Genomic DNA, 57,671 nt, shown 5'->3' with positions numbered 1-57,671 from the left:
ACGGATGCGCGAAGGGATCGACGGGCTCGGTGAGCTGCCCGTCGTGAACCGAGATGACCGATAGCGTAATTCTCATGGCGACACTCCACCACGTTCCGGTTCTGGGATCCTGGCAGTTCAACTTCGATCGAGGCACTCGGACGATCCCGGTAGTTGCTCGGTGGATTCTCGTAAGCGGCGTGCAGAACGCGATGCTCACGCGAGCATCGTCTTACGTAGCAGAGGGCGCAGCTCGCGCAACGGACGGGTATTCACTACCTGTTCCTTCGATAACCAGCCTCGGCGAGCCTGCAAGACTCCACCACCGAGAAAGTCGAAGCTAGCAGTGCCATGCGCGTCGCTGGCGATGCTGATCAGCACCCCGTTCGACGCTGCCTCGCGCACCATCACGTCGTCCAGATCGAGGCGGGCGGGCTGAGCGTTGAGCTCGAGACAGATCGTCCGCTCGCTGGCCCGCCTGAACACCATGCCCCAATCGCAGTCGATCGCCGGCCGTTCCTCGATCAGCCGTGACATGGGATGCCCCAGCACCGACACGTACGGACAGTCGAGCGCACGTAGCAGCCGGTCGGTCTGCTGGCGTCGGTTGAGATCGAAATGGTCATGCACGGAGGCCACGACGACATCGAGCTGCTCGAGCACGCTATCAGGCATCGCCAGCGAGCCGTCCTGCAATATGTCGACCTCGATCCCTTTCAGAAGCGTGATGCCCTCCAGCGTCGCGTTGAGTGCGTCGATCTCGTGCATCTGCCGAGCGAGGCGCGTCGCGTCCAGACCGCGCACCATGCCGAGATGCTTCGAGTGATCCGTGATCGCGATGTACTCGAGCCCGGCTTGCCTGGCGGCTTCGGCCATCGCAGCCAGGCTCGCAGTGCCATCGGTGGCTTTCGTGTGCACGTGGAGATCACCGCGCAGGTCGCGACGAGTGACCAACGTCGGTAGGGCGCGCGCCTGTGCAGCTTCGATTTCGCCACGATCCTCACGTAGCTCGGGTTCGATGTAGGGCAGGCCGAGGCTCGCGAGCACCGACGCTTCAGTATCGCCCGCGATGCGCTTGCTGCCACGAAATACTCCGTACTCGTTGATCTTCAGTTTGCGAGCCGTGGCGAGCCGTCGCACGTGGATGTTGTGTGCCTTGCTGCCGGTGAAGTAGTACAGCGCGGCGCCATAGCTCTCCGGTGGCACTACGCGAACATCTACCTGCAGGCCACTCTTGAGAATCGCGGTGGAGCGCGTCGCTCCTTGTGCCAGAAGATTGGCCGTCTCATCGTATGAGAGCAGCGCGTGGCCGATATCCAGCGGATGTTCCGAACAGACGAGGATGTCCAGATCGCCAACTGTCTCACGGCCCCGCCGGAAGCTTCCGGCGGTATCGACCTTGCTCACGCCAGGCAGGGTACGAAGGTACGCCTCTAGCGAAGTGGCGTACTGTGCAGCGACCGACCTGAGCAAGCGCCGACTGCGACCTTCGATCTCATCGATCGCTTTGGTCAGGCGCTCTTCCATCTTCGGGCCGAACCCGCGCACCTCGCGCACCCGATGCTTCGCAAGCGCAGCGCGCAGCGTTTTCAGGTCGTGCACCCCGAGTGCTTCATATAACGCACGAACGCGCTTCGGCCCTATGTTCTGTACGCTCATGATCTCGCGCAGTCCCGGCGGGACCGAACGTCGCAGCGAGGCAAGACCCGGCAGCTCGCCCGTCTTGACGAAGGTGCGAATTTTCTTGGCGAGATCTGCCCCGATGCCCGGTAAGGTGTCCGGATCGAAGCCCTCAGCAATCTTGCTCTCCAACTCCTCGGGCAGTGAGCGAATGACTTGCGACGCCCGACGATAGGCGTTGATGCGAAATGGGTTCTCCGCCTTGAGCGACAACAGATCCGCCATCTCATCGAACGCCGCAGCCAGATCTTCGTTGTGTACAGGCATGGCGTCGACGTTCTACCGAGTGCGGCGCTTCTCCAGTCGCACAGTCTGGATGCGCACTGCGGGTTCGTTTCGTCGCTCCATCCAGCCGACGACGCACAGCGCCACGAACATCATTAGAAATTCGAGCATGGTCGCAACCTCCCTAGTGGTGGCTTGACCCTACGCGGGTCGATCTTGGCGGCACATCCGAGGAACAGGAACAGGCTTCCGTATGGCTGCGTAGGCAGTTGGCGAACGTGAATCCACTCAGTACCGTTCCTGTTTTCCGTAAAGGATTCCGCGCTCGATGACTCCAGAATGTTCGCTGATTGCCGCACGAAGCGAGAGGCAGCTTCGGGAGGGAACGATGGTCACACATCTGCATCCAGGTCGTCCCAAGTACCGTCGTAAACGCGACCGGTTGTCACGCCACGCCTGGATCCTGATTCTGATGCTGGTGCTCGTGGCCATCCTGGCGCTTTGCGGTCGTTCGGTTTCGGCGCAACCCCACGGGAGCGCGGAGCTGATCGAGAAAGCGCTTGCATGCGGCGCTTGCACAAAGTAGCTGTAGCGGCTTTCGCCCGGCGGCGCCGGGCGAAAGCGCCATTTATCAAGCAGCGAGTTGTTGAGCAGAGGGCTGGCAGATGGCGGCAAGCGTATCGCCGACCTCCGTCTCGCTGATCTCTCGCCTTGGCGCGGTGCTCTCGCGTGCAGCCTGGCGCGCCAGATCGGCGAGAGAGATCATGCCGACGAGTGATTCTTGCTCATCGATCACTGGGAGCCTGCGGATTCGTGCCCGGCTCATCGTCTTCTCGGCGTCTACGATAGAATCGCTGGGGCGACAGGTTTGAAGTTGCCGGGACATTGCATCGGACACGTGCAGCTCGTGCAGCGGCTTGCCTTTGAACAGCGCCGACATGCAGATATCGCGATCGGTGATGACGCCCGTGACGCGGTTCGCGCCGTTACCGCTGCACACTGGCAGGCATCCGCAATCGTGATCCCACATCAGCTGTGCCGCCCGGGCGAGAGTGTCGTCCGGACCGCACGAGACCACTTGCTTCGTCATGATCTGTTCTACACGCATGGCATCTCTCCTGAAGAGGACTTGGCGTTGCGTGCTGGTTGGGATTGGCCAGGCACGCCACGTAATTGAGGTTTGCCGTCGGGGTGGCTCGACCGAGCGTGCGTCCATGATCGAGCGTGGAACACTCGTGGATCCACGGCAGGGATTCGCGCTACTGCGTAATCCTGCATCATCGATCCCCAAAGCTGTGTGTCACTGTAACGTGACACCCTATGCCACCCTCCCATCTTCTTCGGGAACTTCTCCGTAGTTTCCGCACATGCACGATGCTTAGACTGCCCGGAACAAGACCTTGGTCGACAGCTGCACAAGGAATGCACGATGTCGGAACGAAGCCGGGCTGCCAAGATCGCTGTTCCCTCGATTGTATTTGACCTGGTAACGATGTTGTGTGGCGGCGCGGTCCTTTCGATTGCGCCTTGGAACCATGCAGTGGCCGCGGAGAACACGGCTGCTCGGACGTCGGCCAACACGACACGAGAGATTGAAGCCGATGTCATCGTGGAGGGCGTGCGCCCGACCGATGCCGGACCCATGCCGGGGCTGCTGCTCAACGAGGACCAGATTCCCGGCAATGTGCAGAGCCTGGGCAAGCGGGAGATTGCGGAGTCGGGGGCGCTCAGCATCGGCGAGCTCATGAACGAGAAGATGCAGGGAGTCAGCACCAACGACTACTCCGGCAATCCGTTTCAGATGGATGTGAACTACCGCGGCTTCACGGCGAGTCCGCAGGTGGGTACGCCGCAGGGGCTTTCGGTGTTCTTCGATGGCATTCGCGTCAACGAGCCGTTCGGCGACGTGGTGAACTGGGATCTGATTCCGCTGAACGCCATCGAGCGCTTCGATGTCTTCCCGGGCTCCAATCCACTTTTTGGTCTCAATACGCTGGGTGGCGCGCTGTCGGTGCGCACGCGCAGCGGGTTCTCTTCGCAGGGCGTTGAAGCCAGCGGCCTGGCGGGCTCCTTCGGCCGCCGGCAAGGGCAGTTCACGTTGGGTGCGAACAATGGCGTGGTCGGTGCCTTCGCGGCGCTGAACTACTTCGAGGAAGACGGCTGGCGCGACAACTCGCCCTCGGAGGTGCGGCAGTTCTTCGGCAGGGCGGACTGGCGAGGTCGGCTCGGCGTGATTACCGTCACGGCGCTGCTCGCCGACAACGATCTCATCGGCAACGGGCTGATTCCGAGCGAGCTCTACGATGTGCGCCCGGAATCCGTCTTTACCTCTCCCGATCAGACGCGCAATGAACTGAGCCAGTTCGCGCTGAGCGGGGCCTATGACGTTTCCGAAGTCCTCAACATCACCGCGCAGGTCTATCGTCGCAGCAGCGATCGGGACGCATTGAACGGCGATGCCTATGAAGCGTTCGACGATTTCTCATTCCAGCACGATTCGATCGTCGACCTGTCACGACCCGAACGCTTTCTCGCTCGCAACGGCGCCATACAGTCGAGCCTGGTGGGGGGCGTCACACAGGGGCCCGGTGTCGTCGCAGGAACGCCGATCGGGCTCATGACGCCGAGCACGCTCAGCCAGATGACCTATGGCGGTGCCGTGCAGTCGAACTGGAACCTCCCGAATCACAAGTTCATGATCGGTGTGTCGTTCGACCGCAATGACACCGCCTACCGGATGGTTCAACGCCTGGGGCTCATCGACGCCTCGCACCAGGTGTATCTCGATCCAGCCAATATCGATCCGCAGTACTACGCTGCCGCGAACGATGTGGTCGGCAACGATTTCCACGGCACCGGCACCACACGCAGCGCCTATTTCAACGAAACCTGGTCGGTGCTGCCGAATCTGCATCTGACGCTCGCGGGGCGCTATAACCAGACCAGTGTCGACAGCGATCTGCTGGTGCGTGCGGCGATGAACGATCTGCACGAGTTGCGTAGCGGCAGCGCCATCATCGACGACCTCGTCAACAAGAAAACACGCACCCAGGAATCCTTCGACTTCAGCTCGTTCAATCCGCAGGTGGGCATCAATTGGCTGCCCATTCCCTCGCTCAATCTCTACGGAAATGTCAGTCGCGGCGCCCGAGTACCTTCCGTGGTCGAGTTGGGCTGTGCGTTCGACGACACACTCGTCGAGGTTCCCTTCGGGGTCAACATTTCGCTGGCACCGCGCAGCCTGGTCTCCCCGGGTTGCAGCCTGCCGACCACGCTGTCCGGCGATCCCTACCTGCCGCAAATCCGTTCCGAATCGGCGGAGGCGGGGGCTCGCGGCACTTTGGGTCGTCGATGGCAGTGGAATGCGAGCGTGTTTCGTACCGATCTGAGTGACGACATCTATTTCGTCGGCGTCGGCGGTGGCAAGAGCTACTTCGATACCGTGGGCAAGACCCGTCGCCAGGGATTCGAAGTAGGCGTGGCGGGAGCCGTGGGAATGCTCGACCTGCGGCTTGCATACTCCTACACGGAAGCGACGTTTCAGACCACGTTCTACACCGTGAGTCCGCACAACAGCACCGCGGACTTCAACATGAACTCGCAGTCCTCGACCAATCTTCTGGATCTCGGTGAGTTTCAATCATTGCCTTCGCCCACTGCGAATGCCAACGGCGGGCGCGGCACTTATCACATGATCCGCATCGACCCGGGTGCGCGACTGCCCGGTATCCCGGAGCACAACTACAACGCCACGCTCACGTTGAATCTCACGCCGGTGTGGAAGATCGGGCTCGATGCCACCGCGCATTCCTCCTCGTTCGTGAGAGGGAACGAGAACAACCTGCATGCGCCCGTGGGTACGGATCAAGAGACCGGGCTGTATTTCTGCAGGCTCGGCGGCGGCTGCGCCAACACCGGTCTGGAGCAAACATTCGTGCGGCGCGGCCGGCCGTTTACCAACGAGGGACGGACCGATGGCTCTATCGTGGTCGATCTGAACACGAGCTATCGCTTCGGCGACAGCCTGACGGTCTTCGCGAGGGTCAGCAATCTGCTCGACGAGGACTATTTCAGCGCCGGCCGGCTGGGCGTGAATCCGTTCTCGCCCTCGGTCAATGGCGCCATCGGCCCGAGCGGCTGGAACTACAACTCGAGCGAATGGCAGAACACGACCTACATCGGGCCGGGAGCGCCGCGGGGGATCTGGGTCGGCTTCACGTATGAATCGCGATGATGGGTCGGACATCGCGTCGATAGTGTCAATGGCAGGAAGCGTGCGCTTTGCGCGATCAATCACAAGACAAGGAGAAGCAGATGAAACGACACTCGTTCCATGCAACTTTGCTTTTGTGCGCGGGGGTTCTGTTGGGAGCCGGGCAGGCGGCTTCAGCGGCCGGGTTCGAGAAGCTGTCGAAGGCCGGCGCAGAGGTACTGACCGAATGCAACCCCGCCAACTCGGCGTTGAACCATCGATGCAAGGTGTACGGCCTGCCGGGCGAGCCCGGCTATCTGCTGATCGCATCCCGTTCCGCCCCGCTGATCTATAACGACAGAGAGATCGGTCAGGTGAAGGAGCGCGTCTGGCGCAACGTCGTGAAGCCCAAGCTCTACATCTTCGGTGTGCGCGTGATCATGAACGCGAACCAATGGGATTCCAGCGGCGCTGCATTCAACGTGAACGATTTGTTTCGGCAGACCCTGCCGAATGAGAAAGTCTCGGTGGCCTATTTCCTCGACGGTGCGACCAAGGCACTGCATGCGGCGGGACGCACGGTGCAGGGCCTGAACGAATTCGAGGAAGACGAGCCCGAGCGTGACAACACGTGGGTGGACTTTCGCATCGACGCCAATGCCGCCGACCCGGATGGTGTCAGCAGCGCCCGCTCGCCCTGGTTGTTGACCAAGACGCGCGCACCCACCGGCATTGTGCTCAACACGCTCGGGCTCCGGCTGCTCAACTCCGACGTCGCCGATCCTCTCGATGCGGTTGCTTTCTTCACGACGGGCTATCAGCCGGACGGTGTGCCGCCGCCAGAGGACGACGATGACGACGACGATGATGACGACGATGATGACGACGATGATGACGACGACGAGGAAGAATAGGAAGAAGAGGAGTGACGCTACCGAGACGACTCTGGTTCGCTACATGGAGGAGACGTACCGTGAACACATCACATGCTTTGTCATATGCGCTGGTGCTCGGCGCGGTGGCTGCTTTGTTTCAGCAGGCGCCAGCACGAGCGGCCGAGTGCGCGCTGCCCGATACAGGATCGCCGATCATCACCGTGAACCCCAAACCATTCACCGTGCCGCCGCCATCGACCTGCACCGTCGGGGGGTTGCCGGGTGAGTCCGGTGGCCTGCCCGGTTATTTCTTGAAAGCCACCCGACAGGCCAACATTACGGTGAGCGGCGTAGTCGTCGGCACTCTCTATGACCGCGTCTACTGTCTTGGCACTGCGCCCACCTGCGATTCGACCAATACATTCATTCTGGCCACGAGAGTCCGCATGGCGGCGACGCCGGTGAACTTTCCGGCTCGCAATCCCAACTGCCCGCTGTGGAGCGGCACCAGCAACGAATGTTTCGAGATCAACAATTTCTTCCGCAATATTCGTGGCACCGGCCCAGCGCTGGCGGCCTCGGTCAGCTACTGGATGGGGAGCGGCAGCCTCACCGGCACCGATCCCAACAACTCTCTGGCGGAAAAGTATCTCGAGTACACCGGCAAGACCTACAAGGGCCTGAATCAGGTCGTACCGCCGGGCGCGTCCGGCGATCGCGACAACGGCAGGGTGATGTACTGGGCGGACACCAACATCTTCGATCCGGACGGCGTCAACAGCGTCTGGTCGCCCTGGCTGTTCGTGCGTCAGAACTGTCCGTTCGGCGGCTCGGGCGATCACTACGCGGTGACCGATTTCGCCATCAAGTACTGGCAGGGCGGCGAGGAATCGCAGATTCCCACCAACATCCAGGCACAAGCATACGCATGCAAGACGATGTAGCAGGTTGAGGCGGGCGGGCGCCCTCGCTTACACGCTCCCCGAAGCGTTTCTGGCGCCCGCCCATTTTCTGAAGTATCTACAGCGAGGAAGGCCAGGAAGTGGACCCGCGAAAGCGAACATGGATCGTGGTCGTGTTGCTGGGAACGGCAGTGGCCATTGGCTATGCCGTGATGAAGCAGGGCGACGATGGCGAACAGCGCTCAATGGTGTCGGCGACTGTCGAGTTGCGCAACGAACGGATGGAGCCTGCAAATGAAGTGGCCGATGAGCAGGTCGAGGTAGCGCGGCCAGTTGTTTCCTGTCGCGGGAACCAGCTCCAGGTCGACACGAACGCCGACGTCGAATCAGTGTGTCTCGGCACGCTCACCACGAAATACAACGGCAGCGTGCGCTCGCATCAAGTCGCGACGCTGGCCACTCCGCAACGCTGGCTGCGTGTCGAGGTCGCGGGCGGCACCATTCTTTCGGCGGCCTGGGGTGGCGAGTTGCGGCCGGACTTCTATTGCCAGGGCGCCGCGTGCAAGGGCATCACGATCAGCAGGCGCGATGCTCGGGGTGCGCGCGTAATGACACTCGAACGTACGCAGTTGATGCGGGCGCCTTCGAACGAAATGTCGTCAGTGCAAGCGTCCCTGCAGTTGAGTGGACAGCTCACGATTCCTCCCGAGGAACTGCCCGAGTTCGCCTGTGCCGACCAGGGCGTGAGCATCGTGACCAGCGACAGCTCCTCTCAAACCTTCTGTCCGCTGGGAGGCGCTGGCTTCGAGCTCGCGGATGACGGCACCAAGCGTTATCGCTTCACCAGCCTGGACGGCGAATCCATCGTCGTTGCCACCGATCAAGACCAGCAGATCAGACAGGTCCAATTCGACGGCGAGGTCTCGCTCGCGTGCCGGTCATTCGGATGCGGCAGCGTGCGCATCTCCGCGGCGGATGTGGAAGGCGCGCGCCGCTTTACCTTTGCCGGCACCACGCTGATCGATGCGGACAGCGGTCAAACCAATGCCGTACTGAACGGCTCACTCATTCTGCCTCCGCTGTAAGCGGCAAGTTTGCGGGGAACGAATCACATGCTCGAGACAAGGCACGCACGGCGCTTGCGACTGGTCGCCCTGGCGTTTGTTTTGTTGATGACGGGTTGTGGTGAAGACGCGCCACCGGAGCAGGCGACGCTCGCGTCGCCCTCGCTCAACGGTATAGCCGTGTATGACGACGGCAGCTCGCCTGGCGCGGTCACTGCCAAAGGCACCGCGGGCCTGCCCCGAACCGCCAGCAACTCGAGCGGAACCAGTCGGTACACCGTAGATATATCGCAGCTCACCGGTCCCTACGCGTTGCGCTGGGCTGGCACCGACAAGAATGACCAACAGGTTTCTTTGTATTCGGTGGCCACGCAAGCGGGTGTCGCGAACGTCACGCCGCTCACGACGTTGCTGTTCGCACAGCTCATGGGGCAGGACCCGGAGGCGGCCTATGCCGCGTTCGGTGCAAGTGGCGCCGATCTGGTCAGCGACGAGAAGATCCGGGAAGCTCAAGCCAAGCTCACGGCTCATCTGAGAGATGTGCTGGGCGTGACGGTTCCAGCGGCAGAGGCGAGCTTCATTACCTCGACGTTCGATGCAGTTCCCGGCGACCCGATGTTCGAGACCATGCAGGCGGTCGAGGCCGCGCTGGTTGCCAACGGCACCACACTCGAGGCGCTCTCCCAACAAGTCGCTTCACTGGCGCGCCTGTGTATCGAGGAGAAGATTCTGATCGATGTGGGCGGGGCGCAGCGCGAGTTCTGCCCCGCGACCAAGTCTGCGGAGCGTGATGAAGAGGACGGCAGCATTATCAACTACGTGTTCACGACTCCCACGAACGATACGCTGATTGTGCGGGTTCGCGGCGATGAAGTGCTGAGTGGCGAGTATGTCGCGGCCGGTCTGGTGTACTCCTGCAGCGGCGCGGCCTGCGGCAGCATTGTCTTGGGGGCTCCGGCCAGCGATCAAACGCGGACTCTGAGCTTCGAGAGCGCTGCGTTTGGCGGTGATGCCGGCAACGCCGTGCTGAATGGAGTGCTCGGAGGAGCCATTCCGGGCGTGGAGTTGCCCGTGCTGCCGTGTGCCCACAACAAGTATTTCGTGATCCTCGACGACAACTCCGTCGTCGCGGAATGCGTCGACACCTTCGATCCCTTCAGTATCGGTGGCACGATGAGCGCATTGCGCGGCGTCACTCCGTCGCGCGCCATCTATAGATTCTCCAGTTCGAGCAGCATCGATCCCACCTTTCCGCAGCTCGAGTTGGTGATGGACGGCAACGACAGCCTCGTGAGCGTCTATTTCTACAGGTATGACCCGGAGACGTTCGTTCCGGACGTTCGCTTTGCGTGCGAGGCCGAAGCCTGCAATGGGATTACGCTCGGCTCGGTCACCGTGAACACGAGCCTTGGACCGGATTATCCCGTGCTGGTGCGCGACGTGACTTTCGCCGACACGATCCTTTCCGGAATGACGGAGAGCGGCGCGCCCACCGGTGCGGCCGCGAAGCTCAGAGCTGCTGTTACGACCGTCTACTACGTCGATCCCTACGCGCCATTCCTGCACCCGCCGCTCGAGGATTGCGATCCGACGTCCGCGACAGTATCGGTGGACGTGCATTCCGGCCCGTTCAACTTCTGCTCGGCCGAAGCCATCCGATATGCGTTCATGCTGAACGATACGGACCTGCGGCTCGAGGCCACCGAAGACCGCACGTTGGCGCCGCTCCAGGTGGACCTGCGCGGCGAGTCGGTGCTCCGCGTGTACTACAACAACGGCATGATCAATCAGTCCTTCCATTGCGAGCTGGATTGCGAAGGCGTCACGGTATCCCCGCCCGACAGTCTTGGCCGCCGTACCGTGACGTTCGACGGCACCGTGCTGCACGAGGATCAGTCATTCCCCCGGCCGGGCACGAGAACGGCGACGTTCACCGGCGGGCCCATCGTGTTTCCGCCAGTGACCCCGTGATCGCGTGCCCGCCCGGGTAGCTACCGAGCGCGCAGTTCCAGGCGCGTGCTGGCTGCGCCGCCGACCAATGCGGGCGTCGGCATCTTGCTCGAAGGCAGCCAGTGGCGGCCGAGAACCGGGCGGGCGCGGCTCACAGTAGCCAGGCGCCGACATTGCCCTCCGGCCAGCTTTCGGGTCCAATGCCGGCCCTTGCGGGTGCCATTCGGAGGCGGGTTGAAGATCACCCTCGCCATCATTGCGATGCTGCTGCTGGGCACGTGTTCTCAGCCGCCGAGCGTCATGGAACAGATATTGCGCAGCGGAGAGCTGCGCGTGGTGACTCGCAACCTGCCCAGCGCCTATTACCTGGGCGCGGACGGCCCGCAGGGGCCGGAATTCGATCTTGCCGCGCGCTTTGCCGCCGAGCTGGGCGTCAAGCTATTCATCTACTCCGTGCCCAATGTGGCCGACGCGATGCGCGAGCTGGAGTCGCGGCGCGCGCACATCGCAGCCGCCGGGCTGACGCGAGGTTTGAAGCTGCCGCCGCAAACCGGATTCGGACCGCCGTACCAGCAGGTCCGCGAGCACCTGATTTTCCGCCAGAACGATTTCCGGCCGCGGCGGCTCGATCAAACCTACAACGGACATATAGAAGTAGTGGCTGGCAGCGCGCACGCCGCGACGCTGGAACAGCTGCGGGTTCACTATGCGAATCTGAGCTGGGTAGAGAATCCCGCGGTGGAAACCGAAGAGTTGTTATATCGATTGTCCCGGCGCGAGTTCGACTACACGGTGGCGGATTCGAACGAGTTCGCCATCGGCCGCGCGTTTCATCCCGAGATCCGCATTGCGTTCGACTTGTCGGGCGGCAAGGCGCTGGCGTGGGCTGTCGATGCTCGCGATCCGACGCTGCTGAAACGTGTCACGGCGTTCTTCTCGTCGGCGCGCGCCGAGGGCCGGCTCGCGTCGATTCTCGACACGTACTATGCGGGCACGGATCGCTTCGACTACATCCAATCGCGCGTGTTCATCGAGCACATCCAGTCGCGCCTGCCGCAGTATCGCCATTGGTTCAAGGAGGCGGCCGATCAAGTCGGCGTCGACTGGCGCCTGCTCGCCGCGGTGGGCTATCAGGAATCCCATTGGGATCCGAATGCCACTTCGCACACCGGCGTGCGAGGCTTGATGATGCTTACCGAAGAAACCGCTCAGGCACTGAATGTCACGAACCGTCTCGATCCGCGCGCCAGTATCTTTGGCGGAGCGCGTTATTTCGTCTGGCTGCGCGACCAGATTCCAAAGCGAATTCTGGAACCGGATCGCACCTGGTTCACGCTGGCCGCGTACAACGTGGGTGTGGGGCATCTGGAAGACGCGCGCATCCTCACTCAGATGCACAACAAGAATCCGGATTCATGGAACGATGTGCGCGAGCATCTGCCCTTGCTCACCCAGGAGAAGTGGTATTCGCGAGTGAGACGAGGTTATGCCAGAGGCTGGGAGCCAGTGCGCTTCGTGGAGAATATCCGCGGCTACATCGACATTCTGGATTGGGTTGCAACGGATAGCGGTCCGGCCGCGCAGCGGGATTCGAATGCAGCAGCAACCACGTCGGCTACGAGTGCGGCTCCGACTACGACGTCCGCAAACGGCATGCTAACGCCGCGACGTTAGCTTGTGGTCAGCGGTTAGCGGTTAGCGGTTAGGGGATGAGGAGCCAACCTCTGCGCTTCTGTCTAACCACTAACCGCTAACCGCTGCTCTTAGCGCTTCTTCTGCGCCGATTTTTCCGCGTACGTGCGCGCCATCTCTTCGGCGAACAGCGTCGGCAGATTCTGCTCGTTGCGCTGATTGAGCACGTGATAGAACTCGGTGTACAGGTCCCAGTATTTCATCTTGTTCGCCGCGCCGAGCAGCGCGCCGCGCTTCAAGCCGCGATCGAACTTGTCCTGCAGCTCGCCCGGCTCGATGCGATTCATCACCTCGTCGATGGCGGCCTGGATGGCGCTGGAGAGTGCCAGCTGATGCGCGCGCAAATCGGCGAAGGAATCGCGAATCGCTTCCACCGGACCCAGGTAGCGGGTGTTGTTGTGGCCGTCGAACAGTTTCACCAGCGCTTCATCGACGCTCGCCGAGAACTTCAGCGGATTGTTGTCCGCCGGCTGAATGCCGGTCTGGCTGAGGCGCAAGCGGCTCTTCTGGTCGGCGCGGCCTTTGAGCACATCCATCAGGCCCAGCACGACTTCACGCGTCATCTGGCCGGCGAGTTGCAGCAGGGCATGCTGGGTTTCCAGCGGAATCGACGCGGGATCGATGCCCGCACCCCGGCAGAACGCTTCGACGCCGTTGGCCGGCTCCAGCGTGCTGCCTTCGGGGCGGCGAGCGGCCGGCTTCTCGGCCGGGCGGGCCATCGACGCCGGATTGGTCAACGCCTGCAACGACTTGCGGTCGTAGGGCTTGGTCTGCATCTGCCAGTCGTCCGGCTTGCTGCCGGGCGTAATGGTCCTTTGATCCGCTTCATCCGGATTGTCCAGCAACGACGTGAAGCCGCTGCGCGCCGGCCGGCCGGGTGCCGTGCTGTTCGGCTGGCCGGGACGGGTGGGCTGCAGGTCGATGCCCAACGCTCTATTGATATCGAACGCGCCGGTGCTCAACGCGGCCGAGGCTTGCTTGGGCGCCGGCTCGGGCGATTTCATGGCAGCATCGGTCAGCAGGTCGGTGAGATCGAGCTCCTCGCCCAGGTCGATTTCGGGCGCGGGTGAGCCACGGCGCGAGCTGACGCGCGGCGGGGCCGGCATCTGTCCGCTCGCATCGGGCGGAAAGTCCTGGCGTTCGTCGATGCTGACGAGAATTTCATAATCGCCCAGGCGCAGCCGGTCGCCGTCCTTGAGCGTGTACGGGCCCTCCACCGAGGCCGGTACGTCGGAGCCGTTTATGAAGACGCCGTTGGTACTGGTATCCTCCAGAATCCATTGGCCGGCGCGGAACTCCACCTTGCAATGGTGGCTGGAGATGTAGCGATCCGGGTCGGGGAGGATCCAGTCGTTGTCCTGAGCACGGCCGATCCTTCCGCCGGTGACGCCGAACAGGCGCGAGCTACGCTTGCCGAGCGCCTTGTAGTGATCGCTGATGATGCGGAGTTTCAGTGCCATTTCGAGGTCGAAAGACCGGAAATTAGGAGATCGCCTGACGCGCTGCGCGCGGGGATATGACATAGACGGATATGACATAGCCCGGCACGCAGCCTAGCAACCAGGCCCAGCAGCAAGATGGCAGCCAGTCACATTTTCAAAGTCGTGTTTGTCAACCAGGGCAAGGTCTACGAAATCTATGCCCGCAAGGTCAGCCATGGCTCGCTGTTCGGCTTCGTGGAAGTCGAGGAGCTGGTCTTTGGCGAGCGCTCGGCGGTGGTCGTCGACCCCACCGAGGAGAAGGTCAAGGCCGAATTCGAAGGGGTCAAGCGCACCTACCTGCCCATGCACTCGGTGCTGCGCATCGACGAGGTCCGGCAGCAGGGCGTGAGCAAGATCAGCAACTTCGAGGGGTCGAACGTCACGCCGTTCCCGATGCCGGTGTATACGCCGGGCGACAAGAAGTAGCCGCCAGATTGTGATGCCGCCCGGGGACAGATCTTGAATCTGTCCCCCTTTTGAACCGCTTTGAACCGGGGGCATTGCCCGCAGAGCGGGGCGGTTTCCTGTATGATTCGCGCCCGTTCCCCCGCTCCCGCCGCTTAGCATGCTGACACTGTCTGGCGCGCCTGCTCTTTCCGATTTCCGTACCGCTCGCCTGCTTGCCGCCCTTCGTTCGCGCGTTCCAGCCGTCGCGTCCCTGACCACGCGCTTTACGCACTTTGTTCAAGCGCAGCGGGAACTTACGGCCGAAGAACGCCGCGTCCTGGAGGCGCTGCTGACGTATGGACCGGTGCAGCCGCCCGAGCCGCCGGACGCCTCCGCCCAGCTCATTGTCGTCATTCCGCGGCCGGGCACGATTTCTCCCTGGTCGAGCAAGGCCACTGATATCGCGCAGGTGTGCGGATTGCGGGCAATCGAGCGCATCGAGCGCGGCATTGCCTACTTCGTGCGCGGCTCGTCGTCCTTGTCAGCCACAGACCTGGAGGCGATGGCACCGGCGCTCTACGATCGGATGACCGAAGCCGCGGTGTTCTCCTACGACGATGCCGCTCGCTTGTTCGAGCACGAGTCGCCGCGCCGGCTGAACACCGTGCCGTTGCTGGCGCGCGGGCGTGACGCCCTGGTTGAGGCAAACACGACGCTGGGTCTCGCGCTGTCGCCGGACGAAATCGACTACCTGGCCGAGAATTTCCAGAAGCTGGGCCGCGATCCCACCGACGTCGAGTTGATGATGTTCGCGCAGGCCAACTCCGAGCACTGCCGGCACAAGATCTTCAACGCCGACTGGGTCATCGATGGCGAGCGCCAGCCCAAGTCGCTGTTCGCCATGATCAAGAACACCTACGCGCAGAACTCGCGCGGCGTGCTCTCGGCCTATCGTGACAACGCGGCGGTGATCGAAGGCCCCGTCGGCCGGCGCTGGTTCGCCGACGTGGAGCATCACGGTTACGAATTCAAGGACGAGCCCATCGACATCCTGATGAAGGTGGAGACTCACAATCATCCGACCGCGATCTCGCCCTTTCCTGGCGCGGCTACCGGCTCGGGCGGTGAGATTCGCGACGAGGGCGCGACCGGTCGCGGCGGCAAGCCGAAGGCGGGCCTGGCGGGATTCTCGGTGTCGCACCTGAAGATTCCCGGTTTCGAACAGCCGTGGGAACAGGACTTTGGCAAGCCCGGGCGCATCGCTTCGGCGCTGGACATCATGATCGAGGGCCCGCTGGGCGCGGCCGCGTTCAACAACGAGTTCGGCCGCCCGAACATTCTCGGCTACTTCCGCACGTTCGAGCTGGAAGCCGCCAACGCTTCGGGCGGCGGGCGCGCCACGCTGCGCGGCTATCACAAGCCCATCATGATCGCCGGCGGCGTCGGCAACGTGCGTCGCATGCACGTGGAGAAGTCGGAGATTCCGCCGGGCGCGAAGATCGTCGTGCTGGGTGGCCCGGCGATGCTCATCGGTCTCGGCGGCGGCGCGGCTTCGTCCGTCGGCAGCGGTGCGAGCAGCGAAGACCTTGATTTCGCATCGGTGCAGCGAGGCAATCCCGAGATTCAGCGCCGCGCGCAGGAAGTCATCGATCAATGCTGGGCCATGGGAGAGAACAATCCCATCCTGCTGATTCACGATGTCGGCGCGGGCGGTCTGTCGAACGCGATTCCGGAATCGGTCGCGCACAGCGATGGCCGCGGCGGCCGCATCGATCTGCGCACCGTGCCTTCGGTCGAGCCCGGCATGTCTCCGGTGGAGATCTGGTGCAACGAAGCGCAAGAGCGTTACGTGCTCATTGTCGCTGCGCAGGATGTGAGGCGCTTCGCCGAGCTGTGCGAGCGCGAACGCTGTCCACACTCGGTGGTCGGCGAGATCACCGACGACGGTTGGCTGAAGGTCGCCGATCCGCTACTGAAAGATCCACCGGTGGACCTGCCGCTCAATGTCATGCTCGGCAAGCCGCCAAAGATGACGCGCGATGTGAAGCGTCTGCCGCCGTTGGGCGATGACTTCAGTGCTATTGATCTCGACGTGCGCGATGCGGCCTATCGCTTGCTGCGCTTCCCGGCTGTCGCGGACAAGACATTCCTGATCACAATCGGCGATCGCACCGTGGGCGGCTTGATCAGCCGCGATCCGATGGTGGGGCCGTGGCAGGTGCCGGTCAGCGATGTCGCGGTGACGTTGAGCGATTACACGTCGGCGACGGGTGAAGCGATGGCGATGGGCGAGCGGACGCCGCTCGCATTGTTGAATGCGCCGGCGTCCGGTCGCATGGCGGTTGCCGAAGCGGTTACGAACATTGCCGCAGCTGATATCGCAGCGCTCGATCAGGTGCGCTTGTCGGCGAACTGGATGGCGGCCTGCGGCGAGCCCGGCGAAGACGCGGATTTGTACGCGACGGTGAAGGCTGTGGGCGAGGAGTTCTGTCCGGCACTCGGGATCACCATTCCGGTCGGCAAGGACTCGCTGTCGATGAAGACCACCTGGCAGGGCGATCAGGGCGCGCGCCGGATGGTTGCGCCGTTGTCGCTGATCGTCTCGGCGTTCGCGCCAGTGCGAGATGCGCGCCGCACGTTGACGCCGCAGTTGCGTCCCGAGGTGGACAGCTCGCTGGTGTTGATCGATTTGGGCGCGGGGCGGGATCGTCTCGGCGGTTCGTGTCTCGCGCAGGTGTTCGGCAAGCTCGGCCACGAGGCGCCCGATTGCGATGATCCAAAGGCGCTGGCCAATTTCTTCGCGGCCATCGTCGAGTTGCGCGCCGCTGGGTCTTTGGTCGCCTATCACGATCGTTCGGACGGCGGCTTGTTCGTCACCTTGGCGGAGATGGCGTTTGCCGGTCACTGCGGCGTCGATGTGGACCTGGGTGCGGAAGTGCGCGACCCGGCTGCGGCGCTGTTCAGTGAAGAGTTGGGCGCAGTGCTGCAGGTACGTACCGCGGATGTGAAGTCCGTGCTTGGCGTGCTCGATCGTCATGGGCTGGCGACGATGAGTCGTGTCATCGGCAAGGTAACGAACGCCGATCGCGTGCGCGTTCGCTGTGGTGGCGATGCGTTGCTGGACGAGTCGCGCACCGACTTGCATCGTGCCTGGTCCGAGACCAGCTTCCGCATGACGCAGCTTCGCGATAATCCGCAAGGTGCGCAGGAGCAGTACGCGACGGTGACCGATCCGGAGAACCCGGGTCTGAACGTCGCGCTCAGCTTCGATCTGAATCAGGACATCGCCGCGCCGTTCATCGCCAAGGGCACGCGGCCGAAAGTCGCAATCCTGCGCGAGCAGGGCGTCAACAGTCATATCGAGATGGCCGCAGCGTTTCATCGCGCCGGCTTCTCGCCGTTCGACGTTCACATGACGGATCTCGTTGCGGGCCGCTTCGATTTGAACGACTTCCGCGGCATGGTCATCTGCGGTGGCTTTTCATACGGCGACGTGTTGGGCGCGGGCGAGGGGTGGGCGAAATCGATCCTGTTCCATTCGCAACTGCGCGATTCGTTCACCAGGTTCTTCCATCGGCCCGAGACGTTCTCGCTGGGTGTTTGCAACGGCTGTCAGATGATGGCGGCGCTGCGCGAGTTGATTCCCGGCACCGAACATTGGCCGAAGTTCGTTCGCAACCGTTCGGAGCAGTTCGAGGCTCGCTTGAGCCTGGTCGAAGTCGTGAAGTCGCCCTCGCTGTTCTTTGCCGGCATGGAAGGTTCACGCATGCCCATCGCCGTAGCGCACGGTGAGGGCTATGCGGACTTCGCGGGCCGCGGCAATATCGATGCGCTGATCGGCGCCAATCTGATGTCACTTCGCTTCGTCGACAACCATGGCAACGCGACGGAGCGTTATCCCGCCAACCCCAACGGCTCACCTCGTGGCCTGACCGGCATCACCACGCCGGATGGCCGCGTGACTCTGCTCATGCCACATCCGGAGCGCGTGTATCGCGCGCTGCAAAACTCTTGGCGTCCGGATGAGTGGCGCGAAGACAGTCCCTGGATGCGCATCTATCGCAACGCTCGCGTCTGGGTTGGCTGACACATCGCGCTTCTTTTTGGTTGACCTTGCGGTACCCGATGTCAGCGAGGGCGCTGTTGCCGTAGTTTTATCTGGGCCAGGGTCGCGCACCTGGCGTTCAGGCCTGCTACTTCCACGGATCGTTCTTTACGCCGCCCGGCGCATACTCCGGCCTCCTCGTCACATTCGGGAGGATTCACCATGGGCTTGCTAGATCAAATCGGCGGTGCGGTCGGCGGCGTGCTCGGGCAGGGTGGCAAAGGGGGCGTCAATGCGGTTCTGGTGCAGCAGTTGATCGGCATGCTGAGCAAACCAGGAGCGCTGGGCAATCTCACTGCTGCTTTCCAAGGCGCGGGCCTCGGCAATGTGCTGCAGTCCTGGCTCGGCAATGGCCAGAACCTGCCGATCTCCGGCGATCAGGTCAAACAGGTGCTGGGATCGGGAACGGTTTCCGACCTGGCGCAGAAGGCGGGCATCGGCGAGTCGGAGACATCCAATGCGCTGGCTGGCTTGTTGCCGCAGCTCATGGACAAGCTCAGTCCCGGTGGCAACTTGCCGTCGCAAGGCGAATTGGGCGGTGCGCTCTCGTCGTTAGGGAAGATGTTCGGCTGAGCGCAGGGGAATAGCGAGCGTCGCAGCTGATGCCGCCGGTCACTTCCAACTGCCGGCGGCTTGCTGAGCGGCGTTGTTCACGGGCCGCGCGATCAAACCGGATTGAGTGATTGAAACTTCGTAGCGTGCGCCGTCGGACATGGGCATGTACGCGGCGTTGCCGTACACGGCGTCGACGAAGGGCAGGCGGTTGGGGCGATCCAGCGTGATCTGCCACAAATCCAGGCCGGGATTTTCGGCGAGGGCGTAGACGGTGCGTTCGGCGGAACGCTCCTGGTCGATGTTTCTATAGCGTCCGCTGACGCGCTCCAGCCGATACTGCGAATCCAGGCCGAACAGATTGGCCCAGCCTTTCCATTTCAGGACGCGCGCGTCGAGCTGCCATTCGTCGCCCGAAAGAACGAACATCTGGATCTCGCCGTCCGGTATCTGCGTCAGCGTTGCGTTGAAGGATTGCGGTGCGCGTTGCTGAAAGACGATCTCCGCAATCGGGCGCTCGAAGGTCAGGCGAGCGTACGTGTGCAGATTCAGGGAAATGACGAACAACAACGCGGCGACGGCGAGCAACAGCGCGCCAGTCACGCCACTGCCCGCTGCTGCGAGCAGGCGCGCCCGGAACAGCCGCTGACACGCGAGTATCAGCAGCAACAGTCCGAAGAGGGCGATGATGAGAATGACGGCTTCGGAAATCACGCGCGCATCAACCTCCGATGTCAGCAACCGAACGCCGCCGTGGGAGCGCGTCGATCGCGCTCCCCGGCTCGCACCAGTGCGTGCTTACGCATCCAGCTTCTTGTACCGGATGCGATGCGGCGTGTTCGCATCCTCGCCCTTGCGCCGTTTGAAATCTTCGACGTACTCGGCGTAATTGCCTTCGAACCAGGTGACTTCCGAGTTGCCTTCGAACGCCAGGATGTGCGTGGCGATACGGTCGAGGAACCAGCGATCGTGGGAGATCACGATGGCGCAGCCCGGGAAACCCAGCAGCGCTTCCTCCAGCGCCCGCAGCGTTTCCACGTCGAGGTCGTTGGTGGGCTCGTCGAGCATCAGCACGTTGCCGCCGCTCTTGAGCACCTTCGCCAGGTGCACGCGATTGCGCTCGCCGCCCGACAGCTCGCCGATCAACTGCTGTTGCTGCGTGCCGCGGAAGTTGAAGCGGCCGACGTAGCCGCGCGAGGCGGTTTCGTAGTTGCCGACCTTGATCATGTCGAGGCCGCCGGAGATCTCCTGCCACACCGTGTTGCTGTCGGTCAGCGACTGCCGCGACTGATCCACGTAGGCCAGCTGCACCGACGGGCCAATTCGGATCTCGCCGTCATCCGGTTTTTCCTGGCCGGTGAGAATACGGAACAGCGTGGTCTTGCCGGCGCCGTTCGGGCCGATCACGCCGACGATGCCGCCGGCCGGCAGCTTGAAGCTCAGGTTGTCGAACAGCAGCCGGTCGCCGAAACCTTTCTTGAGGTTGTTGGCTTCGATCACCAGCTCGCCCAGGCGCGGGCCGGGCGGAATGTAGATTTCGTTGGTCTCGTTGCGCTTCTGGAATTCCTGCGACGCCAGCTCTTCGTAGCGCTGCATGCGGGCCTTGCTCTTGGCCTGGCGCGCCTTGGGATTGGAACGCACCCATTCCAGCTCGCGCTCCAGGGTCTTGCGCAAACCTTCCTGCTGCTTCTCTTCCACGGCCAGTCGCTTCTCCTTCTGTTCGAGCCAGGAGGAGTAGTTGCCCTGCCAGGGAATGCCGTGGCCGCGGTCCAGCTCCAGGATCCAGCCGGCGACATTGTCGAGGAAATAACGATCGTGGGTGACCGCGATCACGGTGCCCGGATACTGCTCCAGGAAGCGTTCCAGCCAGGCCACCGACTCGGCGTCCAGATGGTTGGTGGGCTCGTCGAGCAGCAGCATGTCCGGCTTCGACAGCAGCAGGCGGCACAGCGCCACGCGGCGGCGCTCGCCGCCGGAAATCTTGGTCACATCCGCGTCCCAGGGCGGCAAGCGCAGCGCATCGGCCGCCACTTCCAGCGTGCGCTCCAGCTCCCAGCCGCCGGCGGCGTCGATCGCGTCCTGCAGCTTGGCCTGTTCCTCCAGCAGCTTGTTCATTTCATCCGGATCGAGGTCCGGATCGGCGAACTTGTCGCTGACGGCGTTGAAGCGGTCGAGCAGCGACTGCACTTCGCCGACGCCTTCGAGCACGTTGCCGCGCACGTCCTTGTTGGGATCCAGCCCCGGCTCCTGCTTGAGGAAGCCGATCTTGATGCCCGGCTGCGGGCGGGCTTCGCCGTCGATCTCCTTGTCCTCGCCCGACATGATGCGCAGGAGCGTGGATTTGCCCGCGCCGTTGAGGCCGAGCACGCCGATCTTGGCGCCTGGAAAAAACGACAGGGAAATGTCTCGCAGGATGACGCGCTTGGGCGGCACCACCTTGGAGACGCGATTCATGGTGTAGATGAATTGAGCCATGGGCTGGATCGATCTCGGTAGTCGGCAAACAGGTCCGAAATGATACAGTGATCGGCCGGTAATGGCCCGCAACCGGTAATCGCCCGTAGTGCATCGGGCGGCAATCGTCCGTAAGACGTAGAGCCTTCCTCGCATGGGCCCGTCCGCGGTACGGCGGCATGGTCTCAGGCTGGCCGTCCTGTAAACGAATTTTGCTGGAGCTGTGTGATGGGGTAGTGCGCGAGATGCGTCATTCCGAGCAAGGACAAGCCACGGCGTGGCACTCGATCGAAGCTGCCGAAGTCGCGCAGGCTCTGGGTACCGACACGCACGTGGGCCTGTCCCGGCAGGCTGCCGCTGATCGATTGCAGCGGTTCGGACCAAATCGGCTGCCCTCGCAACCCCGGCGCCCCGCGTGGCTGCGCTTGCTGCTTCAGTTCCACAATGTGCTGATCTACGTGATGCTCGGCGCTGCCGGCATTACGCTTGCCATCGGGCACATCATCGATACGGCCGTGTTGCTGTCCGCCGTGATCGTCAATGCGATCATCGGCTTCATCCAGGAAGGCAAGGCGGAAACCGCGCTCGATGCCATCCGCCAGATGCTGTCGCTGCATGCGACGGTCATCCGGGACGGCGAGCGCATGGAGGTGCTGGCGGAGAATCTGGTGCCCGGCGACGTCGTCAGCGTGGCATCGGGCGACCGCATTCCGGCGGATCTCCGCATCGTCAGCGCGAAAAATCTGCGCGTGGATGAATCGCTCCTGACGGGCGAGTCGGTAACCGTCGCCAAATCGGTCTCGCCCGTACCGGCAGCCGCGGTGCTCGCCGAACGGCGGAGCATGCTCTATTCCGGCTCGCTGGTCGCGTCGGGCAGCGCCTTGGGCATCGTGGTCGGCACAGGTACCCGCACCGAGCTGGGCAGTATCGGCGCGATGATCGCCGCCGTCGTCGATATCTCCACGCCGCTGGTGCGACAGATGGAGCACTTCAGCCGCTGGCTCGCGGCCGCCATCCTCGGCATGTCCGCAATGACGTTCGTCGTCGGCGTGGTGTGGCGCGGCCACCCGATGAGCGACATGTTCGTGATGGTGGTGGCGCTGGCGGCGTCGGCAATCCCCGAAGGGCTGCCTGCCATCATGACCGTGACGCTGGCGCTCGGAGTGCAGCGAATGGCACGCAGGCAGGCCATCGTGCGCAAGCTGCCGGCAGTGGAGACACTCGGCGCCGTTACAGTCATCTGCTCCGACAAGACCGGCACGCTCACCAAGAATGAAATGACGGTGCAGCGAGCCGTGACCACGCCCGGCGTGTTCGAAGTCAGCGGCGTTGGCTATGCCCCCGCCGGGGCCGTGCATCTCGGGGAACAGGTGATGCGGGTCGATCAAGATCCCGTGCTGTTCGAAACGGCTCGCTGCGCCGCGCTGTGCAACGACGCGTCGCTGCGATTGGATCAGGACGCGTGGACCATCGCGGGCGATCCGACTGAAGGTGCGCTGCTGACGTTTGCCGTCAAAGCGGGTCTCGACTTTGCGGCCGAGCGTTCGAGCATGCCACGCACCGATGTGATTCCGTTCGAGTCCGAGCATCGCTTCATGGCAACCGTGCACCACGATCATCGTGGGCACGCCATCATCTATGTGAAGGGCGCGCCGGAAGTGGTCATGAGCAAATGCTCGCTGCAGATGGATCGTGCCGGCCCGGTGCCCATCGACGTGGATTACTGGCGTCGCCAGAGCACCGATCTGGCCGCGCGCGGGATGCGCATCCTCGCGCTCGCGTGCAAACCGTTGGAAGAGCCGCTGCGAGAGCTGAACTTCGATGACATCGAAGCGGGCTGCACGCTGCTCGCGCTGGTGGGAATGATCGATCCGCCGCGCGAGGAAGCGATCGCGGCCGTGGCAGAGTGTCACACGGCAGGCGTGCGGGTGAAAATGATTACGGGGGATCATGCCGACACGGCCAAAGCCATCGGTGCGCAACTGGGCATAGGGCGCGGCAAGGCGGCCCTCACAGGCTCGGAAGTTGAAGTGCTGGACGATGCAGCGCTTCGCGCCGCCGTCGAAGGCATCGATGTGTATGCGAGGGCCAGTCCCGAGCACAAGCTCCGGCTCGTTCAGGCGCTGCAAGCGAACGGTGCGATCGTTGCGATGACCGGCGATGGCGTCAACGACGCGCCGGCGCTCAAGCGCGCCGACATCGGCGTCGCGATGGGACGCAAGGGCACGGACGCAGCGAAGGAAGCTGCCGACATGGTGCTGGCGGACGACAACTTTGCCACCATCGGCAAAGCCATACGCGAAGGGCGCGCGGTCTACGACAACATCAAGAAGTTCATTCTGTTCATGTTGCCCACCAACGGCGGCGAAGCATTGGTGGTGATCGCCGCAATTCTCTTCGAGTTGTCGTTGCCGATGACGCCGGCGCAGATCCTCTGGATCAATATGGCGACTTCCAGCACGCTGGGACTCGCGCTGGCGTTCGAGGCGGCGGAGCGGGATGTCATGCTGCGGCCGCCGCGCGATCCACGGGAGAGCCTGCTGTCGGGGTTCTTCGTCTGGCGCATCATCATGGTGTCGACTCTGATGATGGTGGGCTCGCTCGGACTGTTCCTGCTGGAGATGCAGCGCGGTGCCTCGCTGGAAACGGCGCGTACCATGGCCGTTAGTGCTGTGGTGGTCAGCGAAATGTTCTATCTTCTGAACAGCCGCTTCATCCTTGCCTCGGTGCTGTCCCGGGAGGGGTTGTTCGGTAACCCTTACGTGCTCGCGGCGATCGGGCTCTGTGCGCTCTTGCAGCTGGCTTTTGTGTATTCGCCGCCGCTGCAGGCGGTGTTCAACTCGACCGGGCTGTCGCTGGCCGAATGCGGGCGCGTGCTGGCGGCGGGCTTGCTGGTGTTCGTCGTGGCCGAGCTGGAGAAAGTGTTGCAGCGTTGGCGCCGGCAGGGACCGCGTTGGCAGCCAGCCGAGTCGTATCGCGCGAGTGAATTGCGGGTGGAGAGTCCATGAACACGTCAATCAAGACAATCGTCAGTGCCACCGATTTCTCGATGTATGCGCATCGCGCGGCACTACGCGCCGGGCGGCTCGCCAAAGAGCACGGCGCAAGGCTGCAGCTGTTGCATGTGTTGAATGGGCCGTCGGTGAAGGCATTGCAGTCTCTCTTGCAAGCGTCGCCCCCGGTCAGCGACGTGCTGGTGGCCGAAGCAAAGCAACGCCTCGAATCGCTGGCGGAAGATGTTGCCAAGGCCGCTGACGTGACCGCGGATTGCGTGGTCGAACAAGGAGAGGTCATCGACGCGGTCCTTGCCGCGGCGGAGCAGGCCGATCTGCTGGTGCTGGGGCCACGCGGTCTGAACCCCGCCAAGGACTTTCTGCTGGGGGCGACCGCGGAGCGCATCTCTCGTCGTGCGCGATGTCCGCTGCTGGTATCGAAGCAGGAGGCCGCGATCAGCTACGAGAGCGTGCTCGTGCCGGTGGACTTTTCCGAAGATTCCTTGCGGGCGTTGCGCTTTGCCCGAGCATTGGCGCCGCGCGCGACCTTGCACGCATTTCATGCTTATGACAGTCCGTTCGAGGGCCGCCTGCAGAGCGCCGGTGTCTCGCAGGAAGCCATGGAGAGTTACCGTCAGAGCGTGGCGGTCGAGGCCGAAGCGGCAATGCGGGAGTTCCTGGCGCGCGCGGCCGATGTGAAGGACGTTCGATCGTCGGTGGAGCTCGGCGATGCGCGGATCGCCCTGTGCAGACGTGCCACCGAATTGCAGAGCAACCTGATCGTCATGGGCAAGCAGGGCCGGTCGTGGTTCTCCGAGTTCCTGCTGGGCAGCGTGACGCGGCGGACGATCGAGCTAGCGCCCTGCGACGTGCTGGTGGTGCCGACGCCGCGCGTGCGCTGAGCCCGCATCGAGTATTTCAGGATCGAGCATTGCGAGATCGCGCAGCGCCCCGTCGCGCATCGGTCGCATCTGGCCGCCGTCATGCGTCGCAGTGGCTGACAGCCGCCGCTGAATTCGTCAAGCGGCTAGTCAGCCGCAATTCGATCATGTATCAGTGCGCTTGATGGCGCTCTATCTCATATTGTTACTTCCTTTCATCGGTGCCCTGGGCGCCGGTCTGTTCCGTGCCAATGCCCGCAATGTGGAGGCGTGGTTGGCGGCGGCGGTGGCCGTTTCCGGCGCGGTTCTGCTGGGAAGGTTCTTTCCGCAGATGGTGGCGGGCGAGGTGATCCGCGTCTCGGTCGACTGGCTGCCGCAGTACGGCTTGTCGTTCGGCCTGCGCCTCGACGGCTTCGCATGGATGTTCGCCATGATGGTGACGGTGATCGGCGCGCTGGTGGTGGTCTATGCGCGCTACTACATGTCGCCTGCCGATCCCGTGCCGCGATTCTTTTCCTTCTTGCTGGCGTTCATGGGGTCGATGCTGGGCGTGGTGCTGTCGGGCAACCTGATCCAGCTGGTGATCTTCTGGGAGCTGACCAGCTTCACCTCGTTCGTGCTGATTGCGTACTGGTACCACCGTGCCGATGCGCGAGCCGGAGCGAGGATGGCATTGACCGTCACCGCGGCGGGTGGCGTGTTCCTGCTGGCCGGGGCCTTGATGCTGGGCCACATCTCGGGCGGCTACGAGTTGGACCAGGTGATCGCGGCGAGCGACGCCATTCGAGCGCATGCGCTCTATCCCTGGATCGTGGTCCTGGTGCTGCTCGGCGCATTCACCAAGAGCGCGCAGTTTCCATTCCAATTCTGGCTGCCTCGCGCCATGTCGGCGCCTACGCCCGTGTCCTCTTATTTGCATTCGGCGACCATGGTCAAAGCCGGCGTGTTCCTGTTGGCGCGCCTGTGGCCGGTGCTCTCGGGTACGGATCTGTGGTTCGCCATTGTCTCCAGCGCGGGACTGGCTTCGCTGCTGGTCGGTGCCTATGCCGCGACGTTCCAGCGCGACATGAAGGGTGTGCTTGCCTATTCCACCATCAGCCATCTTGGCCTGATCACGCTGCTGCTGGGCATGAACAGCCCGCTGGCACTGGTCGCTGCGGTGTTCCACATGCTGAATCACGCGACGTTCAAGGCATCGCTGTTCATGGCGGCCGGCGTTGTGGATCACGAGACCGGCACGCGCGATCTGCAACGCCTGGGCGGTCTGTATCAAGCCATGCCGATCACGGCGACGCTGGCGCTGGTGGCGGCCGCGGCCATGGCCGGCGTGCCGCTGCTGAATGGCTTTCTGTCCAAGGAGATGTTCTTTGCCGAGACCATCTTTGCGGGCGAAGCGCTCTGGGTGCGCATTTCTTTGCCGGCCGTCGCGACGCTGGCTGGCATGTTCAGCGTCGCGTACTCGGCACGCTTCATCCGTCAGGTGTTCTTCGGGGCCCGGCAAGGCGATTTGCCGCGCGAACCCCATGAACCCACGCGCTTGATGTTGTTGCCGAGCGCGATGCTGGTATTGGCGTGCTTGCTGGTGGGTACGCTGCCCGGGCCGACGGTGGGGCCGGTTCTCGACCTGGCGACACGCGCCATTCTCGGCGACGCACAGATGCCGCAATACAGCCTTGCCGTGTGGCACGGGCTGAGTACGCCATTGCTGATGAGCCTGGCTGCATTCGTCGGCGGCCTGGCGATTCACGCATGGTTGACGCACCTGGGACATCCGGTCGGTGTGCTGGCACCGATGTTCCGCCGCTTCGACGGCAAGCGGGCGTTTGCCGTGACACGGGTCAGGCTGATTCGCGGCGCGACGGTGTTGTTGCGGATCACCTGGTCCAGGCGTTTGCAGACGCAGCTTGGCCTGATCGTGCTCGCCGTCGTCGCGGCGGCCCTGGTCGCGACGGGAGATGCGTCCGGACTGAATCTCACCGCGCAGTTGTCACAGATCGATCCTGCCTTTGCGTTGCTGTGGCTGGTCGGAGGTGCTTGCGCCATCGGCGCGGCAGTGCAAGCCAAGTTCCATCGCCTGGCCGCGCTGATCATGGTCGGCTGCGTCGGGCTGGTGACGTCGCTCACCTTTGCATGGTTCTCCGCGCCCGATCTGGCGTTGACTCAGGTAAGTGTGGAGGTGGTGACGACCGTGCTGTTGCTGCTCGGATTGCGTTGGATGCCCAAGCGTCTGCCGATGGAACTGAAAAACCGCGACACCACGCGCGCCCGTGCTCGACGCATTCGCGACGCGACGCTCGCGGTCGTCGCGGGTTTGGGAATGGCGCTGCTGGCGTACGCGATACTCACCAAGCCGGCGGGACCGGGCATCCGCGATTTCATCGTGGAAAACGCGCTGCCGGGGGGTGGAGGGCAGAACATCGTCAATATCATCCTGGTCGACTTTCGCGGCTTCGATACGCTCGGTGAGATCACCGTGCTCGGCATCGTGGCGCTGACGATCTACAAGCTTTTGCGTCGTTTCCGTCCGGCACCGGAAGTTCTGACCTCGTGGGAGAAGCGTGATCCGTCGCATGAGCTTCCCGATCCGCGCGATCCGGTGCCCAAGGGCGCGCTGCTGGTGCCGGCCATCCTCGGGCGCATGCTGCTGCCCATGGCCGGCGTGGTCTCGGTGTTCTTTCTTCTGCGCGGGCACAACGCACCCGGCGGCGGTTTCGTCGGCGGCCTGGTGATGGCGACGGGCTTCATCGCGCAGTACCTGGTGAACGGAACGTTGTGGGTGGAATCGCGGATGCGCATCCATCCGCAATATTGGATCGGCGGCGGGTTGCTGTGCGCGGGCAGCGCCGGCGTGCTGTCCTGGTTCGCCTGGAAGCCGTTTTTGTCGGCGATGGTCTGGGAGCCGACGTTGCCGCTGCTCGGCAAATTGCACGTGTCGACGGTGTTGCTGTTCGACCTGGGTGTTTATCTCCTGGTGGTGGGCACCACCACGTTGATGTTGATCGCCCTCGCGCATCAATCGTTGCGCGCCCATCGCCGCACGACCGAGGGCGACCAGATGACCAGCGTCAGGATGGTGCGTTGATGGAGCTGATCTACTCTCTGGCCATCGGGATCTTTTGTGCCTGCGGTGTGTGGCTGCTGCTGCGGCCGCGTACCTTCCAGGTGATTCTGGGCCTGGCGCTGCTGTCCTATGCGACCAATCTGTTCATCTTCGCCATGGGCCGCCTGTCGCTCAACCGGCCGCCGCTGATCGATCCCAACGTGGTCCCCGATCCGTCGCTGTATGACGATCCCATACCGCAGGCGCTGGTGTTGACCGCCATCGTGATCGGCTTCGCCACCACGGCGCTGTTCCTGGTGATGTTGATTGCCGCGCGCGGCTTCACAGGCACCGACCATGTGGACGGCGTGGAGAAGGGCGAATGAGCAGTTGGCTGCAACATTTGCCGATCCTGCCGATCGTCCTGCCGCTCATGAGCGGCGCGCTGCTGCTGTTCCTGCCGCAGTCACGCGTCGTGCTGCGGTCGACGATAGCCGTTCTCACGACGTTGGCGCAGTTCGCCATCTCGGCGTACATGCTGCACCGGCTGATCGAGCCGCAGCCCGGTTTCCTCGAGCACGGCGTCGAGGTGTACGTGCTCGGCGGCTGGGCCGCGCCCTACGGCATCGTGCTGGTCGTCGATCGACTATCGGCTTTGATGTTGGCGCTGAACGCGGCCATTGCGCTGCCGGTGCACGTGTATTCGCTGGCGCGCTGGGATCGCGTGGGCGTGCACTATCACTCGCTGCTGTCGTTCCTGTTGATGGGCCTGAACGGGGCGTTTCTCACTGGCGACCTGTTCAACCTGTTCGTGTTCTTCGAGGTGCTGCTGGCCGCTTCCTATGGGTTGTTGATGCACGGCTCGAACGAGCCGCGCGTCAAGGCCGGCTTGCACTACGTCGCGGTCAATCTGGTCGGCTCGCTGACCTTCCTGATCGGCGTGTCGTTGCTCTATGGCGTCGCGGGCACGTTGAACATGGCCGATCTCGGCGCCAGGTGGCCGACGCTGGCGGGAGCGGATCGCCGTCTGTTCGAGGCCGGCGCGGGCATCCTTGGTGTTGCGTTTCTCATCAAGGCGGGCGTGTGGCCGCTCAACTTCTGGTTGCCTACTTCGTATAGCGCGGCCAGTCCGCCGGCGGCGGCGATGTTTGCAATCATGACCAAGGTCGGGGTCTATGCATTGCTGCGCATGGGTTCCTTGTTCGCACAGCCGGACGCTCCGGCGCCGTTCGGCGGTCCGTGGCTGTTCTATGGCACGGTGGCGACGATGTGGTTCGGGATCCTCGGCATGCTCGCGGCGCGGCAGTTGACGCGACTCGTCTCGTTCTCCGTCATCGCTTCTTCCGGCACGTTGCTCGCGATCATCGCGCTGGGCATCCCCTCGGCACTCGCGCCGATGCTGCTCTACATGATCGCTTCTGTTCCCGCGGCCACGGCCTTCTACTTGATCGCGGGTGTGAGCGAGCGATTGCGCGTCAACTCCGTCACCGAAACGATGGCGCCACAGCCGACGACCTACACCGCTTTCCTGGCGGAGGAGCCGCAGGAGTCCGACGCGCCGGAGAACGAGCTCGATGAAGTCGGCGTCGCCATTCCGGCGGCCATGGCGTTCCTCGGCCTGGCATTCGTGAGTTGCGTGGTCCTCACGACTGGCATGCCGCCGCTGGTCGGATTTCTCGCCAAGTTCTCGATGATTTCCGCCCTGGTGGGGGTTGCCATGGACGAATCTTCGAAGGATGCATGGTTGCTGATCGTGTCGTTGCTGGCGGTGGGCTTTGCGGGACTGTTCGCGCTGAGCAATCGCGGCATACGCACGTTCTGGTCGACCACTCGAGCGACGCCGAGATTGCGCTTCATCGAAGCGGCGCCGGTGGCCTTCCTGATCGTGCTGTGTGTGGTCATGACCATGGCCGCCGGCTCGGTGATGGAATATCTGGATCTCGCGGCGCAGTGGCTGCAGGACCCGGCTGCATATATCCGCGCGGTCGTCCCGCGTGCCGAGGTGCCGCTATGAGGGGCATTCCACTGCTGTTTCCGCTGGGACTGACGGCGCTGTGGCTGGTGCTCAATGACTCGCTGTCGCCGGGCAATGTCCTGCTGGGCCTGGTGGTTGCGTTTGGCATGGTGCTCAGCTTTCAAAAGCTGCGGCCGGTGCGCCCGCGCCTGCACCGCGTTCACGTCGGTGTGAAACTCGCGTTCCAGGTGCTGATGGACATCATCCGTTCCAACATCGCTGTGGGACGCATCGTGCTCGGTTTCACCGGCGACCGCGAGATCAAGTCCGCGTTCCTGGATATTCCGCTGGAGCTGCGCGATCCCCATGGGCTAGCGGTATTGGCCATGATCGTGACCGCCACGCCCGGCACCGTCTGGGCAGGCCTGACCGACGACTCCTCGGTGGTGCGGTTGCACGTGCTGGATCTGCAGGATCCCGACCATTGGATTCGCACCATCAAACAGCGCTACGAGAAATCGCTCATGGAGATATTCGAATGAACGCCATTCTCGAAGCGGCAGTGTGGTTCGCGCAGATGTGTTTCGCCTTGGCGATGGTGAACGCCACGATTGCCATCATGCGCGGACCGACCGCGCAGGACCGCGTGCTGGCGTTCGACACGCTCTACATCAGCGGCATGTTGACGCTGCTGTTGTTCGGCGTGCGTTGGACGTCGAGCGTGCATTTCGAAGTCGCCATGCTGATCGCGTTGTTCGGCTTCGTCGGCTCGGCGTCGCTGGCGATGTTCCTGTATCGAGGCGAGGTGATCGAGCCATGATTCCCGACGTGCCGCTCTGGGCCGCAGTGCCGGCCACGCTGCTGCTCATCATCGGTGGCCTGCTGACGCTGGTCGGCTCGATCGGGCTGTTGCGACTGCCGAATTTCTTCATGCGCATCCACAGCGTTTCCATGGGCAACACGCTGGGCGTGGGCTCCGTGCTGATCGCCTCCATGCTGATGGCATCGGCCGTGGCGGGGCGACCGATCATTCACGAGCTGTTGATCACCCTGTTCGTGGTGTTCTCGGCGCCGATCACCGCCATCGTGCTGATGCAGGCGGCGATCAGAAGGACCAAGCCGCGTAAGTAGATGCTGCCCTCAGCGAGGTCGCCCTGGTATGGACCCGGTCGACCCGGTATGGATATGGCGGCGATCTTCCGGGTACAGTGCGGCATCTACCCTTCCTGCGCTTGGAACCCATGTTCGCTCCCAGGATGCATTCGCCGTGAACGACGTGAGCTGTCGAGTGCTGCTCGTCTCCGGGGAGGAAATCGCGCGCTATGGCTTTGGCGCCGGCCACCCGTTCGGTCCCGACCGGCATGAAGCCTTCATGCGGGAACTGCACCAATGCGGCATGGACGGCCGTGTGTTGCGGGCCAGTCCCCGGGCCGCGACCCGCGAAGAGCTGGAGTGGTTCCATTCGCCGGCGTATCTGGAATTGGTCCGACAGCGCTCGGCCACGGGTCATGGCTTTCTGGATGCCGGGGATACGCCGGCATTTCGGGGCGTTTACGAGGCCGCCAGTCATGTCGTCGGCGGCACGCTGACCGCGGTCGAGGCCGTGATGGCCGGCAAGGCCCGGCGCGCTTTCATTCCCATCGCCGGGCTGCATCATGCCGCGCCGGGCGGCGCAGCCGGATTTTGCGTGTTCAATGACTGCGGCGTGGCCGTTCATTACCTGCGGCGCAAGCACGGTTTGCAGCGAATCGCCTATGTCGACATCGATGCCCACCATGGCGACGGTGTGTACTATGCCTTCGAGGACGATCCGGACCTGCTGTTTGCGGATCTGCACGAAGACGGCCGCTACCTGTATCCGGGGACCGGTCTGGCGACCGAGACCGGTGCGGGACCGGCGCGCGGCACCAAGCTCAATATTCCTCTGCTGCCGGAATCCGACGATGCGGCATTTCACGAGGCTTGGGAGCGCGTCGAAGCGTACCTGCTGGCCGGCCAGCCCGAATTCATCCTGTTCCAGTGCGGCGCCGACAGCCTGGAGGGCGATCCGATCACCCATTTGCGCCTGAGCGAGAACGCGCACGGGCATGCCGCCGCCAGGTTGTGCGCCATCGCCGACCAGCTCGGGCACGGCCGCGTGGTCGGCATGGGCGGGGGCGGCTACAACCGCCGCAACCTGGCGCGTGCCTGGACCCGGGTGGTGGAGTCGTTCCTGGACAGCGAGGCACGCCCGGAAACGGCATTGTCGAAGGATTGAAGCCGTCGCAGGCGGCTGTATTTGCTGGAGATCACGGTAGCTGCCCCGGCCAAGGCGGCTGCTTTCCCGTACAATCGGCGTCCCCACTGCCGAGGTATCCATGTTCCCTGCCAATGCCCATATCGCCGGATTCGATCCGGAATTGCAGGCCGCGCTCGACGCTGAGCGCGCCCGCCAGGAAGCCCATATCGAGCTGATCGCTTCGGAGAACTACGCCAGCCCGCGTGTGCTCGAAGCGCAAGGCTCGGTACTGACCAACAAGTACGCCGAGGGTTACCCGGGCAAGCGATATTACGGCGGCTGCGAGCACGTCGACGTGGCCGAGCAATTGGCCATCGACCGCGCCAAGAAACTGTTCGGCGCGGCCTATGCGAACGTGCAGCCGCACTCCGGCTCGCAGGCCAATGCTGCCGCGTACCTGGCGTTGATCAATCCGGGCGACACCATTCTGGGCATGAGCCTGGACCATGGCGGCCACTTGACCCACGGCGCCAAAGTGAATTTCTCCGGCAAGCTGTTCAAGGCCGTGCAGTACGGCTTGAACCCCGCGACGGGTGAAATCGACTACGACCAGGTCGAGCGCCTGGCGCAGGAACATCGCCCCAAGCTGGTCATCGCTGGATTCTCGGCCTACTCGCGGGTCATCGATTGGGAGCGCTTCCGCAAGATCGCCGACAGCGTCGGGGCCTATTTCCTGGTCGACATGGCGCACGTTGCAGGTCTGGTTGCCGCGGGTGTGTACCCGAGTCCGGTGCAGATCGCTGACGTGACCACCACGACCACGCACAAGACGCTGCGCGGCCCGCGTGGTGGCCTGATCCTCGCGCGTGAGAACGAAGAGGTTCAGAAGAAGCTCAACTCGCTGGTGTTCCCGGGCACGCAGGGCGGCCCGCTGATGCATGTGATCGCCGCCAAGGCGGTGGCGCTGCTCGAAGCGTTGCAGCCCGAGTTCGTCGCCTATCAAAAGCAGGTCGTGGCGAATGCCCGTGCCATGGCGGCTACCTTCTTGAAGCGCGGCTACAAGGTCGTTTCCGGCGGCACCGACAATCATTTGTTCCTGCTGGACCTGATCGGCCGCGACATTACCGGCAAGGATGCGGATGCGGCGCTTGGCCGTGCTCACATCACGGTCAACAAGAACGCGGTGCCCAATGATCCGCGCTCGCCGTTCGTGACCAGCGGTCTGCGCATCGGCACGCCGGCTTCGACCACTCGCGGCTTCAAGGAAGCGGAAGTGACCGAGGTGGCCAACTGGATTTCCGACATCCTCGATGAGAACGGCAGCGAAGCGGCGGTGACGCGGACTCGCGCCAAGGTGGAGGAGATCTGCCGCAAATTCCCCGTCTACGCACCCGCGAAATAATCGCAGGAGAGCTGGACGGTTCCTTGGCCTTCTTATGCATTGCCCGTTCTGCAATCACGAGGAAACCAAGGTCATCGATTCGCGGCTGGCGGGCGAAGGGCAGCAGATTCGCCGCCGCCGCGAATGTTTGCAGTGTGGTGAGCGTTTCACCACGTTCGAGACCGCCGAGCTGGTCATGCCTCGCATCGTCAAGAGCGACGGCAGCCGCGCGCCGTTCGATGAGCAGAAGCTGCGCAACAGTCTGCTCAAGGCGCTGGAAAAACGCCCGGTGTCGAGCGAAGCGTTGGATGCTGCCGTCGTGCACATTTGTCACAAGCTGCGTGCGATGGGCGAGCGTGAAGTGGCTTCTCGATTGATCGGAGAGCTGGCGATGGAAGAGCTGCACTCGCTCGATGAAGTGGCGTATGTGCGCTTTGCGTCGGTGTATCGCAGCTTCCAGGACGTCGAGGCCTTTCGCGAAGAGATCGAGCGGATGCGCGCTCGCGTTCGCGATACCGAGGGTCAGCTGCCGCTGTGGGCGGGCGGCGAGACCAAAAAGAAATAGTCCTGCACGCCATGTTCTCCGAGTTCGACGAGCGGATGATGCAGCGGGCGATCGAGCTTGCTGCACTCGGTCGTCACACCACGCAACCGAATCCGAGTGTCGGTTGCATCGTCACTCGAGGGGACCGCATCGTTGGCGAGGGATGGCATCGCAAGTGGGGCGAGCCGCATGCCGAGCCGTTGGCATTGCAAGCGGCGGGCGAGCAGACGAAGGGTGCTACTGTTTACGTTACGCTCGAGCCGCACTCGTATCAGGGCCGTACTCCCCCGTGCACGGATGCGCTGATTCGTGCAGGCGTGCGTCGCGTCGTCATTGGCGTGCTCGACGCGAATCCCAAGGTGAGTGGCGACGGCGTGCGCCAACTGCAAGGCGCCGGAATCGACGTGCAGGTCGGTTTGCTTGCCGACGCTGCGCGGGAGCTGAATCTCGGGTTCGAGAAGCGAATGGTCACGGGCCTGCCGCGGCTGGTCGTCAAGTCCGCGATCAGCCTGGATGGACGCATTGCGCTCGCCAATGGTCAGAGCAAATGGATCACAGGGGGCGCGGCACGCGCCGACGTGCAGCAGGTGCGCTCCCGGATGAGTGCAGTACTCACTGGTGTCGATACGGTGCTGGCGGATGATCCGCGCTTGGATGTTCGCGATCCGTCGATCGACATGCTTGGCCGCCAGCCGCTCAGAGTTGTGCTCGACAGCAAGCTGCGCACACCACCGACCGCGGCCATGCTGAAACTGCCGGGCGAGACGTTGGTGTTCACGGGCGCCACGGCCGATGCAGCGAATGCCGGGCCTGGTGAGGCGGCATCGTTTTCCGCGAAGACAGCTGCCGCTGCGGACGAATTGCGCCGCGCCGGAGCCAATGTTATTGCTGCGACTCTGGATCCTTTCGGCCGAATCGATCTGGATTTCGTGCTGCGCGAGCTGGGGCGCCGGATGTGCAATGACGTGCTGGTCGAGGCCGGGCCGACGCTGGTCGGGCGAATTCTGCAGCTGGACCTGGCGGACGAGGTGATTGCCTACGTTGCGCCCCTGCTGCTCGGGCCGGACGCGCGCGCCATGGCCAATCTGCCGCCCTTGCAGGCACTCGATCAGGCGCAACGATATACAATGCACGCCGTCGAGCGGATCGGCGACGACGTGAAGTTGACGCTGCGCCGCCGCTCCTGAAGAGCCACTATTCATCAGTCGCATCTCATGTTCACGGGAATTGTTCAATCTGTCGGCGAGGTTCGCGCCGTCACGCCTCGCGGCGGTGATGTGGAGCTGTTGATTGGCGCCCCTGGTCTGGATCTGAAGTCGGTCGCCATTGGCGACAGCATCAGCTGCAGCGGCTGCTGCCTGACCGTGACGCGCATCGAGGGCGATGCCTTCGCCGCCGACGCTTCATTGGAAACATTGAATGTGACGACGCTGGGGCAGTGGCGCCCGGGCCATCGGCTCAACCTCGAGAAGGCGTTGTGCGCCGGCCAGCCGCTCGGCGGTCATTACGTGACAGGCCACGTGGACGGTATTGCCACCGTCACCGAACGCGTCAACGATGCGCGCTCGATTCGTGTGCAGTTCGAAGTGCCGTCGCACCTTGCTCGCTACATCGCGCGCAAGGGTTCTGTTTGCATCGATGGCGTCAGCCTTACGGTCAACGACGTCGATGCGGCACGGTTCTCCGTCAACTTGATTCCTCATACGCTCGAAGTGACCACGCTCAACGAGTGTCGCGCCGGCACGCGCGTCAATCTCGAGGTGGATATCATCGCGCGCTACCTCGAACGACTGAACGCTCCCGCCTGAAGATCGAGTCCCGCATGAAGCTGAATACTATCGATGAGATCCTGGCCGACATCCGCGCCGGCAAAATGGTCATCATCATGGACGACGAGGACCGTGAGAACGAAGGCGATCTGGTGATGGCGGCCGAGTTCGTCCGTCCCGAAGATGTGAATTTCATGGTGCGCTACGCGCGCGGCCTGATCTGCCTCACGTTGACGAGAGATCGCTGCAAACAGCTGCGCTTGCCCCTGATGGTGAGCGAAACCCACGTCGACCATCGCACCAATTTCACGTTGTCCATCGAAGCGGCTGAGGGCGTGACGACCGGCATCTCGGCGCACGATCGCGCCGCTACGATTCGCGCCGCCGTGCGTCCCGATGCGAAGCCCGAAGATCTGCGCCAGCCCGGCCACATCTTTCCCATCATGGCGCAGGCCGGTGGGGTACTGACTCGCGCCGGTCACACCGAAGCGGGTTGTGACCTGACGCGACTGGCCGGTCTGGAACCGGCCGCGGCCATCGTCGAGATCCTGAATGACGACGGCACCATGGCGCGCCGGCCGGACCTGGAGAAGTTCGCCAAGCAGCACAACCTCAAGATCGGCACCATCGCCGACCTGATACGCTATCGATTGGAGAAGGAGCGCTCGGTGGAGCGCATCTCCGAGCAGCAGGTGCACACGGAACTCGGCTCCTTCCGCATGTACTGCTACGAGGATCACGTGAATCGCACAGTGCACCTGGCGCTGGTGGCGGGCGAGTTGCAGGCGGACAAGCCGCCGCTGGTTCGCGTGCATTTGAAGAACACGCTCGGCGATGTGGTCGGCATTCACGACCCGGCGCTCGGCTGGCCGCTGCGTTCGGCGATGGCTCGCATCGCCAAGGAAGGGCAGGGCGTGATTGTGATCCTGCGCCCGGATGAGACGCCGCGTGACTTGATGGACGCCGTCGCTGCGCTCAGCCATCCCGAGAGGGCGACGCGCGAGCCCCGCGTCGGGCCGGAAGGGCTGCGGACCTACGGTATCGGCGCGCAGATCCTGCGAGACCTGGGCGTAACCCGAATGCGCGTGCTGTCCGCGCCCAAGCACATGCATGGCCTGTCCGGCTTCGACCTGGAAGTGGTCGAGTACGTCGACGACTGAGCCGGCGGGGCGGGTACTGCATTGCCTGTACCCGCAGCGCTAACCCCTCGCAGGGCTTCAGAAATTTGCTCATTCGGCAGCGGTCTGAACGCCGCTCCGGTATACTCCGCGCCGCGCCGTTGTCGGGCGCCAACCACCCGCGCTATTCCATGGACCCCATCAAGACCCTCGAAGGCGACCTGCAATGTCGCGAGCTGCGCTTCGCCATCCTGGCGGCACGCTTCAATGAGTTCATCGTCGACCAACTGGTGAAAGGCGCGGTCGACTCGCTGCGGCGTCACGGCGCCAGCGACAAGCAGATCGAAATCGTCCGCGCGCCGGGTGCTTTCGACCTGCCGGTGGTGGCTCGCAAGCTCGCGCTGAGCAAGCGCTATGACGCGATCATCGCGCTCGGGGCCGTGATCAAGGGAGCGACCGCGCACTTCGACTATGTCGCGGGTGAATGCGCCGGCGGCCTCGCTCGCGTCGCCAATGACACGGGCGTGCCGGTCTCCTTCGGCGTGCTGACCACCGACACCATCGAGCAGGCGGTGGAACGCGCCGGCACCAAGGCAGGCAACAAAGGCGCCGATGCGGCGGTCACCGCGATCGAGCTCGCCAACCTGCTGCGCAAGATCGAGGTTTGATGACTGACGAGGCTCCCAAACAAATCGCGCGCGGGACTGGCTCCCGCGCGCGTTCGCTCGCGCGCAAGCTGGCGATGCAGGCGTTGTATCAGTGGCAACTGACGCAGCAGTCCGCCGCCGAGATCAAGCAGCAGTATCTGGAAAGCGAGGACTCGGCTGGCGTCGACGAAGATCATTTCGTCGAGCTGGTCACGCAGGCCATCGCTCGCCACGAAACGATCACGGCCACGTTGAAGCCGTTCGTCGACCGTCCGCTGGAGCAGCTCGATCCGGTCGAGGCTGCCATCCTGATGATCGGCGTGTACGAGTTGCAGCAGCGCCTCGACATTCCGTACCGCGTCGTGATCAATGAAGGCGTGGACCTGTGCAAGCGCTTCGGTGCCACCGACGCGCACAAGTACATCAACGCCGTGCTCGACCGCGCCGCCCGCGAGATCCGAGCCGCCGAACGGCAATAGCCGCCGCAGGGGTTAGCGGTTAGTGGCTGGTGGTTAGTCAGATATGCAGCACCCTAGCCGCCGTTCTGCTCTTCGACTAACCGCTAACCGCCAACCGCTAGCCACCGGCAGCAGGCGCAACGCAGTGTCATTGAGGCTACTCTAACCTCATGAGCCTCGGCGAATTCGACATCATCGCTCGCTACTTTGCGCGCAAGAGCGCGAGGAGCGATGTCTTGCTCGGCATTGGCGACGATGCCGCCGTGGTCGACTCGCACGCGGGTCGCAAGCTGGTGGTCGCCGTCGACACCATTGTCGAAGGCGTTCATTTTCTCGCCAACATCGACCCCGTCGATATCGGCTATCGCGCACTCGCGGTCAATCTCAGCGACGTGGCGGCGATGGGCGCGGAGCCCGCGTGGATGACCTTGTCCTTGTCCCTGCCTCGCGCGAATGAGCAATGGCTCGATGGCTTCGCCCGCGGCTTGTTCGAGCTTGCGAATGAATACAACGTCGCCTTGGTTGGCGGCGATACGGTGCGAGGCCCGCTGGTGATCACCGTGCAGATCGCCGGCTGGGTCGAAGCCGATGCCTGGCTGGCGCGTTCAGGTGCGAAGCCGGGCGATCTGATATTCGTTTCCGGCATCCCGGGAGAAGCGGCTGCGGGGCTCGCAGTCATTCAGCGTCGCATCTTGGGGGGCGAGTCGGCAGCATTCCTGACCCATCGCTTTCTTCGGCCGCGGCCGCGCATCGAACTGGGCCGCCAGTTGCGAACTGTTGCCACTGCAGCCATGGATGTTTCCGATGGCCTGCTCACCGATTTGAAGAAACTGTGCGCAGCAAGTGGCTGCGGCGCGCAGCTGAACGTGGATCTGTTGCCCGAGTCCGCCGCCATGCGTGAATTGTTCGAAGTTGACGACTGTCTGCAGTACGCGCTCTCCGGCGGCGACGACTACGAATTGCTGTTCACCTTGCCGCCGGATCAAGCCTTAGCGGTATTGAGTAAGCTGCAACTTCAGCAACGAGTGACGCAAATTGGCGTCATCACCGCACCGACTTCAGACGACGCGCGTGTGCAATGCTTGCGCAATGGCCGGCCGTTCAGGATCGAGCGCGGCGGCTACGATCATTTCGCCGCGGGCAAGCAGGGCTGACGGATGGCCAAGGGCGGCAAAGAAACGACGCCGGGAACGAGGTTCACCACGCATCCCGCATTCATGCGCGATCCTGTGCATCTGATCGCGTTCGGTTTCGGCAGCGGCCTGATCCCGTGGGCGCCAGGCACATGGGGCACGCTGATCGCAATCCCAATCACGCTTTTTGTGATGCAGTTCGGCTTCGCCGTGCATCTGGCTTTTGCCGTCCTTGCCGCTATCTTCGGCATCTACGTCTGTGGGGAGAGCGCGCGCAAGCTCGGTGTACACGATCATCCCGGTATCGTGTGGGACGAGATCACGGGCTTCGCCGTCACGATGTTGACGGTGCCGCCGTCCGTGGGCGGCTCGTTGCCTGAGCCGTACTGGGTGCTGGCAGGTTTTCTGTTGTTCCGCCTGCTGGACATCTGGAAGCCCTGGCCGATCCGGGAGGCTGATCACAGTCTCTCCGGCGGGCTGGGAATTATGCTTGATGACGTTATTGCGGGCGTTTTCGCGGCAGCGATTCTGCTCGGCATACAGTACATCCTCTAGTGCACGGCCCTGCAGGGGCGGTGCGATAACGACGCGAGTCAGTGAGCCCGTAGTGAGCCCGAGCAGTGAGATGGGCGGTCTGATGGCACAGCGCAGCGCCACGCGCGAGCAGCGAATTCCCGAGAAGATCGGGAAATATGTCATCGTCAAAGAAGTCGGTCGCGGCAGCACCGGCGTCGTTTATCTATCCCACGATCCTTATTACCGCCGCGACGTCGCCATCAAGGTCTACAACCTCGAGTCGCACGACGAAGATCGTCAGCGCGTCACGCGCAAGATGTTTCTTTCCGAGGCGCACATGGTCGGTATGCTGCAGCATCCGAACATCCTGCCGATTTTCGATGCCGGCGAAGAGAACGGTCACTACTACATCGTGACCGAGCACGTGCACGGCGCGCGCACGCTGTCGGCCTATTGCAAGCCGGACAATCTGCTGCCCGTCGATGACGTGGTGGAGATCATGTACAAGTGCGCCAAGGCGCTGCACTACGCCCACAGCCGCGGCGTCATCCATCGCGACATCAAGCCGTCGAACATCATGCTCACGCAGGCCAACGACGTGCGCATCATCGACTTCGGCATCGCGCTGGTCGCCGACTCGGATATCTCGCGCATCGAAGGCATCGCGGGCAGTCCGTCGTATATGTCGCCCGAACAGGTACAGTCGCTGGAGATCACCAACCGATCGGATCTGTATTCACTGGGAGCCGTGCTGTACGAGATGCTGACCGGCTTCCGCCCGTTCCGCGGCGGCAATCTTTCCAAGCTACTGCATCAGATCGTCTACGCCACGGCACAACCGATTCACACGCTGCGTCCGGACATTCCGGAAGTGCTGGAGAACTCGGTTGCCAAGGCACTGCAGAAGGATCCAGGCAAGCGTTATCGCAACGGCCTCGAGCTTGCTGCCGATCTGACGCGCGTGCATCAGGCGCTGCGCGACGGTACGTCCAAGCTGGATCGCCAGGAACAGTTCTCCATCCTGCGCACGCTGAAGTTCTTCCATGACTTCTCGCAGTCCGAAATTCTCGAAGTGCTGCGCGCCAGTACCTGGCAGGACTACGAGGAAGGCGAGGAGATCGTCAAGGAAGGCGAAATGGACGATCGCTTCTACGTCATCGTCTCCGGCAGCGTCGCGGTGATGCGCAGTGGCAATGCCGTCGGCGAGCTGGACGCAGGTGATTGCTTCGGCGAGACCAGCTATGTCCGCGGCGCCAAACGGTTGGCCACGATCAAGGCACTTACTGGTGTGACTTTGATGAAGGTCAGCTCGACCTTGCTCGAACAGAGCTCGGCAGCGTGCCAGCTGCGCTTCAACAAGGTGTTCCTACGGAGCCTGATCAGCCGCTTGCAAAGCGCCAGCTGATATCGCGGCCGCGTTGTTATTTTGGTGAGTGGGCTTACAGCCCGGCCACCTCATCCTTGTCCTTCTCGATCAACGCATACGCCGAATGATTGTGGATCGACTCGAAGTTCTCCGCTTCGACCACGTACGCGCGCACGCGATCCTCGTTGTTCATCCGCACCGCGACGTCGCGAACGATGTCTTCGACGAACTTCGGGTTCTCGTAGGCCCGCTCGGTCACGTGTTTCTCGTCGGCCCGCTTGAGAATGCCGTACACCTCGCATGAGGCTTCCGACTCGGCGATGTCGATGAGCTCCTCCAGCCACATGTGACCTTCGACTTTCGCCTTGATGGTGATGTGCGAGCGCTGGTTGTGCGCGCCGTACTTGGAGATGTCCTTGGAGCAGGGGCACAGACTGGTGGCGGCCACGACGACCTTGAGCCACAGCTCAGACCTGCCGTTGTGCAGCTCGCCGATCAGCGACGCCTGATAGTTCATCAGGCTCTCCACGCCCGACACCGGCGCTTTCTTCATCACGAAGAACGGAAATGCCATCTCGATGTGACCGGTCTGCGCGTTCAGCTTCTCGGTCATCTGAGCCAGGATGTCGCGGAACGACTCGACGGAAATCTCGCGCTCGTTGCCATGGAGCAGCTCGACGAAGCGCGACATGTGCGTGCCCTTGAAGTTGTGGGGCAGGGCCACGTACATGTTGAAGTTGGCGATGGTGTGCTGCTCGCCGCTGGAGCGGTCCTTTACCCGTACCGGGTGATACACGTCCTTGATGCCGACCTTGTTGATCGGAATGCGGCGGGAGTCGGCGCGGGCCTGCACGTCCTCGATGGAGGTGGGCGGCGGGGGCGCGACGCTTTTGGGCAATGTCGACATACGGGATTTCCGGGCCGGGCCGGAGCACCGGCCCTACAGGCTGCCTCAATTTAGTCGCGGCCAGTATAGATCAAGGGTGCCCAGGGCCGTTCCCCCGCCCTGGAAATACTGAAATGCCAAAAACGGGCGGTTTGTGGTTGGCGGTTAGGGGTTAGTAAGAGATCCGAGGCTCTGAACCAACCGCTAACCGCCGACCGCTAACCGCTTTTCGCCCTGCCACCAGCGCGAAATGGCGCTCTCCAGCGACGCCAGGTCCAGCCCGGCGGCTGCCAGGCAGTCCTCGCGAGTGCCGTGCTCCATGAACCGGTCGGGAATACCGAGGTTCAGGATGGGCGGAATATGTCCGTGCGCGGCCAGGCATTCGGTGATGGCCGAGCCGGCGCCACCGGCCACGACATTCTCTTCGACGGTCACGATGGCGCGGTGATTGGCCGCCACGCGCGCAATCAGCTCTTCATCCAACGGCTTGATGAAGCGCAGGTTCACCACGGTCGCATCGATTTTCTCGGCGATCATTTCGCACATTGGAACCATCGCGCCGACTGCGAAGATGGCGAGCCCGCTGCGGCCTTCACGCCGCACCTGAGCCTTGCCGATCGGCAGCGCTCGCATGGTCGCTTCGATGGTCGCGCCGCAGCCCTGGCCGCGCGGATAACGCACAGCGGCCGGCGCGTTGGACTGCACGGCGGTGTAGAGCATCTGACGGCACTCGTTCTCGTCCGCCGGCGCCATCACGATCAAATTCGGGATACAGCGCATGAACGACAGATCGTAGCTGCCCTGGTGAGTGGCGCCATCGCCGCCGACCAGGCCGGCGCGATCGATGGCGAATGTCACCGGCAAGTTCTGAATCGCGACGTCATGAATCAATTGATCGTAGGCACGCTGCAGGAAGGTCGAGTAGATCGCCACCACCGGCTTCAACCCGTCGCACGCCATGCCGGCCGCGAGCGTCACCGCATGCTGTTCGGCGATCGCCACGTCGAAGTATCGGCTGGCGAAACGTTTGGAATATTCGACGAGACCCGAGCCTTCACGCATGGCCGGCGTGATCGCGACCACGTTCGGATCGGCCTCGGCCATGTCGCACAGCCATTGACCGAACACCTGGGAGTAGCTCGGCCCGGTGGCTTTTTCCTTGAAGATCACGCCGCTCTTGGGATCGAACGGCCCGGGCCCGTGCCACTTGATCGGGTCGGCCTCGGCCGGCGCATACCCTTTGCCCTTGCGCGTGATCACGTGCAGGAACTGCGGGCCCTTCAGGTCGCGCAGGTTCTTCAGCGTCGCCACCAGCGCATTCACATCATGACCGTCGATCGGACCGATGTAGTTGAAGCCCATCTCTTCGAAGATCGTGCCGGGCAGCACCATGCCTTTCATGTGCTCTTCCGAGCGCCGCGCCAGCTCCCACACCGTGGGCATGCGGCTCAGCACTTTCTTGCTGCCTTCCCGCAAGGTCGCATACAACTTTCCCGACAGCACGCGCGCGAAGTAGTTGGAGAACGCGCCGACGTTCTCCGAGATGGACATGTCGTTGTCGTTGAGGATCACCAGCATGTCCACGTCCAGGCTGCCGGCGTGGTTCAGCGCTTCGAAGGCCATGCCGCCGCTCATCGCGCCATCGCCGATCACGGCAACCACGCGGCGCCGCTCGTTCTTCGCGGCGGCGGCGATTGCCATGCCGAGGGCGGCGCTGATCGAAGTGCTGGAATGACCGACGCCGAACGTGTCGTACTCGCTCTCGCTGCGGGTCGGAAAGGGCGCGAGACCGTGCTTCTGCTTGATGGTATGCAGCCGGTCGCGACGGCCGGTCAGCACCTTGTGCGGATAGGCCTGGTGGCCCACATCCCACACCAGGCGGTCGTGCGGGGTTTCAAAGACATAATGCAGCGCCACCGCCAGCTCGACGGTGCCCAGCCCGGCGGCGAAGTGACCACCCATCTGGCTGACGGTATCGATCAGATACTGGCGCAGCTCGCTGGCGACCTGAGTCAGCTCGCTGGCGGGCAGTGCGCGCAGGTCGGCTGGTGAGCTGATCGATGCCAGCAACGGATGAGGCGTGGCGGGATTCATGAGCTGCGAAGTCTACAGGAAACGGGACGGGCGATTGCTGGCCAGGTGATGGCAATCCGCGGATGCATCGTGGCCCTCGAGGCTGCGCTCAGTACTTGCGCAGAACCAGCCAATCCGACATGGCAGCCAGTGGCTCGGGCCGCAGACCGGCCGCATCCAGCGCCGACAGGGCCGACAACGCGCGTTCGTGTAGTTCATGCATGCGCTGACGCGAAGCCGCGATGCCTGCTACCGAAGGATAGGTGGGTTTATCGAGGGCGCGGTCTGCGCCGGTGGTCTTGCCGATGACGGCCACATCGCCTTCGACATCCAGCAGGTCATCCTGGATCTGGAAGGCCAGCCCGATGGCGCGGGCATATTCGTCCAGAGCGCGGATGAGACCGTCCGCAAGCTTCGGCGCACAAGCGGCGGCCATCATCACGCAGGCATGAATCAATGCGCCGGTCTTGCGCACGTGCATCTCTTCCACTTCGGCCAGCGACAGCTTGCGGCCGATGGCGGCGAGGTCGAGCGCCTGTCCGCCCGCCATGCCACAGGTGCCGCTGGCGATGGCAAGCAACTGCACGAGCCTGAGCCGCGCCAACGGCTCGGTCGGCAGGCCCGCGCCGCTGGCCAACGATTCGAATGCCAGCACTTGCAGCGAATCGCCCACCAGGATGGCGGTCGCTTCATCGAATGCCTTGTGACAAGTCGGACGACCGCGACGCAGGTCGTCGTTGTCCATGGCCGGCAGGTCGTCATGGACCAGCGAATAAGCGTGAATCAACTCGACCGCGCAGGCGGCGCCATCGAGCGTCGATTCAGGAATACCGAGCGCCGCACCGGTGGCGTAGACCAGTGCCGGGCGCACGCGCTTGCCGCCACCGAGCACGCTGTAGCGAATGGCTTCGTGCAGGCGACTTGGCTGCGTTTCGATGGGCGGCAGACGGGCCGCCAGCTCGTGCTCGATGCGCGTCTGCCAGCTCTTCAATTGGTCGGTCCATTGGCCGCTCGCTTGGCCACTCGATTGGCCACTGTGGCGGCCAGCGAAGCCCGCCGGCCCGGCCGCTGCGGGCGAGGGCTCGATCACTCTGGATTGAACCGACATGCGGTTACCGCTCGTCGTCCGCGTCGTTGGCGAACGGCACCACGCTCAAGTCGTCCTCCGCGCCGCTGCGCTTGAGGAGCATTTCGACCTTCTGTTCAGCCTGTTTGAGCGCGCTCTGGCACGAGCGAGTGAGCTGCACGCCGCGCTCGAAATGGCGCAGCGAGTCGTCCAGCGACAGGTCGCCTTCTTCGAGCTTGTCCACGATGGCCTCGAGCTCGGCCAGCGAGCGTTCGAAGTCGGCGGGCTCGGCGGGGGTGTCGGCGGCAGGAGTTTTACTGGTCACGATGCGTCGATTCAGATGCGTCGATGGGGAGCGCCATGGGCGGCGCGGCAAGCTTATAGCTTCTTGGCCATCAGCGACAGTTGATGCATCCTGCAATGGGCGGTCATCGGCGTTGACTCCGCGAGCCGCCAGGACTAGATTTCCCGGTGATTAGACTATGTCTAACGGCCGTGGACCCTCGGTGAGGGCGATCGGGCCCGGTCAAGCAAAGAGTTTCGCCTTCTACCCGGCAATCGAGGTGAGCTGCAATGAAGAGTCTGAAAGGTACGAATACGGAGAAGAATTTGAAGGACGCCTTCGCGGGCGAATCCCAGGCAAATCGTCGGTATCTTTACTTCGCAGCCAAGGCGGACGTCGAAGGCTTCAACGATGTCGCCGCGGTGTTCCGCTCGACTGCTGAAGGCGAGACCGGCCACGCTCATGGTCATCTTGAGTACCTGGAGGCAGTAGGCGACCCGGCGACGGGCCTGCCGATCGGCCCGACCGATGCCAATCTCAAGGCGGCTATCGCCGGCGAGACGCACGAGTACACCGACATGTATCCGGGCATGGCCAAGCAGGCCCGCGACGAAGGCTTCGACGAGATCGCCGACTGGTTCGAGACGCTGGCCAAGGCCGAGCGCTCGCACGCCAACCGCTTCCAGAAGGCGCTCGACACGCTGTAATCGCGCCGGGCCCGGCCCAATTCTCCGGGCCCGCGCATTCGCAGGAGTGTTTAGGGTTCATGCACCGGTGGCCGGCAGGGAATGCTCTGCCGGCCGCTGGCTTTGTGGGCCGCGGCATTCACGTGAGTCCCAGCCAATCGCATCAGCATTAGCCAGGTAACTGCGTGTCCGAACAAAAAACCATCCCCGCCCGCGAAGGCAGCCTCGAAGCGCCGACGCGCCATCCGATCGCCTGGAAGGATCCCGAGTTCGGCAACGAGGCCGCGCTCTTCAAGGAGCTGGAGCGCATCTTCGACATCTGTCACGGCTGTCGTCGTTGTTTCAGCCTGTGCAACTCGTTCCCGACGTTGTTCGACGCCGTCGACGAATCGGCCACCGGCGAAGTGGAGAGTGTCGACAAGAAGGTCTACTGGGACGTCGTCGACCATTGCTACCTGTGCGACATGTGCTACATGACCAAGTGTCCGTACGTGCCGCCGCATCCCTGGAATGTCGATTTCCCGCATTTGATGCTCCGGGCCAAGGCGTTCAAGTTCAAGAACGCGCCCGAGGGCGCCAGGCCAGTCACGGCGCGGGACAAGATTCTCAGCGCCACAGACCTGGTCGGCAGCATCGCCGGCATTCCGGTGGTCGCGCAGGCGGTGAACGCGGTCAACAAGACCGGCTTCGGCCGCAAGATGCTGGAGCGCACGCTGGGCGTGCATCCCCAGGCGCCCGTGCCGGAATATCACAGCAACACCTATCGCAAGCGTCATGCCGCGACAGAGCATCCGCAACTGGAGGCGAAGCCGGGCGGCGAGACGCGCGGCAAGGTGGTGTTGTTCGCCACGTGTTACGGCAATCGCAACGAGCCCGACATCGCTGCAGACCTGACCGCGATCTTCGAATACAACGGCATTCCCGTGACCCTCGCGTCGCGCGAGCGCTGCTGTGGCATGCCGAAGCTCGAGCTCGGCGATCTGGAGGCCATCGAGCGGCTCAAGAACGAGAACATTCCGGAACTGGCCAGATTGGTGGATGAGGGTTGGGACATCGTCACGCCCGTTCCTTCCTGCACGCTCATGTTCAAGCAGGAACTGCCGCTGATGTTTCCTGACGATCCGCAGGTCATCAAGGTGCGCAATGCGATGTTCGATCCGTTCGAATATTTGTGGGAGCGCTACAAGGCGGGTCTGATGCGCACCGACTTCCCGCACACGCTGGGCAAGATCAGTTATCACGTGCCGTGTCACTTGCGCGTGCAGAATCTCGGCCTGAAGACGCGGGACATTCTGATGCTGGTGCCGGAGACGCAGGTCGATGCGATCGAGCGCTGCTCGGGGCACAACGGCACTTACGGCGTCAAAAAGGAATATCGCGACGTGTCGATGAAGATCGGCAAGCCGGTGATCCGGCGCGTCAGCGATTCGGGCGCCGACCATTACTCCAGCGACTGTCCCATGGCCGGTCATCAGATCGAATCCGGCCTGGTGGGCGCCGAGGCGGGCAAGGCCATGCCGCCGGTGCATCCACTCTCACTGCTGCGGAGGGCTTATGGGATCTGAAGGGGTGCAGCGCGGCCGCTTGAGCCGCGCCGATTTGATGAGCCTCGAGCAGTACTCGGCGGCCCGCAAGGAATTCCGCAGCAAGGTGCTGGAGCACAAGCGCAATCGCATGGTGCCGATCGGTCCGAATGTCACCTGGGCGTTCGAAGACCGGCTGACCATTCAGTATCAGGTGCAGGAGATGTTGCGCGTCGAGCGCATCTTCGAGGCGGCCGGCATTCAGGATGAGCTGGACGCGTACAACCCGCTCATTCCCGACGGCTCGAACTGGAAGGTCACGTTTCTGATCGAGTTTCCCGATCCCGAGGAGCGCAAGCGGCGGCTCGCCGAGCTGAAGGGCATCGAGGATCGCTGCTGGGTTCAGGTGGACGGGTGCGAGCGCTCATTCGCCATCGCCGACGAGGACCTGGAGCGGGAGAACGAAGAGAAGACGTCGTCGGTGCATTTTCTGAGGTTCGAGCTGAGCCCGGAGATGGTGGCGAAAGTGAAGGGCGGCGCGACGGTGAAGGTGGGCATCGACCACTCCAAGTACAACTATGAGGTCGAGCTGTCCCCGGCGCAGCGGGCGTCGCTCGCTGGGGATCTGGCCTAGAAGCAATGGCACTTAGTTAGCGCCCTGCAGTGGTTGGCGGTTAGCGGTTAGGGCAGAACGGAGGCCAGGATTTAGCTCATTTCTGGCTAACCGCTAACCGCTATCCGCGAACCGCTGCGACAAAGACGGTTAACTAAGCACCATTGGGCCTGGAAGAATTCGCGAGCGGCCCCATAAAGCGTCTGCGCCTCGCGACGCCTGAAGTCCTGCCCGTTGGGGTCATCGAGCGCTGTGCGTCCTGGGTGCATGTACAGCGGAAAGCGCGTGCTAGAATCCGCGCCGCCAAATTCTGGCCCTCACGAATCCAAGTTCGTTACCCGATGGCCCAATCGTATAACGCGTCCGACATCGAAGTTCTCAGCGGTCTCGATCCCGTGCGCCGGCGTCCCGGCATGTACACGGACACGAGCCGGCCCAACCATCTCGCCCACGAAGTCATCGACAACTCTGTCGACGAGGCCATGTCCGGCCATGCCAAGCGCATCGACGTGAAGGTGTACAAGGATGGCTCGCTGGAGGTCGCCGACGACGGTCGCGGCATGCCGGTGGACATCCATCCCAAGGAGAAAGTCAGTGGCGTCGAGCTGATCCTCACGCGCCTGCACGCGGGCGGCAAGTTCTCGGATAAGAACTACAAGTTCGCCGGCGGCTTGCACGGCGTCGGCGTGTCGGTGGTGAACGCGCTGTCGAAGAACCTGGAATGCTGGATCAAGCGCGGCGGCAAGGAATACAACATCAGCTTCGCCTCCGGCAAATTGAAGTCGAAGCTGAAGGTGATCGGCGATGTCGGCGCCAAGAACACCGGCACGCGCGTGCGCTTCTGGCCGGATGCGAGTTTCTTCGAAACGGCGAATTTCTCGATTCCCAAGCTCAAGCACGTGCTCAAGGCCAAGGCGGTGCTGTGCCCCGGCCTGCATGTCACGCTGGAGATTGAAGGCGGCGAGAAGGAGGAGTGGCAGTACTCCGGCGGCCTGAACGAATACCTGACCGAATCGCTGGGCCAGGGCGAGTGGCTGCCGCAGGAATTGTTCTGCGGCAGTATCGAAGGCGAGCAGGAAGCCGTCGAGTGGGCGTTGGCCTGGCGTGTCGATGAAGGGCCGCGCGTCGAGGAGAGCTACGTCAACCTGATTCCGACCGAACAGGGCGGCACGCACGTCAATGGTTTGCGCGTCGGCCTCACCGATGCCGTTCGCGAGTTCTGCGAGTTCCGCAATCTGCTGCCGAAGGGCTTGAAGCTCGCGCCGGAGGACGTGTGGGACGGTGTCACCTACGTGCTCTCGATGAAGATGAAAGAGGCGCAGTTCGCCGGGCAGACCAAGGAGCGGTTGTCGTCGCGCGAAGCGGCCGCGTTCGTCTCCGGCGTCGTCAAGGATCAGTTCGGCCACTGGCTGAACCAGCATCCGGAGTCGGGCGAGAAGATCGCGCAACTGGCGATTCAAAGCGCGCAGACGCGCTTGAAGGCTTCCAAGGCCGTCGCTCGCAAGCGGGTGACTTCCGGTCCCGCATTGCCGGGCAAGCTGGCGGACTGTTCTTCGGAGCAGCCGGAGCGCAGCGAATTGTTCCTGGTGGAAGGCGATTCCGCGGGTGGCTCGGCCAAGCAGGCGCGCGACCGCGAGTTCCAGGCTGTCATGCCTCTGCGCGGCAAGATCCTGAACACCTGGGAAGTGGATGCCAGCGAAGTGCTGTCATCCCAGGAAGTGCATCACATCGCCATTGCGCTCGGCGTCGATCCGGGCTCCGACAAGCTGGACGGTCTGCGCTATCACAAGGTTTGTATCCTCGCCGACGCGGACTCCGACGGTCAGCACATCGCCACATTGTTGTGCGCGCTGTTTCTGCGTCACTTCCGTCCGCTGGTGCTGGCGGGGCACGTGTATGTGGCCATGCCGCCGCTATATCGCATCGACTTGGGCAAGCAGGTGTTCTATGCGCTCGATGATGCCGAACGCCAGGGCATCCTGGATCGTCTCGCCGCGGAACATCCACGTGGCAAGCCTACGGTCACGCGTTTCAAAGGCCTGGGCGAGATGAGTGCGTTGCAATTGCGCGAGACCACCATGGCACCAGAGACGCGCCGGCTGGTGCAACTCACCGTCGATGCGAAAGACGAGGCTGACTCGACGATGGACATGCTGCTGGCGAAAAAGCGCGCCAGCGATCGCCGCGTGTGGCTGGAGACGAAAGGCAACCTTGCCGAAGTCGTTCCATAGGAAGCGGTTGGTGGTTAGCGGTTCGTGGTTAGTCAGAAGAGATAACCAGTACCGCAGCCGCCTTCCGGACCAGCCACTAACCGCAAACCGCTAAACACTGTCTGCATCTATGCCCACGCAATCTCCCTTGAATTTCGAAGGCGTCGAGCGCCAGCCGCTGCGCACTTTCACCGAGAAGGCCTACCTCGACTATTCGATGTACGTCATTCTCGACCGCGCGTTGCCGCACATCGGCGACGGCTTGAAGCCGGTGCAACGTCGCATCGTGTATGTGATGAGCGAGCAAGGCTCGTGGCAGGCCGCCAAGCACAAGAAAGCGGCGCGTGCCATCGGCGATGTGATCGGTAAATACCATCCGCACGGCGACGCGGCTTGCTATGAAGCCATGGTGCTGATGGCGCAGCCGTTCTCGTATCGCTATCCGCTGATCGACGGCCAGGGCAACTTCGGTCACCCCGACGATCCGAAATCGTTCGCGGCCTATCGTTACACCGAAGCGCGCCTGACCCGGTACGCGGAGCTGCTGCTCTCCGAGCTGGGGCAGGGCACGGTGGACTGGATTCCGAACTTCGACGGCACCATGGAAGAGCCGAAGTTGTTGCCGGCGCGCGTGCCCAACATCTTGTTGAACGGCACGACCGGTATCGCGGTCGGCATGGCGACCGACATTCCGCCGCACAACCTGCGCGAAGTCGTGAATGCCTGCATTCGTTTGCTGGAAGATCCCGATACGCCGCTGCGCGAGTTGATGAAGGACGTGAAGGGTCCGGACTTTCCGACCGGCGGCGAGATCATTTCGCCCAAGGCCGATCTCAAGCACATCTACGAGACCGGCAACGGTACGTTCCGCGCGCGCGCGACATACGAGATCGAAGATGGCGAGATCGTCATCACCGAGCTGCCGTATCAGGTCTCCGGCGCGAAGATCCAGGAGCAGATCGCGGCTCAGTACAACGCCAAGAAGCTGCCGATGATCGAGAACATTCGCGATGAGTCCGATCACGAGCATCCGACGCGCATCGTCATCGTGCCGAAGTCCAGCCGGGTCGACCTGGTGCAGCTGATGAATCACCTGTACGCGACCACGGACCTCGAACGCACCTATCGCGTCAACCTCAACATCATCGGCCTCGATGGCCGGCCGCGCGTGATGGGGCTGAAGGCCCTGCTCGAAGAGTGGCTGAAGTTCCGCATCGACACCGTGACGCGCCGTCTGCAATGGCGCCTGGAGAAGGTGCGCTCGCGACTGCACATCTTGGACGGCTTGCTGATCGCGTATCTGAACCTCGACGAAGTGATCCGCATCATCCGCCGCGAGGACGAGCCGAAGCCGGTGTTGATGAAGCGCTTCAACCTCACCGAGATCCAGGCCGATGCGATTCTCGATACTCGTCTGCGTCACCTCGCCAAGCTGGAGGAAATGAAGATCCGCGGCGAGCAGAGCGACTTGCTGGCCGAACAGGACAAGCTCGACAAGCTGCTCGGCAGCAAGACCAAGCTGAAGAAGCTGGTGCGCGACGAGTTGGAAGCCGCCGCGAAGGAATTCGGCGACGACCGCCGCTGCAAGATCATCGAACGCGCCGCCGCGGTCGCCATCGACGAGACCGAGCTCGTGACCAGCGAGCCTGTCACCGTCATTCTTTCCGAGCGCGGCTGGGTACGCGCTGCGAAGGGACACGAGATCGATCCGACGTCGATTTCATACAAGACCGGCGACGGTTTCCTTGCTGCCGCCAGAGGTAAGAGCACGCAGCAAGCAATCTTCCTCGACAGCACCGGTCGCACGTACACCTTGATCGCCCACTCGCTGCCATCCGCTCGCGGCAACGGCGAACCCTTGTCGGGGCGTCTCGATCCGCCCGAAGGCGCAACGTTCTCCGGCGTCTTGATCGGCGAGCCTGAAGATAAGTGCGTGCTCGCGTCCGATGCCGGTTACGGCTTCGTCGTGAAGATCGGCGAGTTGCTGTCACGTAACAAGGCCGGCAAAGCCGTGCTCAAGGTACCCGAGGGCAGCAAGTCGCTCGCGCCCGCTCTCGTGCCCGCCGACGAGAAGGCATTGATCTGCGCGGTGAGCAGCGAAGGCAAGATGCTGGTATTCCCGGTCGCGGACCTGCCGGAACTGCCCAAAGGTAAGGGCAACAAGATCTTCGGCGTTTCGTCCAAGGGCGGCGAGACCATGACCGCCATCGCCGTCATCACCTCGTCGCAGAACCTGATCGTGCGCTCCGGCGACCGCAAGATGACCATCAAGTTCGCCGACCTGAAGGAATACCGCGGCGAACGCGCTCAACGCGGCGCGGTGCTGCCGCGAGGCTGGAGAAAGGTCGATAAGCTGGACGTGGAGCCGGCGTAACATCGCACTCGCCTGCCGGCACTGCGTCAATGCGCTGTGCCGTAGCTACGGACGGGATGATCGTCGCTGATCAGCAAATGAACGAAGTTGGGGTGAATGAACAATTTCTCGCGCCCCACCTTCACTTCCCTCAGCACGCCGATGGACTCCAGCGTCTTCAGGTACACCGATGCAGTCTGGCGCTTGGCAATCTTGAGGTCGACGACGTTCTGAATACGGCAGTAGGGCTGAGTGAAAATGACTTCCACCAGTTCCCGGCTGTAGATCTTCGGCACTCTGGTACGGATGTATTCCGTCGCCTGTGCCGGCAAGCGTTGGATGGACTTGATCTTCTCGGTGGTCCATATGGATGTTTCAGCCACACCAGGACATGTCGAAATAATCGAGTTTATCGACACGTTTTCCGCATCTGTCGATCGCATCGACAGATGCGGAAAAGGGGGCGCTCAGCCCATCACCACCTGCTCGGGCTCGTTCACGAAGTAGCCCTGGATGAACTCGATGCCGAGCTGCCACAGCACGGCCATCGTGTTGGCATCCTCGACGCGCTCGGCGATGGTGCCGATGTTGCGCGTCTTGGCTTCATCGACCAGCTCGCGAACGCGGCCCTGCAGGGCCTGGTCGACGGACAGGCCCTGCATCAACGTGCCATCGACCTTGATGAAATCGATGGGCAGATGCGCGATCAGCCGTTGCGGATCGCGGCCGGTGCCGAAGTGTTCGATGGCGAAGTGGAAGCCGGCCTTGCGCAGGCCGTTGGCCATCTCGCTGGCATCGCCCAGGTAGTCGGTCGCGATCTGCTCGCTGATCTGGAAGGTCAGCCGGGCCGGTTCGATGCGCGATGCCTTGAGCTGATTCTGCAGCCACGGCAGCAGCGACTTGTCGCGCACCGAATCCTTCGACAGGCGCACGAACAACTGCTTCACCGGCCGGCTGGCGATGAACGTCATGGAGGCGCCGATCACCCAGCGATCGATGTTCTTCATCAGATCGTTGCGTTCCGCGGCCGCCATGAACTCCGCCGGCAGCAGCTCGCTGCCCTGCTCGTCGACCATGCGCACCAGCACGTCGAACATCCCTTTGTCTTCGCCGAGCAGGCTGGCAATAGGCTGCTGCATGAGACGGAAGCGATTTTCCATGAGCGCGGCGCGGATGCGCTTCACCCACAGCTCATCGGCCGCCTCGCGCTTGGTATCTTCTTCGCGATGATCGACGATGCTCACGCGTCCGCCGCCCGATGTTTCGGCCGTGCGGCGGGCGGACATGGCATCGGTGATGGCGGTGGCGGCATCCGGCGAGCGCGGATCGACCAGGCCGATGCCTACGCTGCACGTGCAGGAGATTTGTTTCTCGCCGAGCCGGAACACTTGCGCGCCGACTTTGCGGATCAGGTTCGTGGCCCACACTTCGATGTCGCGCGCCGTGCCTCGCTCCATCAACAACAGCAGCGAGCCATCGCCGAAGCGACCGAACAGGTCGGCAGGTTGGCGGGTTTCGCCGACCAGCCCGGCGAACTGCGACATGAAATCTTCCACCGCCAGCGGCCCGATATCGTCGCCGATCGCATCGAGCTTGTCGGGCTGAATCGCCACCAGCTGGCGCACGCCGGCCTTGACCGGTTGCGCCAACGCCTGTTTGAGATGTTCGATGAAGAAGCGCCGCTGCAGGGCGCCGGTGCTCGCGTCGCGCTCCAGCGCCTCGCTGAGCTGCTCGTTGAGATTGCCCGACTCGCGCTTGCGCGCGGCGAAGCACAGTCGCACGGCTGGCTCGCCATCGAACTCGGTGCGCGACAGCTCCATTTCCAGCGGCACGCTGGAACCGTCGGCCAGCAGCGCGTGCGCCTTGATCGTGTGATTCGACCACTTGCCCTGCAAGCAGGCCACCAGCGCGCCCTTCAGCGCGGCATGCGCTTCGGCGTCGAAAACATCCATCAGCGGCGTGCCGACCAGTGCATCGGAATCGGTCAGGCCATACAGATCCAGCCACGCCGGATTGGCATCGACAATGATGCCTTCCTGCACGTGAGCGATGGCATCGGCGGAGCCCGCCATGAACGACTTCAGTTGCTCGCGATATTCATGCGCCGAGCTGATCGTGCTGTTCAACGCGCGCGCCTGCCGGCTCGCTTCGAGCTCGCGAGCGACCACGCCGCGCAGGCGATTGGGATTCATCAACGTGACGACGTCACGCGCGCCTTGTTGCATGGCGTTGGCGATGATGTCCTCATCGACCTGATCGCGCGCGAACAGTACCGGCACCTCGGCGCCATACTGCTTCGCCACCGACATGACCTTGGTCATGTCCGCCGGGTCCGGCCCGACGAAGGCCACCAGCATGTGCGCATTGATCTGCTGCAGGGCCTCGCCCAGGTCGGTCAGCTCCTTGATCCAATTGCAACGCACGGCCATGCCGGCGTTGCGCAGATTGCTGTTGATCGCCTCGACGTTATCCTGATGTCGGGTCAGGACGATCATCGGTACGGCGCTAGATTCGGCCAACGGTCTACTCCAGGAAAGCTCGTTCAATTCGCTCGCTCAGCTCAAGGTAGCGGCCACGACGGCGGACTTTGAAGGCTGCCCCGCGATTTCCCTGACCAGCTTGGGTACCAGGTAGCCGGGCAACTGCGCCGTCAGCCCCTGATGGAGCTGCAGCGCCTGGGCTTCGGGCACGTCGAAATGGGCCGCACCCTGCACCTTGTCCAATACATGAAGGTAATAGGGAAGGACGTGCGTCTCGAATAGCGCTTCACTCAATTCGGCCAGGGCGGCCACGCTGTCGTTCACCCCTCGCAGCAGCACCGCCTGATTCAGCAAGGTGGCGCCGGCATCCGCCAGCGCCCGGCAGGCCCGGCGCACGGATTCGTCGATTTCCCGAGCGTGGTTGGCATGGATCACCACGACCTTCTGCAGGGACAATCCCCGTAGCCAGTCGAGCAGGCCGGCGTCGACCCGCTCGGGCAGCACGATGGGGTAGCGGGTGTGGATGCGCAAGCGACGGACGTGCGGAATGGCCTGGAGCGCCTCGGTCAGTTGCTGCAGCCGGCGGTCGCTCAGGCTCCAGGGATCGCCACCGCTGAGGATGACTTCGCTGACGCTCGGGTCGGCACGCAGGTGTGCCAGTGCCGGCTGCCAGCCTTGCTGAAGCGCCGACTCTTCGGCATAGGGAAAATGCCGGCGAAAGCAGTATCGGCAATGCACGGCGCAGGCGCCGGTGGCGACCAGCAAGGCTCGGCCCCGGTACTTGTGGAGCAGACCCGGCGCGGCGCGCCGGTCCATGTCGCCGACCGGGTCGGTCACGAACCCCTCGACCACCTGCGTTTCCGCGGCAACGGGGAGAACCTGCAGGAGCAACGGATCGTTCGGATCGCCCTTGCGCATCCGAGCGACGAAGCTGCGGGGTACGCGCAAAGCGAAATCCTCGGCCGCCGCGATTGCGGGCAGAACCAGCGCCGGATCCAGGTCGAGCAGGGTGCACAGCTCCCGAGGGTCGGTCACCGCGTCCGCCAGCAACTTCTGCCAGCCCGGAGCGGCTTCGAGGGGGACGGTGGCATGTTGGGGGGCCAATTGGCTTGCGTAGGAGGTTGCGGCTATCATCTGCGCCCTTTGCCGGGGACCCGCGCGTCGCAGCGGGACCGGTCCATTTTCGCAGACTTTCAGCCGCGGTGCTCAATGGCCAGTTATTCCACCAATGAATTCAAATCGGGCGTCAAGATCTTGCTCGAGGGGGTTCCGTACTCCATCGTCGAGAACGAGATGGTCAAGCCCGGCAAGGGCCAGGCGTTCAACCGCGTCAAGGTACGGAATCTGAAGAACGGCAAGGTGACCGAGCGCACCTTCAAGTCGGGCGACACCGTCGAGGCCGCCGACGTGGTCGAAACCGAGATGCAATATCTCTACACCGACGGCGAGTTCTGGACCTTCATGAATCCCGAGACGTTCGAGCAGTACACCGCCGGCAAGGAAGCGCTGGGCGATGGCGCGATCTGGCTGAAGGACGGCATGGTTTGCACGGTCATGCTGTGGAACGGCGAGCCGCTCAACGTTACGCCGCCGGCGCACGTGGAGCTGAAGGTCGTCGAGACCGACCCGGGCCTGCGTGGTGATACCGCCACGGGTGGTGCGAAGCCTGCCAAGTTGGAAACCGGCGCGTCGGTACGCGTGCCGTTGTTCATCAACGAAGGTGAGTACATTCGAGTTGATACTCGCACCGGCGAGTACATTGCTCGCGCCAAGGCGCCAGCTTAAGAGCAATGGTGCTTAGTTATTAACCCGGCGTGAAACTACATGAATCTAAAACATCGGTGTGACATACTCCGCCGGTGAGCCAAGAAGATCGCCGCAAGGCCAGCACAGACGCCAGAATCGAGTTGCGCAAGCAAGCCCTTGCGCTGCGAGCGGACGG

General features: G+C 63.1%; 47 protein-coding genes (1 of these 47 running past the window's edge). 34 read left to right on the top strand and 13 right to left on the bottom strand.

Annotated features, from left to right (window positions below):
• The 3 genes from VGE08_RS26665 to VGE08_RS26145 all read right to left on the bottom strand — a co-directional run.
• Positions 1-136, bottom strand: partial view of a fructose 1,6-bisphosphatase gene (locus VGE08_RS26665; RefSeq protein WP_414717537.1) — the 5' end (the start) only. It extends 302 nt beyond the left edge of the window; the window shows 136 of its 438 coding nt (coding positions 1-136); the start codon lies at positions 134-136; its stop codon lies beyond the left edge, outside the window.
• 59 nt (positions 137-195) lie between these two features.
• Complete coding sequence (gene polX, locus VGE08_RS26150) at positions 196-1,926, bottom strand: DNA polymerase/3'-5' exonuclease PolX (RefSeq protein WP_331070887.1); 1,731 nt, start codon at positions 1,924-1,926, stop codon at positions 196-198.
• Between the two features lie 589 nt (positions 1,927-2,515).
• Positions 2,516-2,992 (bottom strand): CBS domain-containing protein, encoded by a 477-nt coding sequence (locus VGE08_RS26145; RefSeq protein ID WP_331070886.1) that lies wholly within the window; start codon positions 2,990-2,992, stop codon positions 2,516-2,518.
• Between the two features lie 321 nt (positions 2,993-3,313).
• Here VGE08_RS26145 and VGE08_RS26140 point away from each other — a divergent pair, with 321 nt between their 5' ends.
• The 6 genes from VGE08_RS26140 (at position 3,314) to mltF (ending at position 12,541) form a co-directional block, all read left to right on the top strand.
• Positions 3,314-6,118: a TonB-dependent receptor gene (locus tag VGE08_RS26140; RefSeq protein WP_331070885.1), complete on the top strand. Its 2,805-nt coding sequence runs from the start codon at positions 3,314-3,316 to the stop codon at positions 6,116-6,118.
• Positions 6,119-6,198: 80 nt separating this feature from the next.
• The gene (locus VGE08_RS26135) at positions 6,199-6,990 is read left to right on the top strand and encodes a hypothetical protein (RefSeq protein ID WP_331070884.1); all 792 of its coding nucleotides are present in this window, start codon (positions 6,199-6,201) and stop codon (positions 6,988-6,990) included.
• Between the two features lie 59 nt (positions 6,991-7,049).
• A complete protein-coding gene (locus VGE08_RS26130; protein WP_331070883.1) occupies positions 7,050-7,895 on the top strand; it encodes a hypothetical protein in 846 nt (281 codons plus the stop codon).
• A gap of 98 nt (positions 7,896-7,993) precedes the next feature.
• Complete coding sequence (locus tag VGE08_RS26125; RefSeq protein ID WP_331070882.1) at positions 7,994-8,938, top strand: hypothetical protein; 945 nt, start codon at positions 7,994-7,996, stop codon at positions 8,936-8,938.
• A gap of 27 nt (positions 8,939-8,965) precedes the next feature.
• A complete protein-coding gene (locus VGE08_RS26120; protein WP_331070881.1) occupies positions 8,966-10,888 on the top strand; it encodes a hypothetical protein in 1,923 nt (640 codons plus the stop codon).
• Positions 10,889-11,101: 213 nt separating this feature from the next.
• Positions 11,102-12,541, top strand: coding sequence for a membrane-bound lytic murein transglycosylase MltF (gene mltF, locus VGE08_RS26115; protein ID WP_331070880.1), 1,440 nt, complete (start codon positions 11,102-11,104; stop codon positions 12,539-12,541).
• An 89-nt stretch (positions 12,542-12,630) separates the two neighbouring features.
• Here mltF and tagH read toward each other — a convergent pair whose 3' ends face one another.
• Complete coding sequence (gene tagH, locus VGE08_RS26110; protein WP_331070879.1) at positions 12,631-14,019, bottom strand: type VI secretion system-associated FHA domain protein TagH; 1,389 nt, start codon at positions 14,017-14,019, stop codon at positions 12,631-12,633.
• Positions 14,020-14,136: 117 nt separating this feature from the next.
• Between tagH and VGE08_RS26105 the strand changes: the two genes are divergently transcribed.
• The 3 genes from VGE08_RS26105 (at position 14,137) to VGE08_RS26095 (ending at position 19,105) form a co-directional block, all read left to right on the top strand.
• The gene (locus VGE08_RS26105) at positions 14,137-14,466 is read left to right on the top strand and encodes a DUF1820 family protein (RefSeq protein ID WP_129642909.1); all 330 of its coding nucleotides are present in this window, start codon (positions 14,137-14,139) and stop codon (positions 14,464-14,466) included.
• Between the two features lie 139 nt (positions 14,467-14,605).
• On the top strand, positions 14,606-18,514 hold the full coding sequence (purL, locus tag VGE08_RS26100; RefSeq protein ID WP_331070878.1) for a phosphoribosylformylglycinamidine synthase: 3,909 nt from the start codon (positions 14,606-14,608) through the stop codon (positions 18,512-18,514).
• A gap of 69 nt (positions 18,515-18,583) precedes the next feature.
• A complete protein-coding gene (locus VGE08_RS26095) occupies positions 18,584-19,105 on the top strand; it encodes a YidB family protein (protein ID WP_331070901.1) in 522 nt (173 codons plus the stop codon).
• A gap of 39 nt (positions 19,106-19,144) precedes the next feature.
• Here the strand turns inward: VGE08_RS26095 and VGE08_RS26090 are convergent, their stop codons facing one another.
• Both VGE08_RS26090 and ettA read right to left on the bottom strand, forming a co-directional pair.
• Positions 19,145-19,798 carry a hypothetical protein gene (locus VGE08_RS26090; RefSeq protein WP_331070877.1) on the bottom strand — a complete coding sequence of 218 codons (654 nt, stop codon included), beginning with the start codon at positions 19,796-19,798 and terminating at the stop codon, positions 19,145-19,147.
• Between the two features lie 84 nt (positions 19,799-19,882).
• Positions 19,883-21,559: an energy-dependent translational throttle protein EttA gene (gene ettA, locus VGE08_RS26085; protein WP_331070876.1), complete on the bottom strand. Its 1,677-nt coding sequence runs from the start codon at positions 21,557-21,559 to the stop codon at positions 19,883-19,885.
• Positions 21,560-21,783: 224 nt separating this feature from the next.
• Between ettA and VGE08_RS26080 the strand changes: the two genes are divergently transcribed.
• The 19 genes from VGE08_RS26080 (at position 21,784) to VGE08_RS25990 (ending at position 41,595) form a co-directional block, all read left to right on the top strand.
• Positions 21,784-24,546 carry a cation-transporting P-type ATPase gene (locus VGE08_RS26080; RefSeq protein ID WP_331070875.1) on the top strand — a complete coding sequence of 921 codons (2,763 nt, stop codon included), beginning with the start codon at positions 21,784-21,786 and terminating at the stop codon, positions 24,544-24,546.
• Positions 24,543-25,433 (top strand): universal stress protein, encoded by an 891-nt coding sequence (locus VGE08_RS26075; RefSeq protein ID WP_331070874.1) that lies wholly within the window; start codon positions 24,543-24,545, stop codon positions 25,431-25,433. The genes VGE08_RS26080 and VGE08_RS26075 overlap by 4 nt, the downstream gene beginning before the upstream one ends.
• Before the next feature lie 163 nt (positions 25,434-25,596).
• Positions 25,597-28,494: a monovalent cation/H+ antiporter subunit A gene (locus tag VGE08_RS26070; protein ID WP_331070873.1), complete on the top strand. Its 2,898-nt coding sequence runs from the start codon at positions 25,597-25,599 to the stop codon at positions 28,492-28,494.
• Complete coding sequence (locus VGE08_RS26065; RefSeq protein ID WP_331070872.1) at positions 28,494-28,838, top strand: Na+/H+ antiporter subunit C; 345 nt, start codon at positions 28,494-28,496, stop codon at positions 28,836-28,838. Before VGE08_RS26070 ends, VGE08_RS26065 begins: the two co-directional genes overlap by 1 nt.
• Positions 28,835-30,466 carry a monovalent cation/H+ antiporter subunit D gene (locus tag VGE08_RS26060; protein ID WP_331070871.1) on the top strand — a complete coding sequence of 544 codons (1,632 nt, stop codon included), beginning with the start codon at positions 28,835-28,837 and terminating at the stop codon, positions 30,464-30,466. Before VGE08_RS26065 ends, VGE08_RS26060 begins: the two co-directional genes overlap by 4 nt.
• On the top strand, positions 30,463-30,948 hold the full coding sequence (locus VGE08_RS26055; protein ID WP_331070870.1) for a Na+/H+ antiporter subunit E: 486 nt from the start codon (positions 30,463-30,465) through the stop codon (positions 30,946-30,948). The genes VGE08_RS26060 and VGE08_RS26055 overlap by 4 nt, the downstream gene beginning before the upstream one ends.
• Complete coding sequence (locus tag VGE08_RS26050) at positions 30,945-31,226, top strand: K+/H+ antiporter subunit F (protein WP_331070869.1); 282 nt, start codon at positions 30,945-30,947, stop codon at positions 31,224-31,226. Before VGE08_RS26055 ends, VGE08_RS26050 begins: the two co-directional genes overlap by 4 nt.
• Entirely contained in the window at positions 31,223-31,537 is a 315-nt protein-coding gene (gene mnhG / locus VGE08_RS26045) for a monovalent cation/H(+) antiporter subunit G (RefSeq protein ID WP_331070868.1), read from the top strand. Before VGE08_RS26050 ends, mnhG begins: the two co-directional genes overlap by 4 nt.
• Before the next feature lie 136 nt (positions 31,538-31,673).
• Entirely contained in the window at positions 31,674-32,663 is a 990-nt protein-coding gene (locus VGE08_RS26040) for an acetoin utilization protein AcuC (RefSeq protein WP_331070867.1), read from the top strand.
• A gap of 100 nt (positions 32,664-32,763) precedes the next feature.
• The gene (gene glyA, locus VGE08_RS26035) at positions 32,764-34,026 is read left to right on the top strand and encodes a serine hydroxymethyltransferase (protein ID WP_331070866.1); all 1,263 of its coding nucleotides are present in this window, start codon (positions 32,764-32,766) and stop codon (positions 34,024-34,026) included.
• A gap of 34 nt (positions 34,027-34,060) precedes the next feature.
• Entirely contained in the window at positions 34,061-34,570 is a 510-nt protein-coding gene (nrdR, locus tag VGE08_RS26030; protein ID WP_331070865.1) for a transcriptional regulator NrdR, read from the top strand.
• Between the two features lie 11 nt (positions 34,571-34,581).
• On the top strand, positions 34,582-35,736 hold the full coding sequence (gene ribD / locus VGE08_RS26025) for a bifunctional diaminohydroxyphosphoribosylaminopyrimidine deaminase/5-amino-6-(5-phosphoribosylamino)uracil reductase RibD (RefSeq protein WP_331070864.1): 1,155 nt from the start codon (positions 34,582-34,584) through the stop codon (positions 35,734-35,736).
• Positions 35,737-35,763: 27 nt separating this feature from the next.
• Positions 35,764-36,357: a riboflavin synthase gene (locus tag VGE08_RS26020; protein ID WP_331070863.1), complete on the top strand. Its 594-nt coding sequence runs from the start codon at positions 35,764-35,766 to the stop codon at positions 36,355-36,357.
• Positions 36,358-36,371: 14 nt separating this feature from the next.
• Positions 36,372-37,478, top strand: coding sequence for a bifunctional 3,4-dihydroxy-2-butanone-4-phosphate synthase/GTP cyclohydrolase II (ribBA, locus tag VGE08_RS26015; RefSeq protein ID WP_331070862.1), 1,107 nt, complete (start codon positions 36,372-36,374; stop codon positions 37,476-37,478).
• A 149-nt stretch (positions 37,479-37,627) separates the two neighbouring features.
• Positions 37,628-38,104, top strand: coding sequence for a 6,7-dimethyl-8-ribityllumazine synthase (gene ribE / locus VGE08_RS26010; protein ID WP_331070861.1), 477 nt, complete (start codon positions 37,628-37,630; stop codon positions 38,102-38,104).
• On the top strand, positions 38,104-38,562 hold the full coding sequence (nusB, locus tag VGE08_RS26005; protein ID WP_331070860.1) for a transcription antitermination factor NusB: 459 nt from the start codon (positions 38,104-38,106) through the stop codon (positions 38,560-38,562). Before ribE ends, nusB begins: the two co-directional genes overlap by 1 nt.
• A gap of 149 nt (positions 38,563-38,711) precedes the next feature.
• Positions 38,712-39,695, top strand: coding sequence for a thiamine-phosphate kinase (gene thiL / locus VGE08_RS26000; protein ID WP_331070859.1), 984 nt, complete (start codon positions 38,712-38,714; stop codon positions 39,693-39,695).
• A gap of 3 nt (positions 39,696-39,698) precedes the next feature.
• Complete coding sequence (locus tag VGE08_RS25995; RefSeq protein WP_331070858.1) at positions 39,699-40,229, top strand: phosphatidylglycerophosphatase A; 531 nt, start codon at positions 39,699-39,701, stop codon at positions 40,227-40,229.
• Positions 40,230-40,281: 52 nt separating this feature from the next.
• Positions 40,282-41,595 carry a serine/threonine-protein kinase gene (locus VGE08_RS25990; RefSeq protein ID WP_331070857.1) on the top strand — a complete coding sequence of 438 codons (1,314 nt, stop codon included), beginning with the start codon at positions 40,282-40,284 and terminating at the stop codon, positions 41,593-41,595.
• Positions 41,596-41,629: 34 nt separating this feature from the next.
• Here VGE08_RS25990 and folE2 read toward each other — a convergent pair whose 3' ends face one another.
• The 4 genes from folE2 to VGE08_RS25970 form a co-directional block, all read right to left on the bottom strand.
• The gene (gene folE2, locus VGE08_RS25985) at positions 41,630-42,463 is read right to left on the bottom strand and encodes a GTP cyclohydrolase FolE2 (RefSeq protein WP_331070856.1); all 834 of its coding nucleotides are present in this window, start codon (positions 42,461-42,463) and stop codon (positions 41,630-41,632) included.
• A gap of 183 nt (positions 42,464-42,646) precedes the next feature.
• Positions 42,647-44,536 (bottom strand): 1-deoxy-D-xylulose-5-phosphate synthase, encoded by a 1,890-nt coding sequence (gene dxs, locus VGE08_RS25980; RefSeq protein ID WP_331070855.1) that lies wholly within the window; start codon positions 44,534-44,536, stop codon positions 42,647-42,649.
• An 88-nt stretch (positions 44,537-44,624) separates the two neighbouring features.
• Positions 44,625-45,623 (bottom strand): farnesyl diphosphate synthase, encoded by a 999-nt coding sequence (locus tag VGE08_RS25975; RefSeq protein ID WP_331070854.1) that lies wholly within the window; start codon positions 45,621-45,623, stop codon positions 44,625-44,627.
• Between the two features lie 4 nt (positions 45,624-45,627).
• The gene (locus VGE08_RS25970; RefSeq protein ID WP_331070853.1) at positions 45,628-45,906 is read right to left on the bottom strand and encodes an exodeoxyribonuclease VII small subunit; all 279 of its coding nucleotides are present in this window, start codon (positions 45,904-45,906) and stop codon (positions 45,628-45,630) included.
• Between the two features lie 248 nt (positions 45,907-46,154).
• Here VGE08_RS25970 and VGE08_RS25965 point away from each other — a divergent pair, with 248 nt between their 5' ends.
• From VGE08_RS25965 to parC, 5 genes are all read left to right on the top strand, one after another.
• Positions 46,155-46,571 carry a rubrerythrin family protein gene (locus VGE08_RS25965; protein WP_349258806.1) on the top strand — a complete coding sequence of 139 codons (417 nt, stop codon included), beginning with the start codon at positions 46,155-46,157 and terminating at the stop codon, positions 46,569-46,571.
• Between the two features lie 182 nt (positions 46,572-46,753).
• Entirely contained in the window at positions 46,754-48,115 is a 1,362-nt protein-coding gene (locus tag VGE08_RS25960; RefSeq protein ID WP_349258808.1) for a (Fe-S)-binding protein, read from the top strand.
• Positions 48,105-48,707, top strand: a complete 603-nt coding sequence (locus VGE08_RS25955) for a DUF3501 family protein (RefSeq protein WP_331070850.1) — start codon at positions 48,105-48,107, stop codon at positions 48,705-48,707. The genes VGE08_RS25960 and VGE08_RS25955 overlap by 11 nt, the downstream gene beginning before the upstream one ends.
• 320 nt (positions 48,708-49,027) lie before the next feature.
• Positions 49,028-50,917 (top strand): DNA topoisomerase IV subunit B, encoded by a 1,890-nt coding sequence (gene parE / locus VGE08_RS25950; RefSeq protein ID WP_331070849.1) that lies wholly within the window; start codon positions 49,028-49,030, stop codon positions 50,915-50,917.
• 109 nt (positions 50,918-51,026) lie between these two features.
• The gene (gene parC, locus VGE08_RS25945; protein WP_331070848.1) at positions 51,027-53,270 is read left to right on the top strand and encodes a DNA topoisomerase IV subunit A; all 2,244 of its coding nucleotides are present in this window, start codon (positions 51,027-51,029) and stop codon (positions 53,268-53,270) included.
• Between the two features lie 26 nt (positions 53,271-53,296).
• Here parC and VGE08_RS25940 read toward each other — a convergent pair whose 3' ends face one another.
• From VGE08_RS25940 to epmB, 3 genes are all read right to left on the bottom strand, one after another.
• Positions 53,297-53,632, bottom strand: coding sequence for a hypothetical protein (locus VGE08_RS25940; protein ID WP_331070847.1), 336 nt, complete (start codon positions 53,630-53,632; stop codon positions 53,297-53,299).
• Between the two features lie 84 nt (positions 53,633-53,716).
• Positions 53,717-55,768, bottom strand: coding sequence for an EAL domain-containing protein (locus VGE08_RS25935; protein ID WP_331070846.1), 2,052 nt, complete (start codon positions 55,766-55,768; stop codon positions 53,717-53,719).
• Positions 55,769-55,804: 36 nt separating this feature from the next.
• On the bottom strand, positions 55,805-56,863 hold the full coding sequence (gene epmB, locus VGE08_RS25930) for an EF-P beta-lysylation protein EpmB (RefSeq protein WP_331070845.1): 1,059 nt from the start codon (positions 56,861-56,863) through the stop codon (positions 55,805-55,807).
• 75 nt (positions 56,864-56,938) lie between these two features.
• Between epmB and efp the strand changes: the two genes are divergently transcribed.
• On the top strand, positions 56,939-57,514 hold the full coding sequence (gene efp / locus VGE08_RS25925) for an elongation factor P (protein WP_331070844.1): 576 nt from the start codon (positions 56,939-56,941) through the stop codon (positions 57,512-57,514).
• Positions 57,515-57,671 lie beyond the last annotated feature (157 nt).

It is taken from the genome of Steroidobacter sp., assembly GCF_036406195.1.
In the GTDB taxonomy this organism is placed as follows: domain Bacteria; phylum Pseudomonadota; class Gammaproteobacteria; order Steroidobacterales; family Steroidobacteraceae; genus Steroidobacter.
This window is presented reverse-complemented; position numbering and strand designations above follow the sequence as displayed.

Coding starts and splice junctions, on each gene's coding strand:
- polX (WP_331070887.1), bottom strand. CDS start 1,926: ATGCCTGTACACAACGAAGATCTGGCTGCGGCGTTCGATGAGATGGCG.
- VGE08_RS26145 (WP_331070886.1), bottom strand. CDS start 2,992: ATGCGTGTAGAACAGATCATGACGAAGCAAGTGGTCTCGTGCGGTCCG.
- VGE08_RS26140 (WP_331070885.1), top strand. CDS start 3,314: ATGTCGGAACGAAGCCGGGCTGCCAAGATCGCTGTTCCCTCGATTGTA.
- VGE08_RS26135 (WP_331070884.1), top strand. CDS start 6,199: ATGAAACGACACTCGTTCCATGCAACTTTGCTTTTGTGCGCGGGGGTT.
- VGE08_RS26120 (WP_331070881.1), top strand. CDS start 8,966: ATGCTCGAGACAAGGCACGCACGGCGCTTGCGACTGGTCGCCCTGGCG.
- tagH (WP_331070879.1), bottom strand. CDS start 14,019: ATGGCACTGAAACTCCGCATCATCAGCGATCACTACAAGGCGCTCGGC.
- VGE08_RS26105 (WP_129642909.1), top strand. CDS start 14,137: ATGGCAGCCAGTCACATTTTCAAAGTCGTGTTTGTCAACCAGGGCAAG.
- purL (WP_331070878.1), top strand. CDS start 14,606: ATGCTGACACTGTCTGGCGCGCCTGCTCTTTCCGATTTCCGTACCGCT.
- ettA (WP_331070876.1), bottom strand. CDS start 21,559: ATGGCTCAATTCATCTACACCATGAATCGCGTCTCCAAGGTGGTGCCG.
- VGE08_RS26080 (WP_331070875.1), top strand. CDS start 21,784: ATGCGTCATTCCGAGCAAGGACAAGCCACGGCGTGGCACTCGATCGAA.
- VGE08_RS26075 (WP_331070874.1), top strand. CDS start 24,543: ATGAACACGTCAATCAAGACAATCGTCAGTGCCACCGATTTCTCGATG.
- VGE08_RS26070 (WP_331070873.1), top strand. CDS start 25,597: ATGGCGCTCTATCTCATATTGTTACTTCCTTTCATCGGTGCCCTGGGC.
- VGE08_RS26065 (WP_331070872.1), top strand. CDS start 28,494: ATGGAGCTGATCTACTCTCTGGCCATCGGGATCTTTTGTGCCTGCGGT.
- VGE08_RS26060 (WP_331070871.1), top strand. CDS start 28,835: ATGAGCAGTTGGCTGCAACATTTGCCGATCCTGCCGATCGTCCTGCCG.
- VGE08_RS26055 (WP_331070870.1), top strand. CDS start 30,463: ATGAGGGGCATTCCACTGCTGTTTCCGCTGGGACTGACGGCGCTGTGG.
- VGE08_RS26050 (WP_331070869.1), top strand. CDS start 30,945: ATGAACGCCATTCTCGAAGCGGCAGTGTGGTTCGCGCAGATGTGTTTC.
- mnhG (WP_331070868.1), top strand. CDS start 31,223: ATGATTCCCGACGTGCCGCTCTGGGCCGCAGTGCCGGCCACGCTGCTG.
- glyA (WP_331070866.1), top strand. CDS start 32,764: ATGTTCCCTGCCAATGCCCATATCGCCGGATTCGATCCGGAATTGCAG.
- nrdR (WP_331070865.1), top strand. CDS start 34,061: ATGCATTGCCCGTTCTGCAATCACGAGGAAACCAAGGTCATCGATTCG.
- ribD (WP_331070864.1), top strand. CDS start 34,582: ATGTTCTCCGAGTTCGACGAGCGGATGATGCAGCGGGCGATCGAGCTT.
- VGE08_RS26020 (WP_331070863.1), top strand. CDS start 35,764: ATGTTCACGGGAATTGTTCAATCTGTCGGCGAGGTTCGCGCCGTCACG.
- ribBA (WP_331070862.1), top strand. CDS start 36,372: ATGAAGCTGAATACTATCGATGAGATCCTGGCCGACATCCGCGCCGGC.
- ribE (WP_331070861.1), top strand. CDS start 37,628: ATGGACCCCATCAAGACCCTCGAAGGCGACCTGCAATGTCGCGAGCTG.
- nusB (WP_331070860.1), top strand. CDS start 38,104: ATGACTGACGAGGCTCCCAAACAAATCGCGCGCGGGACTGGCTCCCGC.
- thiL (WP_331070859.1), top strand. CDS start 38,712: ATGAGCCTCGGCGAATTCGACATCATCGCTCGCTACTTTGCGCGCAAG.
- VGE08_RS25995 (WP_331070858.1), top strand. CDS start 39,699: ATGGCCAAGGGCGGCAAAGAAACGACGCCGGGAACGAGGTTCACCACG.
- folE2 (WP_331070856.1), bottom strand. CDS start 42,463: ATGTCGACATTGCCCAAAAGCGTCGCGCCCCCGCCGCCCACCTCCATC.
- dxs (WP_331070855.1), bottom strand. CDS start 44,536: ATGAATCCCGCCACGCCTCATCCGTTGCTGGCATCGATCAGCTCACCA.
- VGE08_RS25975 (WP_331070854.1), bottom strand. CDS start 45,623: ATGTCGGTTCAATCCAGAGTGATCGAGCCCTCGCCCGCAGCGGCCGGG.
- VGE08_RS25965 (WP_349258806.1), top strand. CDS start 46,155: ATGAAGAGTCTGAAAGGTACGAATACGGAGAAGAATTTGAAGGACGCC.
- VGE08_RS25955 (WP_331070850.1), top strand. CDS start 48,105: ATGGGATCTGAAGGGGTGCAGCGCGGCCGCTTGAGCCGCGCCGATTTG.
- parE (WP_331070849.1), top strand. CDS start 49,028: ATGGCCCAATCGTATAACGCGTCCGACATCGAAGTTCTCAGCGGTCTC.
- parC (WP_331070848.1), top strand. CDS start 51,027: ATGCCCACGCAATCTCCCTTGAATTTCGAAGGCGTCGAGCGCCAGCCG.
- epmB (WP_331070845.1), bottom strand. CDS start 56,863: ATGATAGCCGCAACCTCCTACGCAAGCCAATTGGCCCCCCAACATGCC.
- efp (WP_331070844.1), top strand. CDS start 56,939: ATGGCCAGTTATTCCACCAATGAATTCAAATCGGGCGTCAAGATCTTG.